At 63.4% G+C, this 55,724-nt stretch carries 53 protein-coding genes, 1 pseudogene and 4 riboswitches (2 of these 58 cut by a window edge); of the genes and pseudogenes, 25 read left to right on the forward strand and 29 right to left on the reverse strand.

Annotated elements, in window-relative coordinates:
• From bcsB to AB6804_RS10820, 6 genes are all read right to left on the reverse strand, one after another.
• Positions 1-2,200, reverse strand: the 5' portion of a protein-coding gene (gene bcsB / locus AB6804_RS10795) for a cellulose biosynthesis cyclic di-GMP-binding regulatory protein BcsB (RefSeq protein WP_370886452.1). The gene continues 182 nt to the left of window position 1, outside the view; only the first 2,200 of its 2,382 coding nucleotides appear in the window; the start codon lies at positions 2,198-2,200; the stop codon falls past the left edge of the window.
• Positions 2,200-4,473 (reverse strand): UDP-forming cellulose synthase catalytic subunit, encoded by a 2,274-nt coding sequence (gene bcsA, locus AB6804_RS10800; protein ID WP_370886453.1) that lies wholly within the window; start codon positions 4,471-4,473, stop codon positions 2,200-2,202. The genes bcsB and bcsA overlap by 1 nt, the downstream gene beginning before the upstream one ends.
• Complete coding sequence (gene bcsQ / locus AB6804_RS10805; protein WP_370886454.1) at positions 4,413-5,198, reverse strand: cellulose biosynthesis protein BcsQ; 786 nt, start codon at positions 5,196-5,198, stop codon at positions 4,413-4,415. Before bcsQ ends, bcsA begins: the two co-directional genes overlap by 61 nt.
• Positions 5,195-5,803 carry a cellulose biosynthesis protein BcsP gene (bcsP, locus tag AB6804_RS10810; RefSeq protein WP_370886455.1) on the reverse strand — a complete coding sequence of 203 codons (609 nt, stop codon included), beginning with the start codon at positions 5,801-5,803 and terminating at the stop codon, positions 5,195-5,197. The genes bcsQ and bcsP overlap by 4 nt, the downstream gene beginning before the upstream one ends.
• 124 nt (positions 5,804-5,927) lie before the next feature.
• A complete protein-coding gene (gene bcsD / locus AB6804_RS10815) occupies positions 5,928-6,392 on the reverse strand; it encodes a cellulose biosynthesis protein BcsD (RefSeq protein ID WP_370886456.1) in 465 nt (154 codons plus the stop codon).
• A 530-nt stretch (positions 6,393-6,922) separates the two neighbouring features.
• Entirely contained in the window at positions 6,923-7,120 is a 198-nt protein-coding gene (locus AB6804_RS10820) for a hypothetical protein (protein WP_035964659.1), read from the reverse strand.
• Positions 7,121-7,531: 411 nt separating this feature from the next.
• Between AB6804_RS10820 and AB6804_RS10825 the strand changes: the two are divergent.
• Positions 7,532-7,642, forward strand: a pseudogene (locus tag AB6804_RS10825) (NAD(P)-dependent oxidoreductase); the annotation flags it as partial.
• Here the strand turns inward: AB6804_RS10825 and AB6804_RS10830 are convergent.
• From AB6804_RS10830 to AB6804_RS10850, 5 genes are all read right to left on the reverse strand, one after another.
• Entirely contained in the window at positions 7,643-8,107 is a 465-nt protein-coding gene (locus AB6804_RS10830; protein WP_035964645.1) for a DUF3331 domain-containing protein, read from the reverse strand. It lies immediately after the preceding pseudogene.
• A 330-nt stretch (positions 8,108-8,437) separates the two neighbouring features.
• Positions 8,438-9,277, reverse strand: coding sequence for an ABC transporter permease (locus AB6804_RS10835; RefSeq protein WP_244795748.1), 840 nt, complete (start codon positions 9,275-9,277; stop codon positions 8,438-8,440).
• Positions 9,278-9,282: 5 nt separating this feature from the next.
• Complete coding sequence (locus AB6804_RS10840) at positions 9,283-10,554, reverse strand: ABC transporter permease (protein WP_370886457.1); 1,272 nt, start codon at positions 10,552-10,554, stop codon at positions 9,283-9,285.
• Between the two features lie 78 nt (positions 10,555-10,632).
• Entirely contained in the window at positions 10,633-11,676 is a 1,044-nt protein-coding gene (locus tag AB6804_RS10845; protein ID WP_370886458.1) for an ABC transporter substrate-binding protein, read from the reverse strand.
• Between the two features lie 72 nt (positions 11,677-11,748).
• A complete protein-coding gene (locus AB6804_RS10850; RefSeq protein WP_370886459.1) occupies positions 11,749-12,852 on the reverse strand; it encodes an ABC transporter ATP-binding protein in 1,104 nt (367 codons plus the stop codon).
• Positions 12,853-13,046: 194 nt separating this feature from the next.
• Between AB6804_RS10850 and AB6804_RS10855 the strand changes: the two genes are divergently transcribed.
• Positions 13,047-14,549 carry a PLP-dependent aminotransferase family protein gene (locus AB6804_RS10855; RefSeq protein WP_370886460.1) on the forward strand — a complete coding sequence of 501 codons (1,503 nt, stop codon included), beginning with the start codon at positions 13,047-13,049 and terminating at the stop codon, positions 14,547-14,549.
• Here AB6804_RS10855 and AB6804_RS10860 read toward each other — a convergent pair.
• The 3 genes from AB6804_RS10860 to AB6804_RS10870 all read right to left on the reverse strand — a co-directional run bounded on the left by AB6804_RS10860 (position 14,546) and on the right by AB6804_RS10870 (position 16,213).
• A complete protein-coding gene (locus tag AB6804_RS10860) occupies positions 14,546-14,671 on the reverse strand; it encodes a hypothetical protein (RefSeq protein ID WP_280519424.1) in 126 nt (41 codons plus the stop codon). The genes AB6804_RS10855 and AB6804_RS10860 overlap by 4 nt on opposite strands.
• A 36-nt stretch (positions 14,672-14,707) precedes the next feature.
• The gene (locus AB6804_RS10865; RefSeq protein WP_370886461.1) at positions 14,708-15,052 is read right to left on the reverse strand and encodes a DUF4148 domain-containing protein; all 345 of its coding nucleotides are present in this window, start codon (positions 15,050-15,052) and stop codon (positions 14,708-14,710) included.
• A 150-nt stretch (positions 15,053-15,202) separates the two neighbouring features.
• Complete coding sequence (locus tag AB6804_RS10870; RefSeq protein WP_035964591.1) at positions 15,203-16,213, reverse strand: LysR family transcriptional regulator; 1,011 nt, start codon at positions 16,211-16,213, stop codon at positions 15,203-15,205.
• A 205-nt stretch (positions 16,214-16,418) separates the two neighbouring features.
• Between AB6804_RS10870 and AB6804_RS10875 the strand changes: the two genes are divergently transcribed.
• The 5 genes from AB6804_RS10875 to AB6804_RS10895 all read left to right on the forward strand — a co-directional run bounded on the left by AB6804_RS10875 (position 16,419) and on the right by AB6804_RS10895 (position 23,604).
• Complete coding sequence (locus AB6804_RS10875) at positions 16,419-17,237, forward strand: alpha/beta hydrolase (RefSeq protein ID WP_035964589.1); 819 nt, start codon at positions 16,419-16,421, stop codon at positions 17,235-17,237.
• Between the two features lie 56 nt (positions 17,238-17,293).
• Complete coding sequence (locus AB6804_RS10880) at positions 17,294-18,490, forward strand: efflux RND transporter periplasmic adaptor subunit (RefSeq protein ID WP_370886462.1); 1,197 nt, start codon at positions 17,294-17,296, stop codon at positions 18,488-18,490.
• Between the two features lie 31 nt (positions 18,491-18,521).
• Positions 18,522-21,722, forward strand: a complete 3,201-nt coding sequence (locus AB6804_RS10885) for an efflux RND transporter permease subunit (RefSeq protein ID WP_035964585.1) — start codon at positions 18,522-18,524, stop codon at positions 21,720-21,722.
• A gap of 23 nt (positions 21,723-21,745) precedes the next feature.
• The gene (locus AB6804_RS10890; RefSeq protein ID WP_370886463.1) at positions 21,746-23,236 is read left to right on the forward strand and encodes an efflux transporter outer membrane subunit; all 1,491 of its coding nucleotides are present in this window, start codon (positions 21,746-21,748) and stop codon (positions 23,234-23,236) included.
• 146 nt (positions 23,237-23,382) lie between these two features.
• Positions 23,383-23,604: a hypothetical protein gene (locus AB6804_RS10895; RefSeq protein ID WP_370886464.1), complete on the forward strand. Its 222-nt coding sequence runs from the start codon at positions 23,383-23,385 to the stop codon at positions 23,602-23,604.
• Between the two features lie 6 nt (positions 23,605-23,610).
• On the opposite strand, the gene ppk2 is transcribed toward AB6804_RS10895, so the two are convergent.
• Positions 23,611-24,507, reverse strand: coding sequence for a polyphosphate kinase 2 (ppk2, locus tag AB6804_RS10900; RefSeq protein ID WP_035964579.1), 897 nt, complete (start codon positions 24,505-24,507; stop codon positions 23,611-23,613).
• A gap of 201 nt (positions 24,508-24,708) precedes the next feature.
• On the opposite strand from ppk2, the gene lhpI reads away from it, so the two are divergent.
• Together lhpI and AB6804_RS10910 are read left to right on the forward strand one after the other, a co-directional pair.
• A complete protein-coding gene (lhpI, locus tag AB6804_RS10905; protein ID WP_370886465.1) occupies positions 24,709-25,632 on the forward strand; it encodes a bifunctional Delta(1)-pyrroline-2-carboxylate/Delta(1)-piperideine-2-carboxylate reductase in 924 nt (307 codons plus the stop codon).
• Between the two features lie 79 nt (positions 25,633-25,711).
• The gene (locus tag AB6804_RS10910) at positions 25,712-26,050 is read left to right on the forward strand and encodes a hypothetical protein (RefSeq protein WP_370886466.1); all 339 of its coding nucleotides are present in this window, start codon (positions 25,712-25,714) and stop codon (positions 26,048-26,050) included.
• A gap of 55 nt (positions 26,051-26,105) precedes the next feature.
• On the opposite strand, the gene AB6804_RS10915 is transcribed toward AB6804_RS10910, so the two are convergent.
• The 3 genes from AB6804_RS10915 to AB6804_RS10925 are packed head-to-tail and all read right to left on the reverse strand — an operon-like array spanning position 26,106 to position 27,441.
• Positions 26,106-26,420: an antibiotic biosynthesis monooxygenase gene (locus tag AB6804_RS10915; RefSeq protein ID WP_370886467.1), complete on the reverse strand. Its 315-nt coding sequence runs from the start codon at positions 26,418-26,420 to the stop codon at positions 26,106-26,108.
• A gap of 37 nt (positions 26,421-26,457) precedes the next feature.
• Positions 26,458-26,829: a DUF1428 domain-containing protein gene (locus AB6804_RS10920; RefSeq protein WP_370886468.1), complete on the reverse strand. Its 372-nt coding sequence runs from the start codon at positions 26,827-26,829 to the stop codon at positions 26,458-26,460.
• Positions 26,830-26,856: 27 nt separating this feature from the next.
• Complete coding sequence (locus tag AB6804_RS10925) at positions 26,857-27,441, reverse strand: histidine phosphatase family protein (protein ID WP_370886469.1); 585 nt, start codon at positions 27,439-27,441, stop codon at positions 26,857-26,859.
• Positions 27,442-27,492: 51 nt separating this feature from the next.
• A riboswitch (cobalamin riboswitch) is annotated at positions 27,493-27,615 on the forward strand.
• Between the two features lie 29 nt (positions 27,616-27,644).
• Here AB6804_RS10925 and AB6804_RS10930 point away from each other — a divergent pair.
• Both AB6804_RS10930 and AB6804_RS10935 read left to right on the forward strand, forming a co-directional pair.
• Complete coding sequence (locus tag AB6804_RS10930) at positions 27,645-27,881, forward strand: CbtB-domain containing protein (RefSeq protein WP_035964566.1); 237 nt, start codon at positions 27,645-27,647, stop codon at positions 27,879-27,881.
• Between the two features lie 9 nt (positions 27,882-27,890).
• Positions 27,891-28,655 (forward strand): CbtA family protein, encoded by a 765-nt coding sequence (locus AB6804_RS10935; RefSeq protein ID WP_370886470.1) that lies wholly within the window; start codon positions 27,891-27,893, stop codon positions 28,653-28,655.
• On the opposite strand, the gene AB6804_RS10940 is transcribed toward AB6804_RS10935, so the two are convergent.
• The 4 genes from AB6804_RS10940 to AB6804_RS10955 are packed head-to-tail and all read right to left on the reverse strand — an operon-like array spanning position 28,652 to position 31,228.
• Positions 28,652-28,888 (reverse strand): DUF1289 domain-containing protein, encoded by a 237-nt coding sequence (locus AB6804_RS10940; protein WP_370886471.1) that lies wholly within the window; start codon positions 28,886-28,888, stop codon positions 28,652-28,654. The two genes, AB6804_RS10935 and AB6804_RS10940, sit on opposite strands and share 4 nt — an antisense overlap.
• Positions 28,885-30,183, reverse strand: coding sequence for a cobyrinate a,c-diamide synthase (locus tag AB6804_RS10945; protein WP_370886472.1), 1,299 nt, complete (start codon positions 30,181-30,183; stop codon positions 28,885-28,887). The genes AB6804_RS10940 and AB6804_RS10945 overlap by 4 nt, the downstream gene beginning before the upstream one ends.
• The gene (gene cobO, locus AB6804_RS10950; RefSeq protein ID WP_370886473.1) at positions 30,183-30,785 is read right to left on the reverse strand and encodes a cob(I)yrinic acid a,c-diamide adenosyltransferase; all 603 of its coding nucleotides are present in this window, start codon (positions 30,783-30,785) and stop codon (positions 30,183-30,185) included. Before cobO ends, AB6804_RS10945 begins: the two co-directional genes overlap by 1 nt.
• On the reverse strand, positions 30,782-31,228 hold the full coding sequence (locus AB6804_RS10955; protein WP_370886474.1) for a cobalamin biosynthesis protein: 447 nt from the start codon (positions 31,226-31,228) through the stop codon (positions 30,782-30,784). The genes cobO and AB6804_RS10955 overlap by 4 nt, the downstream gene beginning before the upstream one ends.
• 57 nt (positions 31,229-31,285) lie before the next feature.
• Positions 31,286-31,527, reverse strand: a riboswitch (cobalamin riboswitch).
• Positions 31,528-31,582: 55 nt separating this feature from the next.
• Positions 31,583-31,826: riboswitch (cobalamin riboswitch) on the forward strand.
• A 113-nt stretch (positions 31,827-31,939) separates the two neighbouring features.
• On the opposite strand from AB6804_RS10955, the gene cobW reads away from it, so the two are divergent.
• The 4 genes from cobW (at position 31,940) to AB6804_RS10975 (ending at position 38,475) form a co-directional block, all read left to right on the forward strand.
• Entirely contained in the window at positions 31,940-33,019 is a 1,080-nt protein-coding gene (gene cobW / locus AB6804_RS10960; RefSeq protein WP_370886475.1) for a cobalamin biosynthesis protein CobW, read from the forward strand.
• A 4-nt stretch (positions 33,020-33,023) separates the two neighbouring features.
• Positions 33,024-36,797 (forward strand): cobaltochelatase subunit CobN, encoded by a 3,774-nt coding sequence (gene cobN / locus AB6804_RS10965; protein ID WP_370886476.1) that lies wholly within the window; start codon positions 33,024-33,026, stop codon positions 36,795-36,797.
• 20 nt (positions 36,798-36,817) lie between these two features.
• Positions 36,818-37,807 (forward strand): ATP-binding protein, encoded by a 990-nt coding sequence (locus AB6804_RS10970; RefSeq protein ID WP_370886477.1) that lies wholly within the window; start codon positions 36,818-36,820, stop codon positions 37,805-37,807.
• A gap of 113 nt (positions 37,808-37,920) precedes the next feature.
• The gene (locus AB6804_RS10975) at positions 37,921-38,475 is read left to right on the forward strand and encodes a VWA domain-containing protein (RefSeq protein WP_370886478.1); all 555 of its coding nucleotides are present in this window, start codon (positions 37,921-37,923) and stop codon (positions 38,473-38,475) included.
• On the opposite strand, the gene cobJ is transcribed toward AB6804_RS10975, so the two are convergent.
• From cobJ to cobG, 4 genes are read right to left on the reverse strand one after another with little or no spacing between them, the layout of a single operon-like run.
• Entirely contained in the window at positions 38,472-40,100 is a 1,629-nt protein-coding gene (cobJ, locus tag AB6804_RS10980) for a precorrin-3B C(17)-methyltransferase (RefSeq protein ID WP_370886479.1), read from the reverse strand. The genes AB6804_RS10975 and cobJ overlap by 4 nt on opposite strands.
• Positions 40,088-40,816, reverse strand: coding sequence for a precorrin-2 C(20)-methyltransferase (locus tag AB6804_RS10985; protein WP_035964542.1), 729 nt, complete (start codon positions 40,814-40,816; stop codon positions 40,088-40,090). Before AB6804_RS10985 ends, cobJ begins: the two co-directional genes overlap by 13 nt.
• Complete coding sequence (locus AB6804_RS10990; protein WP_370886480.1) at positions 40,813-41,439, reverse strand: precorrin-8X methylmutase; 627 nt, start codon at positions 41,437-41,439, stop codon at positions 40,813-40,815. The genes AB6804_RS10985 and AB6804_RS10990 overlap by 4 nt, the downstream gene beginning before the upstream one ends.
• Positions 41,432-42,646 (reverse strand): precorrin-3B synthase, encoded by a 1,215-nt coding sequence (gene cobG / locus AB6804_RS10995; RefSeq protein ID WP_370886481.1) that lies wholly within the window; start codon positions 42,644-42,646, stop codon positions 41,432-41,434. The genes AB6804_RS10990 and cobG overlap by 8 nt, the downstream gene beginning before the upstream one ends.
• A 118-nt stretch (positions 42,647-42,764) precedes the next feature.
• Positions 42,765-42,956: riboswitch (cobalamin riboswitch) on the reverse strand.
• Positions 42,957-43,039: 83 nt separating this feature from the next.
• On the opposite strand from cobG, the gene cbiE reads away from it, so the two are divergent.
• Genes cbiE through AB6804_RS11020 form a run of 5 tightly spaced genes read left to right on the forward strand, consistent with a single transcriptional unit; the run spans position 43,040 to position 47,243 of the window.
• Entirely contained in the window at positions 43,040-44,248 is a 1,209-nt protein-coding gene (cbiE, locus tag AB6804_RS11000) for a precorrin-6y C5,15-methyltransferase (decarboxylating) subunit CbiE (protein ID WP_370886482.1), read from the forward strand.
• Positions 44,249-44,279: 31 nt separating this feature from the next.
• A complete protein-coding gene (locus tag AB6804_RS11005; RefSeq protein WP_370886483.1) occupies positions 44,280-45,377 on the forward strand; it encodes a cobalt-precorrin-5B (C(1))-methyltransferase in 1,098 nt (365 codons plus the stop codon).
• The gene (locus tag AB6804_RS11010; protein ID WP_370886484.1) at positions 45,374-46,108 is read left to right on the forward strand and encodes a cobalt-precorrin-6A reductase; all 735 of its coding nucleotides are present in this window, start codon (positions 45,374-45,376) and stop codon (positions 46,106-46,108) included. Before AB6804_RS11005 ends, AB6804_RS11010 begins: the two co-directional genes overlap by 4 nt.
• Complete coding sequence (gene cobM, locus AB6804_RS11015; RefSeq protein ID WP_370886485.1) at positions 46,105-46,830, forward strand: precorrin-4 C(11)-methyltransferase; 726 nt, start codon at positions 46,105-46,107, stop codon at positions 46,828-46,830. Before AB6804_RS11010 ends, cobM begins: the two co-directional genes overlap by 4 nt.
• A gap of 5 nt (positions 46,831-46,835) precedes the next feature.
• A complete protein-coding gene (locus tag AB6804_RS11020) occupies positions 46,836-47,243 on the forward strand; it encodes a DUF4186 domain-containing protein (RefSeq protein WP_370886486.1) in 408 nt (135 codons plus the stop codon).
• 20 nt (positions 47,244-47,263) lie between these two features.
• On the opposite strand, the gene AB6804_RS11025 is transcribed toward AB6804_RS11020, so the two are convergent.
• A complete protein-coding gene (locus AB6804_RS11025; protein ID WP_370886487.1) occupies positions 47,264-48,025 on the reverse strand; it encodes a TerC family protein in 762 nt (253 codons plus the stop codon).
• Between the two features lie 272 nt (positions 48,026-48,297).
• Here AB6804_RS11025 and AB6804_RS11030 point away from each other — a divergent pair, with 272 nt between their 5' ends.
• The 3 genes from AB6804_RS11030 to AB6804_RS11040 all read left to right on the forward strand — a co-directional run bounded on the left by AB6804_RS11030 (position 48,298) and on the right by AB6804_RS11040 (position 51,741).
• Positions 48,298-49,434, forward strand: coding sequence for an OpgC domain-containing protein (locus AB6804_RS11030; RefSeq protein WP_370886488.1), 1,137 nt, complete (start codon positions 48,298-48,300; stop codon positions 49,432-49,434).
• A gap of 147 nt (positions 49,435-49,581) precedes the next feature.
• Positions 49,582-49,755, forward strand: coding sequence for a DUF1328 domain-containing protein (locus AB6804_RS11035; RefSeq protein ID WP_035964337.1), 174 nt, complete (start codon positions 49,582-49,584; stop codon positions 49,753-49,755).
• A gap of 141 nt (positions 49,756-49,896) precedes the next feature.
• Positions 49,897-51,741 carry a sigma-54-dependent Fis family transcriptional regulator gene (locus tag AB6804_RS11040; RefSeq protein WP_370886489.1) on the forward strand — a complete coding sequence of 615 codons (1,845 nt, stop codon included), beginning with the start codon at positions 49,897-49,899 and terminating at the stop codon, positions 51,739-51,741.
• Here the strand turns inward: AB6804_RS11040 and eutC are convergent.
• The gene (eutC, locus tag AB6804_RS11045; RefSeq protein WP_370886578.1) at positions 51,738-52,511 is read right to left on the reverse strand and encodes an ethanolamine ammonia-lyase subunit EutC; all 774 of its coding nucleotides are present in this window, start codon (positions 52,509-52,511) and stop codon (positions 51,738-51,740) included. The genes AB6804_RS11040 and eutC overlap by 4 nt on opposite strands.
• Positions 52,511-53,887 (reverse strand): ethanolamine ammonia-lyase subunit EutB, encoded by a 1,377-nt coding sequence (locus tag AB6804_RS11050; protein WP_370886490.1) that lies wholly within the window; start codon positions 53,885-53,887, stop codon positions 52,511-52,513. Before AB6804_RS11050 ends, eutC begins: the two co-directional genes overlap by 1 nt.
• A 146-nt stretch (positions 53,888-54,033) precedes the next feature.
• Here AB6804_RS11050 and mnmH point away from each other — a divergent pair, with 146 nt between their 5' ends.
• Both mnmH and AB6804_RS11060 read left to right on the forward strand, forming a co-directional pair.
• Entirely contained in the window at positions 54,034-55,101 is a 1,068-nt protein-coding gene (gene mnmH, locus AB6804_RS11055) for a tRNA 2-selenouridine(34) synthase MnmH (RefSeq protein WP_370886491.1), read from the forward strand.
• Positions 55,102-55,129: 28 nt separating this feature from the next.
• On the forward strand, positions 55,130-55,724 hold the 5' portion of the coding sequence (locus AB6804_RS11060; RefSeq protein ID WP_370886492.1) for a permease. The gene runs 455 nt beyond the window's last position; only the first 595 of its 1,050 coding nucleotides appear in the window; its start codon is at positions 55,130-55,132; the stop codon falls past the right edge of the window.

Consider the following 55,724-nt stretch of genomic DNA (forward strand, 5'->3'; position numbering starts at 1 on the left):
TGACCGTGCGGCCGTGGATGACGGCCATCGCGCCTTGAATGGACGGCAGCAGGTCGTTGTCGAGCAGCGCGGCGGAGAGGTCCGCATCCGATTGCCCCGCCGCGCTGATGAGCGCCACCGCGCTGCGCCCGCTTTTCAGCGGCGATTCGAAGCCAGTCAGGAGCGCGTCGCCGTTCGCGCTGACGAGCGACAAATCCGCGCGTGCCGGCGAGCGCTCCGGCCCGTCTTCGCCATGCCACCAGTCGACGACCTTGAACGCCACGTCGCTCAACTGGAAGGTGCGCGCGTCGCCGTCGCTCGAGAAAGGCATCTGCTTCGCCCAGCGTTGCAGCAGCGGCTGGCGGCCCGGCGCGCCGAGAATCAGCAGGTCCTTGTCGGCGAAACGGTCGACATCGTTCGCGTTCGTCACGGTGACGCCCGTCACCGGATAGCCCGTCGACGCTCCCATGCGGCCCATTTCCAGCAGATACAGGCTGTAGTCGGCCGAGCTTGGGTCATTCGGCAGCACGACCGCCGTCTGCGACAAATCCGCGAGCCGCGTGAACGGAAAGCCGCCGTTGGCGAACGCAGCGAGGTCGGGCAGCGCCATGTAATGCGGAAAGCCGGACAGGTCGATGGTCGAATTCGGATCGATCGCGCCGACGACGTTATCGAGCACGCGGCCCTGACATTCGCCGGTTTTCGGGATGTCGTAATAAAAGTGCAGGCGCAACTGCGCTCGCGGCGTGATGAGCAGCGGCGGCAAGTAAATCTGGCGGCGCGCGGCGGCGGTCCGGTCGGGCAGCACGCGGCTGAAATAGTGCGCGAGATCGAACGTCGATGCCGACACCGCCGGAATCCGCAGCGATTGCACGAAACCGTTGTTCACGCTGATGTTGAGCGACGAGCGATCCGGCGCGGGCCGCACCGTGTAGCGATAAGCCAGGTCGATGGGCACGCCCTTGGTCTGCCACATGAAGAGATCGGGCGGCACGCGCAGGTTCACGCGCACCGCGTCGGCGTCGTAGCCGTTGGCGGTCAGATCGCGCGCTTCGGCCAGTTCGCCGAAGCGCACCGGGCGGTCGGTGCGCAGCCAGTTCGGGGCGTCGTAGGGGCGGCGCGGCTGCAAGTCGTTGAACTGCGTGATCGTCGCGCTCGCACCCGACAGCGTGTTCTGCCCGACGCCGAGCGCCTTTGCGGCGATCTTCAGTTCCTTGTCGTCGCGGCCGAGCACGAGAAGCAGGCGGCCGCGTGCGGGGGCATCGCGTTCGACGATCGCGATCGTCGGACCGGAAACCGGCGGAATGTCGACGCCCGGCAGCTTCGCATCGCCGAGGGCGAACACGACGGCATTCCCGGCGAGCGGCACGGCGTCCGTCTGCGCGGGAAAGACCGCGCCGCGATAGCCCGCCAGCGACCCGAAATACGACGCCACCATGCCCGCCGCCTCCAGTTCTCCGAGGCCCGGCTTGCCCGCGAACACGAAAGGCAGTTCGAGCCGGCGCACGTCGCGCCGGTCGAAGAAAGGCTGCGGCAGCGCGGCGAGATCGGGCTTGCTCGCAATCGACGCATACGTGAGATCGAGCGAACTGGCATTGCTGACCGTCGCCCAGAGCGTCGAATTGGACGGGTCTTCGCACTGCTGCGTGTAATGCCCGATCAACTGCACGTTCAGGTGATTGAACTCGGTGATGAAGCGCGGATCGATCGCCACGTCGCGGGCGACGAGCGTGCCGGCCTGCTCGCGCGGCACCGGCAGTGTCGCGGCCACTTCGCCGTTGACGAGCACCTTCAGCTGCGAAATCGCTGGCAGCAGCGACGGCGAATAGCTGTAGATCAGATGCAGCACCGCGCCGGTCACGACCTCGTCGCCGCGCACCGAGAACGCGATGCCGTTCTGCCCGTCCGTGCCGCGCAATTGCAGCGGATCGAGCGCGCCGTAGTCGGCGAACGTGAGCGTCTGGCGCCGTCCGCCGGGGACGAGCATGCCGGGATCGGCGGTCGTCGGCACGCGCGAGGCGAGCGGCTTGTCGGGCTTGCCGGAGAACGCGGGGATGGGCGCCGCGAGCGCGGGCTGCGCGATGGTGTTGGGGTTATAGACGACGGCCGGGCCCGGCGCGACGTCGGCCGCCCCCGCGACCGACACGCCCAGCGCCATAGCCAATGCAAACGCGCATGCCACTGCGCCGCCGAGACGCGGCCTCGATGATCCCTTGCTCATTATTGATCTTTGGTCGTCAGCTTGTTCGCGTCGACCGGCGTCTTGCTCGTCCAGGTCCGAAGGTCGCTGTACAGGTGCTCGAAAAGGCCGGCGATGCCGCGCGTGCCGACCAGCAGCACGTGCGACAGGCCGCGCAGCGGGGTATCGGCGAGGCGGCCTTCGGACCACCCGGTCCAGGCATCCGCGCGCGCGAACGTCGTTTTGACGAAGTCGTATTCCTGCTCGCGCGTGAGCTGCAAAAAGCGCAGGCCGACGCGCCCCGGCTCGCTGAAACCCACGGTCGCGGGGAACGCGAATTCCTCGTCGCCGCGAAACAGCGAGACGGTGACGCGCTCGTGCAACGGCACGGCGATGCTGTTCGGCAGCTTCACGCCGACGCCGCCTTCCGAATAGTCGATGGTCTCGCAAGCGAGCGTGCGCCCCGTCGCGAACTTGAGCATGACCGGCATTTTCATGGTCACGCGATGCGTCGACCGCACTTGCCGCTGCTCGCTCGCCGCCGCCACCGACGCGCCGAGAATCAGCATGTTGTAGACGGTCCAGCAGAGGTTGAGCACGGTTGTCTGCACTTCGCTGCGCACGTGCCAGTTCAGGCCGATATGCACCGCGCCCGCGATGAAGCCGAGCAGGTTCAGCAACAGGAGGAACAGATACGGGCGCGAGATCGACCAGTCGAAGTAAGCCTTCGCGATCTGTCCGCCCTTCGCGGTCACGTTGAACTTGCCGAGCTTCGGGTTGATGACCGCGAGCAGCGTCGGCGCGGTGATGTACGACGCCAGCACCGACTCGTACACTTCGGCCCAGAACGAATGGCGGAACGACCGCTGCATCCGCGAATTGGTGATGCTCGCATGCATCATGTGCGGCAGCGCGAAAATGGCGATGGTGCTCGCCGCCGCTTCGATCACGTGCGCGCCGAAGAACAGATACGACAGCGGCGCGGTCAGAAACACGAGACGCGGCACGCCATAGAAGAAGTGCAGCATGCCGTTCAGATAACACAGCCGCTGACCGAGCTTGAGGCCCTTGCCCGTGAGCGGATTGTCGATGCGGAAAATCTGCGTCATGCCGCGCGCCCAGCGGATGCGCTGACCGATGTGCCCCGACAGGCTCTCCGTCGCGAGCCCGGCGGCTTGCGGAATCGCGAGGTACGCGGTCGTATAGCCCAGCCGATGCAGCTTCAGCGCGGTATGCGCGTCCTCGGTGACCGTTTCCACCGCGATCCCGCCGATCTCTTCGACCATCGAGCGCCGCAGCACCGCGCACGAGCCGCAGAAGAACGTCGCGTTCCAGAGGTCGTTGCCGTCCTGCACGAGCCCATAGAACAGTTCGCCTTCGTTCGGCACCTTGCGGAACGTGCCGAGATTGCGCTCGAACGGATCGGGGGAAAAGAAGTGATGCGGCGTCTGCAGCATCGAAAGCAGCTTGTCGCGCAAGAACCAGCCGAGGCAGATTTGCAGGAACGAGCGCGTCGGGATGTGATCGCAGTCGAAAATCGCGAGGTACTCGCCGTTCGTGATCTTGAGCGCCTCGTTGATGTTGCCCGCCTTCGCGTGGCGGTTATGCGTGCGGATCGTCCAGTTGACGCCGACTTCCTCGCAAAACGCCTTGAACTCGGGGCGGCGGCCGTCGTCGAGCACGTGGATCGCGAGCTTGTCGGTCGGATAGTCGAGCGCGAGCGCCGCGTAGATCGTCGGCTTCACGACGGAAAGCGGCTCGTTGTAGGTCGGGATGAAGACATCGACCGTCGGCCACGCGCCGCGATCGGCGGGCAAGGGCAGCGGCTTGCGCTTGAGCGGCCACGCGGTCTGGAAGTAGCCGAGCATCAGCACGAGCGTCGCGTAGACTTCGGCGGTGACGAGCAAGAGACCCCACGCGGCGTCGAGCGGACGCTCCCAGTACGTCGTTTCGGTGAGCCGCCAGTACATGTAGCGGCCCGAGGCCGTCACCGACAGCATGATCATCACGAGCGTCGCATACTGGCCCTGCAAGCGGCGGAAGCCTAGCGCGCAGACGAAGCAGATGGTTGCGAACGCGAGTTGCTGGCCGAACGCGAGCGGCACCGTCACGACGAAGTACAGCGCGAACGCGGCAAAAAGCGTCAGCGCGGCGACCACGATCCGGCTGCTCCAGATCCCCGCATCGACGATCCGTTCGAGCCGCGACGTCGCGACGCTGACCTCCGTTTCCTGCGATGGAATCTTCGCCGATCTCATGCGACGTTCCTCGAAGGCGCGATCGCGTCGATGGCGGCGAGCAGCCAGTCGCCGCATGCGCGCAGATCGGCGGCGGCTTGCGAGAGCGGATCGTAGTGGATCAGCGTCGTGTCGCACGCGAGCGACTCTGCGATGCCTTCGTCCTGATGGATCACGCCCGGAAAGAGCTTCGAGCCGAGCATGTTACGCAGCACCTTGAGCACGTCCTTGCTCAACTGGCGCGATTGATCCACCTGATTCACGACATAGCCCTGACCGGCAAAGTCCCGGCGCGGCGCGGCGTACGCGTCGATCATGCGCTCCATGCCGGGAATCGCGGCGTAGGAGGCCGCGTCCGCAAGCACGACGTTCAGCGCGAAATGGGCCGCTGTCAGCGCGGTGCGCGTGTAGACGGAGGAGCCGGGCGGGGTATCGACGATGACAATATCGTTTGCGTCGAGCGCAAGAGAATTGAGCGAGCGCGCGAGCCAGGCCGGATCGCCGTCGACGAGCGTTTCGAAGCGGCGGCGATCGTCCTCGACGACCGCGCCATAGGGCAGCACGGTGACGCCGTCGATGCCGTCGAACATCACCGTTTGCCACGGACTCTGGCTGAGCGTGGCGCGCGAGATGCCGTCGATGCTGTCGAGCGGAATCCCGAAATGCAGGCGCAGCGCGTTCTGCGGGTCGAGATCGAGCACGATCACGCGGCGATTGCGCGACGCGAGCACCGAGGCGAGATTGGCGGCGAGCGTCGTCTTGCCGACGCCGCCTTTCGCGGATACGACCGTGATGACTTTCATGAGCGTGGGCCGCCGTTGCGCAGGCGGTGGAACAGCGCGGGCAGGGAGTCGTCGGAGGCGGCTTGCGCGGCGGGCGCGGGCTGGAAGAGCTTGCCGAGGATCGACGAAGCCGGGTTGACGCGCGGCGTTTCGCCCTTCTGGATCGCCGGAGACGCAGCGGCTGCGGCCCTGTCGACCACAGGTATCGCCGCAGGCGCGTTGCGCGCGTCGAGCCGGCCGGGGCGCGCGACATTCAGCGACGCGGGAGCGGCCGTTTGCGCCGCCTCTTCCAGCGACGAGAACCGCGCGGCGCTCAGCGAATCGTGTGCGGCGAGCGGATTCACAGGCGGAATCGTCCGTCGATGAGACCGCGCGAAGAGCGGCGGCTTGCCGCGGCGAATCGGCGTGAGCGTGGGAGTGGGCGTCGGCGCGGCGTCCGATGGCCCGCGCGACTCGCGGCGTGCCGCGATCTCGGGAATGGCCGGCTGCGCGAAGTCGAGCGTGGCGAGCAGCGGCCAGCGGGTGCGAGCGTTCCTGGCCTCGTTCTCCCGGCCGATCTCCTGATATTCCCCTGCATTGCCGCCGAAGTGATCGAACAGCTTCTCGATGTCGCGCGAAGTATTCATGGATGCCGCATCCTCGTGATGCCCTGCTTCAAACGTGGCCAGTGCTGCGTGCTGCATTTTTTCGCCGTCCGATACTGAACGGTCGATGCCGCCAACGACGCGGCCCATCCTCGACAGCCGATGCTCAGCTTGCGCCGTGCGCTAGCCGGAATTCGATGGCGGCGTCGCCGCCTGTCTCGCCGATGCCGCCGTGCTGCCGGACGGCAAGCCCTTCCGCGCCCAGCGCCGAAAGCCAATGCTGGTACGCGCCTTCCAGAAACGCGGGCGTCCACGCGAGAGCGCTTTCGCCGAACGCTCGAAGCGGCGCGCAGTAATGAACGATGCGCAGATGGTCGCGCGCGTCCGACACCTCGACGAAGCCCCAGTCCGCTTCGCGCCAGACTGCGTTCAGCGCATCGGCGAGGTCGGCCGTCGAGGCACATGGCGGCAGGGGCGACGCATCGGCAAAACGGCTGCCTACGCGATGCATCAGTTGACGCAGCTCTGCACCGCCGATCTGCGCCTCGAACTCATCCGCGAGCGACGACAGCAAGCCGCGCCACTGCCGGGATATCTGACGGTCGAGCAGGTAATCGAGAGGTGCGGCCATCGTGGTTGATTCGAATGCGCGCGCAAGGTGCGTGCAGGTTGTCCGGAGATTTTCGCCTTTGCTTATCTGACTGAAAGCAGACGTCTAATCCCTCTAATCCCAATAGTCGGTCAGGCGTTGCTTCTCGTCTGAAGTTAGCTAAGATCATTGGCTTTTGCCAAAGATCAGTAATCAGGACGATTAGCCAATACGGCGATATACCGCTTGATTCGCGGCATTGATTTCGGTCTTTCAGACGCCGTCGCATGGACGAACGATGGACAGCAGCCGCGCCTTGCTTCAGACGCGAGCCCGCGCTGAGCGGACGGCGAAGTGTACCATCGTGTTAATACAGTTCGGTAACGAATATTGACGCTTTTGTTTCGCTTGACTTTTTGTCGGTCAGAGCGACCGATGGCAATTCGATCTGCGCGGCGATTATTGTTCTGATAATTGGTGCGACGGCGCAGTGAAGAACGGTGAACGTCGTGACCGAAACTGGACAAAAAAAGCGCCCCGTCCGGGGCGCTTCATGTAAGGAATTCGAACGCTCAGGGGTTGGCGCGAACTGCGTCCCTGACAGCGTCCATCACGATGCCGTAATTGAGCGGGATGTCCAGCGAATCGGCGTAGTCGGCTTCATCGGCGGAATCTGCCTGCGCGGCGCCAAGCGGGATTGGCTCGTAGGCGGTTTCACCAGCCGGATTGTCGCGTCCTTCGATCGCACCCTGCAATTGCGGATTCTTCACGATTAACTCCTTCCGGTAATGGAGCGGCGAGGACCTGCAAGATAAACCAGTGTCATGACAAATTGACGACTCGGATTGAAACTCTTCGCGAAACGGATTGCGTTCGGCGCGCCGGGAATCGCCGTAATAACGCGTTTCGACAAGAGTGCGGGGTCTCTAGTTTAACGGCGTCTTCCTCGCATCATGGTGTGCGGCGGATTATGGCCGGACGGGTTGGTTATTGGCGGGGACACTTAAAACCGGCTCGGAAATTGCATTCTCCGAACCGGCCGCCGGTTCCGAAAGCGGCGGCGATGCCAGAACGATTCTCGCATTCGTCAATTCGTCGAAACGGAATCGGGTCATTCGATGCGGCGCCTCTGTGTTTTCGCTCTCTGTGTGAAGGAATTACCGCACACGGAGTTGCATGCCGTCGATGCCAACGGCAGAAGCTGGATCACGTTCGACGACTTCGCGATTGCCTTTCTCGACGCCTTCGAGCGCGGCGAACCGGTCAGGCAACGCTTCACGGTCGGTTACTGATCAGCCGTGGACGTCGGCTTCGACTTCCTCGTCTTGCGGCATCGCGGCGGCGAGAATCATCGCCGATGCGTTTTGCGGCTTGGGATCGCGCTGCGACGGGCGATACACCTGATCGCCGCGATGAATCGGCATTCCCGACAGGGAGCAGACGCCTTCCGTGTTGGCCGTCGTCGCGCGCCAGCCCTGATAGCCGTAATGGCAGGTGCCGGGATCGGACCAGTAGACGAGCGCGGTCGCGCTGCTCGGGCGCTCGATCACGCGCACGATGGCTTGAGGGTAGGGCAGCCGGTCATTCGCAGGCTGCGGATGCGCCCGATTCCAGTCGCGCGTCAGACGGTCGACGAAGGCGCTCTCGGCGCGTGCGGTTCGTTGGGACGGAGCGATGCGGCCGGTCTCGGCGGGTATCGTTTCGAGCTGATGGACCGTTTGAGACCACGGATCGGCTCGCTTCGAAAGTGCTGTCATGGCGTTTTTCCAGGCTTTGGCTCGACCTAGAACGTACGTCATTAAGCACATTCCGATAAATACGGCATCAGTGAAAACACTGTCCCGTTGACGCGAATAATCCCAATGGGCGGTCAGATTGCGCTTATGTAAATGCCGGATGCTTGCCGGGTAAGGCTTTGCAGCCTGTTTAAGTTTTGACTACACCGTCGGCAAAACAGAGCGTTGCGCGAATCCGAAAGCGATAAGTAATTAAAAAGAAGGCAAATTCGAAAGAAGCGTCGCAGCGTTCCGGCGTTATTGCAATAAAACCGGGCTGCAACGACACGCGCGAAGCAGCCCGGCAGCACCTCACCCCGCCACGGCCCGAGCCGCCGCGCGACCGCGCAACCATTCGAGCGCCAGCAGCAGACTCGTCGAAAATACGATGAGAATCGTCGCCAGCGCGGCGATTGTCGGACTGATGTTTTCGCGGATGCCCGTGAACATCTGGCGCGGCAGCGTCGTCTGTTCCGCGCCGGCGAGAAAGAGCGTGACGACGACTTCGTCGAACGATGTCGCGAACGCGAACAGCGCGCCCGATATCACGCCCGGCGCGATCACCGGCAGCGTCACGCGAAAGAACGTCGTCAGCGGGTTCGCGCCGAGCGACTGGCTCGCGCGCACGAGATTCGTGTTGAAGTTCTGCAGTGTGGCGGCGACCGTCGTCACGACGAACGGCACGCCGAGCGCCGCGTGCGCGAGAATCAGGCCGAAGTACGTGTTCGCGATCCCGAGCGGCGCAAAGAACAGATACATGCCAACGCCGACGACGATCACCGGCACGATCATCGGCGAGATGAGCACCGCCATCAGCAGGCCCTTGCCGGCGAAGTTCGCTTTCGTCAGCCCGACTGCGGCGAGTGTGCCGAGGATCGTCGCGACCAGCGTCGCCGATGGCGCGACGATGAAGCTGTTCTTTGCGGCCATGCGCCACTCGTCCGACATGACGAGGTTGTGATACCAGCGCATCGAGAAGCCGGGAATCGGATAAACGAGAAAGGTGCTCGAGGAAAACGACAGCGGCACGATGGCCAGCACCGGCAGAATCAGATACAGCAGCGTCAGCACGCACAGAATGCGCAACGCGAAGTACCAGATGCGCTCGATGGCGGACGTGTGCGGCGCGAACAGCGGTTTGGCGAGTTTCATCTCTGTTACCCCAGGCTCACGTTCGAGCGCGTGAAGCGCCCGTAGACGACGTACAGCACCAGCGTCGCGGCGAGCAGCAGCGCGCCGAGGGCGCAGGCCATGCCCCAGTTGATGGTCACGTTCGTGAAATAGGCGATGTAGTAGCTCACCATCTGGTCGTTCGGTCCGCCGAGCAGCGCTGGCGTGATGTAGTAGCCGATCGCCAGAATGAACACCAGCAGCACGCCCGCGCCGATGCCGGGATAAGTCTGCGGTACATACACGCGCCAGAACGCGGCGAACGGATGGCTGCCGAGCGATACCGCCGCGCGCTGATAAGTCGGCGGCACCGACTTCATCACGCTGTACAGCGGCAGGATCATGAAGGGCAGAAGAATGTGGGTCAGCGAGATATAGACGCCCACGCGGTTGAAGAGCAGCGCGAGCGGCGAGCCGATCAGCCCGCTGCCGATCAGCGCCTTGTTGATGAGCCCTTCGCTTTGCAGCAGCACGATCCACGCGGCGACGCGCACGAGCACGGAGGTCCAGAACGGTATCAGCACGAGGACCATCACGAGGTTCGCGCGGCGCGCGGGCAGCGTCGAGATCCAGTAGGCGAGCGGGTAGCCGAGCAGCAGCGCGAACAGCGTCACCGCGAAGCCGATCACGAAGGTGCGCCCGAACACGTTGAGATAGATGGACTGGTCGGGATCGGCGTGGACGATGTTGCCGAACCCGTCCTGTTTATGATCGAGCGACGCCAGCAAATAGAACGGCGACAGCCGGCTCGCGTTCTTCGCGATGGCTTGCCAGTAGGCCGGATCGTTCCAGCGCTCGTCGATGTCGATGATCTTCGCGCGCAACTGCGGCGGCGCGAGCGGCTTGCCGTCGTCGCCGGTGAGCGGCATCGCGCGAGCGGTCTTCGCAACGAGCGAGCGATATCCCGGAATCTCCGTGTTCAGGCGCCGGGCGAGCGCGCCCATCGAATCGCCGTCCTGGATCGCCGTGAGGTCTTGCGCGAGCGCGGCGTAGGCGGCATCGGGCGGCGCGGCCTTGCGGTCCCAGCCGGCGAGCGCCGCGCCGGTATGCGGCAACGCGTTCGCCACTTCCGGATTTTCGATGGCGCGCGTGAGCAGCGCGCCGATCGGCACCACGAAGATCAGAAACAAAAAAATGGCGAGCGGTGCGATCAACGCAAGCGCCATCGCGCGTTTCTTGGCGTCGGCGAGCTTCAGCTCTTTTTTCAGGCGCGCGGTCGATTCGCCCGACTCGTCCACGGCGATCGTGATGGTGTTCACGCTGGTGTCTCCCTGCAACTTGGCGGTAACGAGGCCGCGCCTCACAGGAAGCGCGACCGTCGCACCGCAGTCAGCCACTTACTTCGATGCCCACGCCGAGAAGCGCTGTTCCAGTTCATCGCCGTGATCGGTCCAGAACGCCATGTCCTGCAACACCGCGTTCTTCGCGTTGGCCGGCGAGTTCGGCATATCGGCCTGCGTCTTCGCATCCAGCGCGGTGATCGCGGCCTTGTTCACCGGACCATAGGCGATGTGCTGCGCATACTCCTGCTGCGGCTTCTGCGACACCGAATACGCGATGTACTGCGTCGCCACGTCCTTGTTCGGCGAGCCCTTCGGAATGGCCCAGTAATCGAGGTCGTAGATGCTGCCGTTCCACACGACCTTGAGGTTCTTGCCCTCTTTGCGCGCGGCATCGATACGACCGTTGTACGCGGTGGACATGACGACATCGCCCGCAACGAGGAACTGCGGCGGCTGTGCGCCGGCCTCCCACCACTGGATGCTCGGCTTCAGCTCGTCCAGCTTCTTGAACGCGCGATCCGCGCCGGCCTTGGTCCCCAGCACCTTATAGACATCCTTCGGCGCGACGCCATCGGCCATCAGTGCGAATTCGAGGTTGTAGCGCGCACCCTTGCGCATGCCGCGCTTGCCCGGGAATTTCTTCGTGTCCCAGAAGTCCGCCCAGCTGGCCGGCGCGCTCTTGAGCTTGTCGGCGTTATAGGCGAGGGCCGTCGACCAGACGAAGAAACCGACGCCGCAGGTTTGCGGCGACTCGGGCACGAGTTCGGATTTCTTCGCGATCTTCGACCAGTCGAGCTTTTCGTACAGACCTTCGTCGCAGCCACGGCCGAGATCGCCCGATTCGACTTCGACCACGTCCCAGTTCACGTGCTTGGCTTCGACCATCGCCTTGACCTTGGCCTGCTCGCCGTTGTACTCGACCGCCGTGACCTTGTTGTTGGTCGACTTCTCGAAAGGCTGATTGAACGCGACCTTCTGCGCGTCGCCATTAGCCCCGCCGAAGTTGACGACGGTGAGGTCCGCCGCGAACGCGACCGATACGCTCGTCGCGCACACGAGCGCGGCGGCTCCCTTGGAACACAGTGCGAACTTCCTCATGGTGGTTTCCTCTGCTTGGTTTTATCGATTGACTGCGGAAAAGGGCATGCGCGCGGCACGCCGGGGAACGTCTCACGCGAACACGCGCAAATGCTCGGGCGCGAATTCCAGTGCGATCGGCGCGCCGGGCGTAAAGCCTGCGAGTGCTTCGGTGCCGAGCGGCACCTTGACGAAACACTCGTCCTGATCGCGCACGCCGCAGCGCATGCGCACGTGGTCGCCGAAATAGATGAGGCTTCTGGCTTCACCCGCGAGCGCATTGGGTCCGTTGGCGCCGTTCATGCGGTGCGCGCCGGCTGCGAGCTTCATGCGTTCGGGCCTAATGCACGCCACCGCCGACGCCCCGGCGTTCGCCTTCGCCACGTTCAGGCCCGAAAGCCGCGTGCCGTCCGCGAGCCGTATCTCGCAGTAATCGCCTTGCGTATGTTCGATGGTGCCCCGCAGCCGGTTGCTGTCGCCGATGAAGTTGGCGACGAACTCGTTGCACGGCGCTTCATAGAGGTGATCGACGGTATCGAGCTGCTGCACGATGCCCTTGTCGAACACGGCGACGCGGTCGCTCATGGTGAGCGCCTCGCCCTGATCGTGCGTGACGTACACGAAGGTGACGCCGAGCTTCTCGTGCAGCGACTTCAGTTCGTACTGCATGTGCTCGCGAAGCTGTTTGTCCAGCGCGCCGAGCGGCTCGTCCATCAGCACGAGCTTCGGCTCGAACACGAGCGCGCGAGCCAGCGCGATGCGCTGCTGCTGACCGCCCGACAACTGCGCCGGATAACGCTTCGCGAAGCTCTCCATGCGCACCATCTTCAGGGCGTTGTTGACGCGATGAGCACGTTCCTCGGCGGACATCTTGCGCACTGTCAGCGGATATTCGACGTTCTGCTGCACCGACAGATGCGGAAAGAGCGCGTAGTTCTGAAACACCATGCCGATGTCGCGCTTGTGCGGCGGCACTTTGTTGAGCAGCTTGCCGTCGAGCCAGATTTCACCGCCCGTCGGGAATTCGAAGCCCGCGAGCATCATGAGGCACGTGGTCTTGCCGGAGCCGGACGGCCCGAGCAGCGTAAGGAATTCGCCTTGATAGATGTCGAGATCGAGAGACTTCACGACGAGCGTTTCGCCGTCGTAAGTCTTTCGGACGCCGCGAAAGCTGACGATCACCTGATCGGATTTCATCTTCCGTGTCTCCTTCGGAAAGCTGAATGCGGGTATTTCGGATGCCGGCGCCGCAACGGGACGGCGAGCGGCTCCGGAAATTTTTTCCACTACTTGCGCTAACTATAGCGTGAGACGGTTCTACAATGGGGAACCATTTCAATATTCATCGGGGAGCCACTTCCGGCATTGGCACCTCGTCCCGGGACAGCACCTTGACTACGATTCACCTTGCAGAATGGCTGAATGCGCGAATCGACCGCACGCGCGAAGAGCCGGTCTACCGGCAACTGCTCGAGGCGATGCAGCAGGCCATTTTGACCGGTCAGCTTGCGTCGGGGGCGAAGCTGCCGAGCTCGCGCATGCTGGCGGCCGATATTGGCGTCGCGCGCAATACGGTGCTGCACGTGTACGAGCAGTTGACGGCCGAAGGCTATGTCACGTCGACGACCGGCAGCGGCACCTATGTCGCCGATACCGCCCCGAACGACCGTGCGGCCGTGCGCAAGCAGCAGGAACCGGCCGACGAAACGCCGCGCAAGCCTTGTCTGATATCGAAGCGGGGGGCGCGGTTGATCGCCCACGCGGGCGTCGCGCCGAAGCAGTGGGGCGCGTTCATGCCGGGCGTGCCGGATGTGGCGGAGTTTCCGTCGCGCACGTGGAGCCGTCTGCAGTCGCGGCTCTGGAAGCGCGCGAGTCCCGACCTGCTGACGTATGCGCCGGGCGGCGGGTACCGGCCGCTACGGCGCGCGTTGTCGGACTATCTGCGCGTCGCGCGTTCGGTGAAATGCACGCCGGATCAGATCATCATCACGACGGGCATTCATCAATCGATCGATCTCGCGGTGCGTCTTCTGACCGATAGCGGCGATCGCGCGTGGGTCGAGGAGCCGTGCTACTGGGGCGTGCGCAGCGTGCTGCAGGCGTCGGGGCTAGCGCTCGTGCCCGTGCCCGTCGACGAAGAAGGCCTCAATCCCAGCGCGCGCGACATGGCCGCGCCGCCGCGCATTGCGCTCGTGACGCCGTCGCATCAGTATCCGCTCGGCATGGTGATGAGTCTCGCGAGGCGTCGTGCGCTGCTCGAATTCGCGCGGCAGCATGGCGTGTGGATCATCGAAGACGACTATGACAGCGAGTTCCGTTATCGCAGCCGGCCGCTATCGTCGCTGCAGGGACTCGACGACGCGGGGCAGGTCATCTATGTCGGCAGTCTCGGCAAGATGATGTTTCCCGGCTTGCGCATGGGCTATATGGTCGTGCCGGAGAATCTCGTCGATACGTTCCGCACCGGCGTCGCGGAGCTTTATCGCGAAGGCCAGTTGATGCAGCAGGCGGTGATGACGGAATTCATTCTGGATGGGCATTTGACGTCGCATGTGCGGCGCATGCGCGGCCTTTACGATGAACGCCGTCAGTTGCTCATCGACGCGATCGGCGCGCATTTCGGTGAAACGCTCGCCGTGCGTGGCGACGAAGCGGGCCTGCACTTCGTGCTCGAATTGCCCGGCAACGCGAGCGATCGCGCGATCACCGACGATGCGCTCGCGAGCGGCGTGGTCACGCGTCCGCTCACGCACTACTACATGAATCAGCACGACGCGCGCAGGGGTTTGATGCTGGGCTATGCGTGTGTGCCGAACGCCGAGATCGCGCCCGCCTTTGCGAAGCTGGCGGGCGTGATCGAGCGGGCGTTGAGCGCGGTGGAAGCGGGTTCCTAGAGAATCTCGGCGTCGATGTGCTGTTGAGTTTCGTCCGGTGCGAACGGACGCCAAACGGGCGCGTCCGTCGAGAAATCATCGAGCAATGAGAATTGCTCCAGTGCCGATTCGGTATCGAACATGGACTTATCCTTCGAATAGTTAGAATGACGAACGAATCAGCGTGAGCTCAGATTCGCGGCGGCCGGCGCGCCATTCGCGTAATTGACGATTGCCCGGTTGTGCGCTTCTGCCTGCGCGGCGACAGCATCGCCCCACATGCTTCGCGAAGGATAGGTATTGCGATTGAGCGCCGGCAAAGAGCCGTTCGAATAGGCTGCGGCAAGTTCGGCCCGCACTTGCGCACGCGTCTTGGGCGTTTCGCTTGCGCTTGCCGTGCTTTGCGTAGGCGTGAGATACGTTCCCGCACGGCCGATTCCCTGGCCGCCTTCCGCAAAAGCGGTGCTCGAGATCACGGCGGACACAGCGGCGAGCGAGAGGCTCGTGAGCAGATAGCGTTTCATGGTGCGACTCCTTTCGATCCTTCGGGATACGGCGCATCATGTGAATGAACGATGCGCCGTGACAGGACGAAATGTAGTCGCGCCGGTGCGGCGGATAAATGGGCTATTGACGAATAGATTTATCTATTGCGGCGAATAATCGGCGAGCCGTCAAACGACCACGTCCGCCGTGCCCGCGACTTCGGGCGTGCCGTGGCGAACGATCATCGGCGATGCGGTGCTCGTCGGCAGGCAGCGTTCTTCCGCTTCCTTCTGTCCCTGCAGCAGCGGGCAGCGTTCGAACAGTTCCGCCACCCAGTCCACGAACACGCGCACCTTCGGCGACAAATGCCGGTTGTGCGGGTACACCGCTGAAATGGGCATCGGCATCGGGCTCCATTGCGGCAACAGTTCGACGAGTTCGCCCGAACGCAGATACGGCAGCGCCATGAATCGCGGCACCTGAACGATGCCCACGCCCTTGAGCCCGCAACTCAGATACGCTTCGGCATCGTTCACCGCGATCATGCCGCGCATCTTCACTTCGATGGTCTCGCCGTCCACGACGAAATCCATGTCCATGATTCGCCCAGTCCGGCTCGAGAAGTAATTGACGGCCGTGTGGTTCTGCAGATCGTCGAGCGTCGTCGGCGTGCCGTTGCGTTCCAGATATTGAGCGCTTGCCACCGTGACGCCCTGAAACACGCCGATGCGCCGCGCGACAAGACTCGAATCCTGCAGCGTGCCGACGCGAATCACGCAATCGACGCCTTCCTGAATGAGATCGACCGGCTTGTCGCCGAAGCCCATCATCAGTTCGATGTCCGGATAGCGCGTGTGGAAATCGCATAGCTGGGGCATGACGATCAGCCGCCCGATGGCCCCCGGCATGTCCACGCGCAACTTGCCGTGCGGCCCCTTGCCGTTGTTCGAGAACGTGCTCTCGGCTTCCTCGATGTCCGCGAGGATGCGCACGCATCGCTCGTAGTAGGCGGCGCCGTCCGGCGTGAGATTGAGCCTGCGCGTGGTGCGCTGAAGCAGCCGCACGTTGAGAAAGGCTTCGAGGTTCTGAATGATCGTCGTCACCGATGCACGCGGCAGGTTCAGCGTGTCCGCTGCACGCGAAAAGCTGTTGGTGTCGACGACGCGAGTAAAGACCTGCATTGCTTGTAGCCGATCCATTTTCGTACCTTCGATGCTTATAGAGGCAGGGAATTAAGCGGCTGGCTAAGAAAATCGCCGGGAGCTTAAGCGATGATTGTTCGGGGCGACCGAATTGTGTTGCCGGATTATAGGCATTTATTAAAAAAGGCGCGGACTCCAGAATTCGCACCATCGCAACTCATGCGTGACGGCCTTGCAAACAGGGCTGTGCACGGAAATAACCATGGCATCACTGCTGGATTTGGAGCAAGGACCGAGACTGTGCATCGAAGAGGTGCGCATTGCGGGCCATGTGCAGCCCATCATGCTGCGCAGCTATCGCCCCGCGTCGGACGGCACCGTCCTGCCCATCGTCCTCTATTTTCATGGCGGTGGTTTTACAAGCGGCACACTCGACGATGCCGACATCGCCGCCGCGACCATCGCACGCGATACGCCCGCATGGGTCGTGTCGGTGGCTTATTCGCTGGCGCCGCAGTATCCGTTTCCGGCCGCGCCCGAGGATGGCTATCGCGCGGCGCAATGGGCCGTGGCGCATGCACGCGCTCAGCGCGCGGACCCGCAGCGAGTGGGTGTGGCGGGCCACGATGCGGGCGGCAATCTCGCGACATGTGTCGCTGCCATTGCACGCGATCGCGGCGACATTCGCATGTCGGCGCAAGTGCTGCTCGCGCCGCTGCTCGATCCGAGCATGACGCGCGTCGCCGATGAGCGCAAGGTGCTGTGCCCCGATCTCGAACTGAGCGAATGCGCGCGCTGTTATCGCGCTTACCTGCCGAATCCGTCGCAACGTTTGCATCCGTATGCGGCGCCGCTCGAATCGCGTCGTCTTGCTGGCCTGCCTCCTGCATTGATCGCGAGCGCCGAGCATGACCTGCTGCACATCGAGGCTGAAAAGTACGCAGCGGAACTGATCTCCGCGGGCGTGCCCACCGAAGTGACGCGGCATTGCAAGGCATCGCATCAGGCGCTTGCCGCGCATCCCGACGCATTGGCCGATGTCGTCGCATTCTTCAGGAAGCGGCTTGCGCGCACCAAATAAGCGCTAAGCCCGAGCACCATAAAAAAACAATCTCAACGCAACCGGAGCCTTTCATCATGTTCTTCACTCGCAAACGCATCTACGCCGCGCTAGGCGCTGCGTTGGTCATCGCAGGCGCGGGCGGCTATACCGCCTGGCGCGGCCACGGCGACGCGGCGATCAACGAAGCCAAAGCCGCAGCGCATAGCCCCACTGCCACCGAAGTCGATGTCGCGACCGTCATTTCGAAGACCATCACCGACTGGCAAAGCTACTCGGGCAGGCTCGAAGCGGTGGACCACGTGGATATTCGCCCGCTCGTGCCCGGCACGATCGTCGCGGTGCATTTCAAGGATGGCGCGCTCGTGAAGAAGGGCGATCCGCTGTTCACGATCGATCCGCGTCCCTATGTAGCCGAAGTGGATCGCGCGCAGGCGCAACTCGCGGCGGCGCAGGCCCGCAACGGCTACACATCGACGGACGCCGCGCGTGCCGAACGTCTGCTCACGGATAACGCGATCGCCAAGCGCGATTACGACGAGAAGCAAAACGCCGCACGCGAGGCCGTCGCCAACCTGAAGGCTGCGCAAGCCGCCGTCGAGACCGCGAAAATCAATCTTGCCTATACGCGCATCACCGCGCCGGTGTCGGGGCGTGTATCGCGTGCGGAACTGACGGTGGGGAACATCGTATCGACGGGCAGCAATGCGCCCTTGCTGACGACGCTGGTGTCGGTCTCGCCGATCTACGCATCGTTCGATGTCGACGAACAAACGTATCTGCGCTATCTCGGCCGCGACGCGGGCCACACCGTGCCGGTGTCGCTCGGGCTTGCCAACGAAGATGGTTATTCACGGGAAGGCGTCGTCGATTCCGTCGATAACCGCCTCGATACGACGTCCGGCACGATCCGCGTGCGTGCGCGCTTCAACAATCCGGACGGCTCGCTGGTGCCGGGGCTGTACGCACGCATCAAAGTGGGCGGCGGCACGCCTCACCCGGCGGTGCTCGTCGACGATGCCGCCATCGGCACCGATCAGGACAAGAAGTTCGTGATGGTCGTCGACAAGGACAACCGCGTGCAGTATCGCGAAGTCACGCTCGGTCAGACACATGACGGCTTGCGCGTGATTGCTAAAGGACTGGAAGCGGGCGAACGCATCGTCGTGAACGGATTGCAGCGCGTGCGTCCGAACGATGTCGTCAAAGCCAACGGTGTCGCGATGAACAACAGCGGCGATGCGCCCGTCGTGAAGACGGCATCGGCGCAGTGATTCGCGTGATCCGCAACGGAAAGAACTCGTCATGAACATATCCAAATTCTTCATCGACCGCCCGATCTTTGCGGGCGTGTTGTCGGTGGTCGTGCTGCTGGCGGGCATCATCGCGATGTTCAAGCTGCCGATCTCCGAGTATCCGGAAGTCGTGCCGCCATCGGTCGTCGTGCATGCGCAATATCCCGGCGCGAACCCGAAGGTGATTGCGGAGACCGTGGCTTCGCCGCTCGAAGAGCAGATCAACGGCGTCGAAGACATGCTGTACATGCAGTCGCAGGCGAACAGCGACGGCAATCTCACGACGACCGTCACGTTCAAGCTCGGCACCGATCCCGACAAGAACACGCAGCTCGTGCAGAACCGCGTGAATCAGGCGCTGCCGCGCTTGCCGCAGGACGTGCAGCGGCTCGGCGTGACGACGATCAAGTCATCGCCGACGCTCACCATGGTGGTTCACCTGAACTCGCCGAACGGCCGCTACGACATGACGTATTTGCGCAATTACGCGCTCATCAACGTCAAGGATCGGCTCGAACGTATCGCCGGTGTGGGTGAAGTGCAGTTGTGGGGCTCGGGCGATTATTCGATGCGCGTCTGGCTCGATCCGCAAAAGGTCGCGCAGCGCGGCATGACGGCAACCGATGTCGTCAACGCGATCCGCGAGCAGAACGTGCAGGTTGCGGCTGGCGTGATCGGCGGTTCGCCGACGCTGCCCAACGTGCCGCTCCAGTTGAACGTGAATGCGCGCGGCCGCTTGCAGAACGAGTCCGAGTTTCGCGACATCGTGCTGAAAACTTCGCCGGATGGCGCCGTCACGCATCTTAGCGATGTTGCGCGCGTCGAACTCGCGGCATCCGAATACGGCCTGCGCTCGCTGCTCGACAACAAGTCGGCCGTCGCAATCGCGATCAACCAGCAACCGGGCGCGAACTCGCTGCAGATCTCCGACGAAGTGCGCAAGACGATGAAGGAACTGCAGGCCGACATGCCTGCGGGCCTCGAGTATCAGATCGTCTATGACCCGACGCAGTTCGTGCGCTCCAGTATCGAGGCGGTCATTCATACGCTCGTCGAAGCGATTGCGCTCGTCGTGCTGGTGGTGATCGTGTTCCTGCAAACGTGGCGTGCTTCGATCATTCCGCTGCTTGCTGTGCCGGTGTCGATCGTCGGGACGTTCTCGCTGTTGCTTGCGTTCGGCTTCTCGATCAACGCGCTGTCGCTGTTCGGCATGGTGCTCGCGATCGGTATCGTGGTCGACGATGCGATCGTCGTCGTGGAAAACGTCGAGCGCAATATCGAAGCGGGATTGTCGGCGCGAGATGCCACGTATCAGGCGATGCGCGAGGTGAGCGGGCCGATCATCGCGATTGCCCTGACGCTCGTTGCCGTGTTCGTGCCGCTCGCGTTCATGTCCGGCCTGACGGGGCAGTTCTACAAGCAGTTCGCGATGACCATCGCGATCTCGACGGTGATCTCCGCGTTCAACTCGCTGACGCTGTCGCCGGCGCTCGCAGCGCTTCTTCTGAAGGGCCACGATGAGCCGAAAGACTGGCTCACGCGTGGAATGGATCGCGTGTTCGGCGGCTTCTTCCGCGGCTTCAACAAGGTCTTCCATCGCGGATCGGACGCGTACGGCAAGGGCGTCACCCGCGTCATCAACCGCAAGGCGATCATGATGGTCGTGTATGCGGTGCTGCTTGGCGGTGCGGTGCTGATGGGCAAGCTCGTGCCGGGCGGCTTCGTGCCCGCGCAGGACAAGGAGTATCTGATCAGTTTCGCGCAGTTGCCGAATGGCGCATCGCTCGATCGCACCGAAGGCGTGATCCGCCAGATGAGCGACATCGCGCTGAAGCAGCCGGGCGTGGAAAGCGCAGTGGAATTTCCGGGCCTGTCGGTGAACGGCTTCACGAATTCGTCGAGCGCGGGCATTGTCTTCGTCACGCTCAAGCCGTTCAAGGACCGCGTGCATGACAAGTCGCTGTCGGCCAATGCCATTGCCGGTGCGTTGAATCAGAAGTATGCGGGCATCAAGGGCTCGTTCATCGCCGTGTTCCCCCCGCCGCCGGTGCTCGGTCTCGGCACGCTCGGCGGCTTCAAGATGCAGCTCGAAGATCGCGGCGCGCTCGGCTATGCGGCGCTCGCCGATGCAACGCAAGCGTTCATCAAGCGCGCATCGCAGACGCCCGAACTCGGGCCGACGTTCTCGAGCTATCAGATCAACGTGCCGCAACTGAACGTGGATCTGGATCGCGTGAAAGCGAAGCAACTCGGCGTTTCGGTCACGGATGTGTTCGACACGATGCAGGTCTATCTCGGCTCGCTCTATGTCAACGACTTCAACCGCTTCGGACGCGTGTACCAGGTGCGCGTGCAGGCCGATGCGCCGTTCCGTGCGAATCCCGAAGACATCGGGTTGCTGAAGACGCGCAACGCGAACGGGGACATGGTGCCGCTTTCGTCGCTCGTGAAGGTATCGCCGACGTATGGCCCGGAAATGGTGGTGCGTTACAACGGCTACACGGCGGCCGATATCAACGGCGGTCCTGCGCCGGGATATTCGTCGGGCCAGGCACAGGCGGCTGCGGAACGCATTGCGGCTGAAGTGCTGCCGCGCGGGATCAAGTTCGAATGGACGGACCTTACGTATCAGCAGATTCTCGCGGGCAACGCTGCACTGTGGGTGTTCCCGATCAGCGTGCTGCTCGTGTTCCTCGTGCTTGCCGCGTTGTATGAAAGCCTGACGTTGCCGCTCGCGGTGATCCTCATCGTGCCGATGAGCATCCTCTCCGCGCTGCTCGGCGTATGGCTCACGGATGGCGACAACAACATCTTCACGCAGATCGGCTTGATGGTGCTCGTGGGCTTGTCGGCGAAGAACGCCATTCTTATCGTGGAGTTCGCACGCGAGCTGGAAATGCAGGGACGTTCGATCGTGCAGGCTGCGATCGAAGCGAGCCGCTTGCGTCTGCGCCCGATTCTGATGACATCCATCGCGTTCATCATGGGCGTGGTGCCGCTGGTGTTGTCGTCGGGTGCGGGCTCGGAGATGCGTCATGCGATGGGTGTTGCAGTGTTCTTCGGCATGCTCGGCGTAACGCTCTTCGGTCTGATGCTGACGCCGGTGTTCTACGTGATCCTGCGCAAACTGAGCCGCACGGAACACGTGACGGACAAGCACGGCACGCATCCGCAGATGCGCGGTATCGGTGCTTCGTACGAAGCGCAATGAGGTGGATGATGAATAAGTCGCTAATGAAACGATGGTTGGGCTTGCCTGCATTGATGGCGTCGCTGCTCGTGGTCGCGGGATGTTCGCTTGCGCCGACCTATGAAAAGCCGGATGTGAATCCGCCGGCTGCGTACAAGGAAACGCCGACGCTGTCGCCATCGGAAGCGGGTACGTGGAAGACCGCGCAGCCTTCGGAAGAAATGCTGCGCGGCGAGTGGTGGACCGTGTTCGACGACCCCACGCTCAACGATCTCGAACGTCAGGCGCAAGAGGCGAATCAGAATCTGAAGGCTGCGGCGGCGCGCGTGAAGGAATCGCGCGCAATCAATCAGACGGCGCGTGCAGGTCTCTTTCCGACGCTCGATGCAGGCTTCGGTCCGACACGGGAGAAGTTCTCGCCGGCCTCGCAATTCCTGCCGCCCGACGGGAACGTTCCGGCGCAGACGTTGTGGCGCGCGCAAGCGAGCGTGTCGTATGAAGTCGATCTGTTCGGCCGCGTCTCGGACTCGGTGCAGGCGGCCAACGCGGACACGGAACAAAGCCAGGCGTTGTTCCGGTCGGTGCAGCTTGCATTGCAGGCGGATGTCGCGCAGAACTACTTCAATCTTCGCGAGCTGGATGCGGAAGCCGATGTATTCTCGCGCACTGTGTCCCTGCGTGAAGAAGCGCTCAAGCTCGTGCAGCGGCGCTTCGCGGAAGGCGATATCAGCGAACTCGACGTCGCGCGTGCGCGCTCCGAACTGGCGACCGCTCGTTCCGATGCGATGACGGTGCAACGCTTGCGCGCGGCATCGGAGCATGGTCTTGCGGTGCTGCTCGGCAAGGCGCCCGCGCAATTCACGATGGCCGCCAACCCGCTCAAGCCGGTGACGGTGCGCTTGCCGCCGGGCTTGCCTTCGTCGTTACTCGAACGCCGTCCGGATATCGCTGCAGCGGAGCGGTCCATGGCCGCAGCGAATGCGCGCATCGGCGTGGCAAAGGCGGCGTTCTTTCCGTCGTTGACCTTGACGGGATCGGGCGGCTTCGAATCGGCGACGCTCGGCGATCTCTTCAACTGGTCGAGCCGCACCTTCCTGCTCGGGCCGTTCGCGGGCACGATGCTCAATCTGCCGATCTTCGATGGCGGGCGTCGCAAGGGCAATCTCGCGAATGCGCGCGCCATTTATGAAGAGGACGTGGCGAATTATCGTCAGCAAGTGCTGGTGGCGTTCCGTGAAGTCGAAGACAACCTGTCGGATTTGCGCATCCTCGAAACGCAGACCACGACGCAGGCGGATGCGGTGAACGCATCGGTGCGCGCCGCGCAGCTTTCACGCAGGCAGTACACGGAAGGCGCGGTGAATTACCTCGATGTGATCGACGCCGAACGCACCGTGTTGCAGTCGCAGCGCGCGGCCGTTCAGCTTGCGGGGACGCAGGCGGTATCGACGGTGAACCTGATACGCGCGCTTGGCGGCGGATGGGGCGATGCGATGCCCACGCCGGTTCCCGAACCGAGTCTCGCGAAAAACTGATGCCGGTCTTTGGCCCCGCTGAATGCGGGGCCTTTTTGTTTCCGACCGCGATTGTTCGCTTCAAGGAACATATGTCTTCACTTGCAGCCCATTTATCGGCATCGCTCCGATCCATAGAATACAAGTCATGGGAATGGGAGCCGCCAATGAGAGCCTTGATCGCCAGACAAATCTATCAACCTGCTGTCGTGCTGCCTTTGCTGCTGCTCATGCGGCTCATGGTCACGCTCGACTTCAATCTCGCGCAAGTCATGTTCGTGATGCTGCTCAGAGGTTCGCAGCACGCTTATCAGTTCGTCGCGCGTCAGGCGGTGCATCGTGAGCGCGGACAGGCAATCGAACGCATTGCCTGCCGTCACTGCTGCTAAGGTTCATCAATAGACTTCGGGAACGTACATCTCCTGCGGCACGGGCTGGCGTAAATAATCGGGATTGAATACGCGCTCGGGCAGCTGTATTGAAGAATGCTCGATCTCGTGATACGGCACCTGACTCAACAGGTGATGAATGCAGTTGAGGCGTGCGCGCTTCTTGTCGACGGCCTGCACCACCCACCACGGCGCTTCCGGTATGTGCGAGCGTTGCAGCATGACTTCCTTCGCGGCCGTATAGGCTTCCCATCGGCGGCGGCTTTCGAGATCCATCGGGCTCAGCTTCCACTGCTTCAACGGATCTTCGATGCGCGCCTGAAAGCGCACTTCCTGTTCATCGTCGGTAATCGAAAACCAGTACTTGATGATCTGAATGCCGCTGCGCACCAGCATCTTCTCGAACTCCGGCACTGAGCGAAAGAATTCTTCGTACTCTTCGTCGGTGCAGAAGTGCATCACGCGTTCGACGCCCGCGCGGTTGTACCAGCTTCGATCGAACAACACGATCTCGCCGCCAGCCGGCAGATGCGACACATAACGCTGGAAATACCATTGCGTACGCTCGCGGTTGTTCGGCGCAGGCAGCGCAGCGACGCGGCATACACGCGGATTGAGACGCTGCGTAATGCGTTTGATTGCTCCGCCTTTGCCGGCGGCGTCGCGTCCCTCGAAAATGACGACGAGCCTGTGTCCCGTGTGCACGACCCAGTCCTGCAACTTGACGAGTTCGCCTTGCAAGCGAAATAGCTCGCGGAAATAGGTCTTGCGGATCGCCCGTTCTTCATCGGAGAAGGCCGCTTCGCCGTCCATCAGGCGGTCGTCGATCTCCATCTCGAACTCTTCGTCGTAGCTGTCGATCAGGTCGGCGTGAAAACGGCGCTGTTTGTCCGTCATGTTCATGTCGTGCTCCGGAATGCATCTGGTTCGCGCGGTCGTTCGTGAGGCGGCGCGGGACCGCCGATTATGACCGCTTGGCGTTGCAGTCATATGACGCCGCAATGGATTCGTCCATTGTAGAAAGGCTCGCGCTTTATGACACGCGTTCGTGCGCCGTTAGAATATTCCGGCGCTTGGCGCTAAAACTCAGAGAGGCGACTCACGATGACCGACACTTTCGATGCAGTGCAAACCGCGCGCCTATTGCCTTACGATCGCCTCGTCGACACCCTGGCCGCGACGATGCTCGATTACACGGCGGGCCGCATCGTCAGTCCAGAGCGCATGGTCGTGCCGCTCGCGCACGGCGGCGTGATGTTGTCGATGCCCGCGTCCGCCGACGATATCGCCATGCACAAGCTCGTGAACGTGTGCCCCGGCAACGGTGCGCTGGGCTTGCCGACGATACACGGGCAGGTCAGCGCATTCAATGCTGCAACCGGTGCGCTGCAGTTCATGCTGGACGGTCCGACCGTCACGGGCCGCCGAACCGCCGCGGTATCCATGCTTGCCATTCGCACGCTCGCCGCACAAGCGCCTCGGGCAGTGCTCGTTATCGGTTCCGGCAAACAGGCCGCGCATCATGTCGAGGCGCTTGCGAGTCTTTATCCCGAAGCGCGCATCCATGTTCTCGGCTCGCGGCCGGGCCGCGCGGGCGTGTTCTTCGAGGAGAACGCGGGGTTGTCCGCCAATATGGAACCGCTCGAACACGGGTCGGTGCCTGATTTGATCGACGTCGTGATTACGGCGACAACGAGCAAAACGCCGGTCTATATGCAGCCCGCGAACCCGGCTCGGCTCGTCATCGGCGTGGGCGCATTCACGGCGGACGCGGCCGAAATCGCGCCGTCGATCATTCATGCCAGCGAGCTTTATGTCGACGATCCCGCTGGCGCTCGCCACGAAGCGGGGGACTACATTCTCGCGGATGTCGACTGGAATGCAGTGACGCCGCTTGCGTCGGCGCTTGTTTCACGCAGCGTTTCGGGCCGTCCTGTGGTATTCAAGTCGGTCGGCTGTGCGGCGTGGGATCTCGCTGCATGCCGCGTCGCGAAGGCTGTCCTATCGGCGCAAGAGGCAAGCGCGTAAGCGGGTTGGAACGATCTTTGCTGTCTATTAAACAGACAAAGCGCTTCGGGCGCAGGGCACTTCAGCGAAGATCAGACCAATGAACAGTCGAAACGAAACGGATTGGACCGCACGGCCGGCATTGCGCCGGACGGCGTTCGATGGACAGCGCGACGGTGCGGGCGAATCGCATGGCGTGCGTGCCGCACATCCCACTCCTGCCGGGCGCGCAGCCCCGCCCGCCGCCTACTTCATCTCCGTGCTGGAACTGGCGACCGGCGAGAAGCTAGGCAACGAAGAGCGGGTGCGCGCCGTGGCCATGCTCGAATCGCAGTTCGGCGAAGGACGGCCCCGGACCTTGAAGGAAGCCGTACGCATTTGCGCCGCCGCAATCGATTCTTCGACGTTGCAACGGATGGCTCGCGGGGCAAAGGCCTAGTCAATTGCGATTGCAGCTTTAGCGCGTTTTTTCATAGACGTGTAAAACGCACGTGTTAGCTGATCGTCTGAATGACTTCGAAGCCTTCGAATTCCGGATGACCCAGATAAAGCTGACGTGTTTCGCCGCCCGCGTTGCGATGAGCGGCGCGAAACGCGTCCGAGCGCGTCCAGTCTTCGAATGCGGCACGATTCGCCCAGATCGTATGGCTCGAATAAAGCACGTGGTCGTCCTTGACCGGGCCTTTTAGCAGATGAAACTCGACGAAGCCGGGCACTTCCTTCAGATGAGTATCGCGGCTCGTCCACAGCCGTTCGAAATCTGACTCGGCGCCCGGTACGATCTTGAAGCGATTCATGGCGATGAACATGTCGATGCTTTTCCTTTGTGAATTGCGCTAATTGCGCTCAGGCGCTGCCGAGTTCGACCAGCGTTTTGAATCCGCCGAAGAACATGCGTTTTCCGTCGAACGGCGGCGGAGCCTTCTCCATCATGGCCTTCAGCCGAGGGTCGTTCATGACTTTCTCGTTCACTGCGTCGCGTTGCTCTCGCGAATCGTAAAGTATCCACGAGAACGCAACTGTTTCGCCTTCCTTTAGCTGAACGCTCTGCGGAAACGAAGTGAGTTCGCCCGGTTTGACGTCATCGGCGATGGCTTCGACGAACTGCAACGCGCCGTGTTCGAGCCAGATGTTGCCGGCTTCCTCGGCCATGGCCCGGTATGCATCGATCTTGTCGATTGGCACGGGTACGACGAAACCATCAACGTAGTGCGCCATGTGAGTCTCCTTAAATGTGCGGCAGCGTCATGCGCTGTCGATGCTTTTGAGCCTCGCGCTGGCATCGAAGTTTCGTACGGACCATAAACGATGCGCTGCATCGTATGTCAGCTGTATCGACGACAAGGGCGCGAAATCCATTCTCAGCGAAGACGCCAGCGCTTCGCCGCGCACATGCGCGAGCGCCGCTTTCACGACGATCGCATGCGTGACCACGATGCAGCATTCATGCGACGCATCGTTGCCGATACGCGTCAGCGCCCCGGCAACGCGTTCCGCGAGCATCGCGATGCTCTCGCCGCCATGCGGACGCGCATTCACATCCGATAACCACGCAGCGATGTTTTCCGCTTCCTGCTGCGCAATCTCGCGAATGGCATGGCCACGCCAGCGGGCATAGTCGATATCGTCGAACGCAGGGTCGATTGTGAATTGACTCGTCAGCCACGAGGCCGTCTCGCGCGCTGCGGCGGCGGGACTCGAAATGACAGGAACGTCGCGAGGAAGATCGAAGCGCGTGAGTTCGCCGCGCTCGGCGGGTTCGTTACCGGTCGGAAAGCGCGCGGCTTTCATCGCATGCGTAGCGGCATGGCAAAGCAGAATAACGTTCACTTCAATCAATCGCCCTAAGAGCAGCATTGCTTTACTTTGCCGGTAATCGTCATAGAATGGCAAGCTTGCAGTGCGAGGAAGCCGGTGCAAACCCGGCACGGTCGCGCCACTGTATGCGGGCGTTTCAAATAGATAGCCCGCGAGTCAGACCCCGCTGCAAGCTCTTCGTCTATCGGGACGCGCTTTTCCCAGGAGAACCATCCATGAATGCTTCCAACGCACCGGTCTTTTCCGCTGCTCCTTCTTTGCCGACAATCGACGCACCTGTCCCCATTCCGGTGCGCGAAGTCTTGCCTTGGGCCGTGTTCATCGGCCTCATTCTGCTAATCGCCATTTACTTCGTCGGCGCAGAGCAGGGCGCAACGTCGATTCTGTCGGGCACCTACGTCCACGAGTTCGTTCACGATGGCCGGCATTTGCTCGGCTTTCCGTGCCACTGAGGACGGACCATGATTCGCAGTCTGTTGATACGCGGCATGATCGCGGGACTCGTCGCGGGCCTGCTCGGCTTTGCGTTCGCAAAGACGGTGGGTGAAGCATCGGTCGAGCGCGCCATCGCTTTCGAAGCGCAGCACGAACATGCGCATGCAGGGCATGAAGGGGCGGCGCATTCACACGAACACGAAGGCGGCGAAGACATCGTTAGCCGCGATACTCAGGCGGGCTTAGGCTTGCTCACAGGCATCGCTGTATTCGGCACGGCGCTCGGCGGCATTTTCTCGCTTGTCTTCGCGGTCGCTTACGGGCGGCTCGGCGCTTTGCACGCGCGTGGCGTAGCGGCATTGCTCGCGATGTTCGGCTTCGTCAGCGTGACCGTCGCGCCGTTTCTCGTGTATCCGCCGAATCCGCCCGCCGTCGGCAATCCCGAGACCATAGGCGCGCGCACTGCGTTGTTCTTCGGCATCGTTGCAATTTCCATTGCGGCGGCGGCTTTTTCCGTGTGGTTGCAAAGGCGCTTGCATGGCACTCAGGGCAACTGGAATGCGACGATCATCGCGGGCGCTGCGTATTTCGCGTTGATGGTGCTTGCGCAATTCATCCTGCCGCGCGTCGACGAAGTGCCCGCTGGTTTCTCCGCATCGTTGCTCTGGAATTTTCGCGTGGCCGCCATCGGCATTCAGGCGATCATCTGGACGGCGCTCGGTCTTGTCTTTGGCGCACTCGCCGCCCGCGAACTGGAACGTCCTGCGCGGCGAACAATGGCGACGGTCTAAGCGATCTTTACGCCCGACACCGATGCTTGCCTGCCGGGCAATTCGTCGAGGAGGGCGAGCTTCGCGGCATCGTCCATCGATCTGAAGGCTTTGATTTCCGCGCGGCTTCTGAAGCATCCCGCGCACAGTTCGTGTGCGGGATCGATCTTGCATACGCCGGTGCAGGGCGAACCAATGGGTTCTTGCGCTTTCGCGCGTTCGATCGTGAAGGCGAGGTCCAGTGTCATCGTCATAGTGATTCGCCGCGAAACAGCGCGGCGGCTGCCGCCGGGTTCGACGGCCAATAAGCGTGCATATACGTTGCCGTGATGCGGCTCTGCCGATAAAGCGCTTCGCCTGCCGCGCCCGTCGTTGCATGCGTCGCGGTGAGTTGCGACTGCATCGGCGTATCGAGTGTCGAGTAGTGAAACGTGTGGCCGGTGAGCATGCCATGTGCAGTGTCGAGACGCTGCATCGCGAGGCGTGCGAGACGCCGCTGCATGGTTGCATTGCCGGGCAGCACGCCAAGCATCGCGTGCCGGTTGCCTTCGATATCCGTCAGCGTGTCGAGCAGATAGAGCATGCCGCCGCATTCCGCGACGACGATGCGATCGCGCGCAACGTGCTCCTTGATCGACGCTCGCGTGCATGCATTCGCTGCGAGCGTGGCCGCATGCAGTTCGGGGTAGCCGCCGGGAAGATAGAGCGCATCGGTATCGGCGGGCAGCGGTTCGTCGGCGAGCGGAGAGAACGTCGTGACGCTCGCGCCCATCGCGATCAACAAGTCGATGTTCGCCGGGTAGATGAAAGAAAACGCGGTATCGCGTGCGATGGCGATCCGCATGCCATCGAGCAGGCGGGGCGGTGCATCGAGCGTCGCATCTTCGAACTCGACGTGCGGCGGCAGGTCGCCAAGCGAGGTTGTTGCGATGGCATCGGCGGCGCGATCGAGGCGTGCATCGAGGCTCGCGATTTCCTGCGCTTGCGTCAGGCCGAGATGACGCTCGGGCAACGCGATATCGTCCGCGTTGGACAGATGCCCGCAGTAGTGCAATCCATCGGGAATGGCTTCGGCAAGCATCTGTGCATGACGCGCCGATGCCACGCGATTGGCGAGCACGCCATAGAACGGCACGTCCGTGCGATAACGCGCCAGCCCGAACGCCACCGCGCCGAACGTTTGTGCCATGCCATGCGCGCCGATCACGGCGAGTACGGGCACGTTGAACGCGGCGGCCAGATCGGCGCTGCTGGGCGTGCCATCGAACAAACCCATCACGCCTTCAATCAGAATGAGATCGGCTTCACGCGCTGCTTCCGCAAGCATCGCGCGGCAGGCATCGAGGCCGACCATCGACAGGTGCAGCGAATAGACGGGCCAGCCGCATGCCCGTTCGAGAATCATCGGATCGAGAAAATCCGGGCCGGTCTTGAAGACGCGCACGCGCCGGCCTTGCCGCGCATGATGGCGCGCAAGCGCGGCCGTCACCGTGGTCTTGCCTTGATGCGAGGCGCTCGCACCGATGAAGAGTGCAGGGCAGCGCGGCATCAGAATTCGACGCCGCGTTGCGCCTTGACGCCTTGCTCGCGATAAGGATGCTTCACGAGCCGCATCTCGGTGACGAGATCGGCGATGTCGACGAGCGCATCGGGCGCGTGACGGCCCGTCACGACGACATGCAGCATCGCGGGCCGCGCCTTCAGGACATCGAGCACTTCATCGAGTGGCAGATACTCGTATTTGAGCACGGTATTGAGTTCATCGAGCACGACCATCTGATACTCGCCGCTCTCGATCATGCGGCGCGCTTCATCCCAGCCTTTGCGCGCGGTCGCCATATCGGCTTCGCGGTTCTGCGTGTTCCACGTATAGCCATCGCCCATCGTGACGAAATCGCAATTCGCCATTGCGGCGAGGAAATCGCGCTCGGACGTATGCAACGCGCCCTTGATGAATTGCACGACGCCGAGCTTCATGCCGTGGCCGAGCACGCGCACCGCCATGCCGAATGCGGCTGTGGTCTTGCCCTTCCCATTGCCGGTATTCACGATCAACAAACCCTTCTCGTGATCGGCGGCGGCCTGCTTCTTTTCGTGGCCTTCCTTGCGACGCTGCGTCATGCGCAGATGCGATTCGGTATCGGTTTTCATGGGACTTTCGTATCTGATGGCGCGTTCTTCATTGCAATGGCGACAGTCACATCGCCGACGATGGTCTTCCCAAGCACGAGGCGTCCGCCGTGGCTTGCCAGTATCGCGCAAGGCTCGCACACGCCATCGACGTTCATGTGCTTGCCGGCATAAGGCGAATAGCTTGCTGGCGCTTCGGCAATCTCTTCCGTTCGGAAGAATTGCAAAGCCAGATCGTGTTGCTCACAAAACGCAAGCAAGCCTGCTTCATTCTCTTTAGCGGCAATGCTGGCGACCAGCGCAATATCCTCGAACAGAAAGGCGGTTGCGCCAAGCGCCGCGCGCACGGCGTGCTCTATGGCGTCCGCGCTTGCGCCTCGCCTGCAACCGATGCCGACGGCAAGATGGCGCCGATTCGCGCTAATGGTCATCATCGAAATGGAAAGGCAGCTTGCGCCGTGCATGCGTCCCTCGCGGATGCGCGGCGTTCGGCGAAGCGCGTCACATGCAATCACGCAATGCGCTTCGTTCCCTGCGCTGGCCGGTATCCGGGCTTGCGACCTCATCGTGCGGCCTTCCCGCTTTCGGCAGTGGCATTCGAGCACGATGCGCGGCATTGCACGATGACGATGCCGCCGGTCGCATACCGTTGCGGGGACAGCACAGGCTGGCGCGTGGTTCGTCTGACGAGCACGGCTTCCTGTTTCCCGTTTAACTGCGCGTTGCGTTGGAACGCGCGAGCACCAGTCGCGGGCCAAAGATACCATAGGCGCTTCTTCGAAGCGCGTGTTTCCTTGACGCTCGTGCCCGCTACGCCTAGACTTTCACGCAGTTTTGGTGCTCGTGCGCGAGCTTCTTTCGCGCACAGTTAAACGGGAAGCAGGGAGCGCCTGGCCATGCATGATCATGGCTTGCGTCAACCTGCGCTGCCCCCGCAACGGTAAGCGACTGGCGGTATCGATTGACGATGCCGCGCATTGCGCCACACGCCACTGCCATCGGCAGGAAGGCGGTGCAATGAAGCCGCAAGCCCGGATACCGGCCAGACTTTCGCAAGGACCCATGCCGCGGGGATGCGGCCCGGTCCATGATCACAGAGCCGTGCGCATTCCCGTTCGACATCGCATTCCATGCCTTGAGCGGCACGGCGCACGCACACACGCCACGGAGCAACGATGCAAACCCGCAAGATTCCCGTCACCGTCGTGACCGGCTTTCTCGGCAGCGGCAAGACCACTTTGATGCGCCACATCATGTCGAATGCGCAGGGCTTGCGCCTGGCGGTCATCGTCAACGAGTTCGGCGAACTCGGCATCGACGGCGAGATTCTGAAGGGCTGCGGTATCGGCTGCGATGACGAAGCGGCCTCTGGGGACCGCAATCTCTATGAGCTTGCGAACGGTTGTTTGTGTTGCACGGTGCAGGAAGAGTTCTATCCCGTGATGGAGCAATTGCTCGAACGGCGCGACCGCATCGACCACGTGCTGATCGAAACCTCCGGTCTCGCATTGCCGAAGCCGCTCGTGCAGGCGTTCAACTGGCCGTCCATCAAGAATGCTTTTACCGTGGATGCCGTGATCACGGTCGTCGATGGCCCCGCTGCTGCGAGCGGCCAGTTCGCGTCCAATCCCGCCGCAGTCGATGCACAGCGCAAGGCCGATCCGAACCTCGACCATGAATCGCCGCTGCATGAACTGTTCGAGGATCAGCTTTCATCGGCCGATCTGGTTATCGTCAACAAGACGGACCTGATGGACGGCAATGCATTCGGCCAAGTGGAAGCACTCATACGCCCCGAGATTCCGCCGCAAGTGAAGATCGTGCCTGCGCAGATGGGACGGCTCGATCTGCATGCGTTGCTCGGCTTGCAAGCGGCATCGGAAGAGACAATTCATTTGCGGCACGATCATCACGGTTCCGTGGATGATGAAGGCCACGCCGATCATCATCACGACGCGTTCGATTCGGTCGTCGTTCAGGCGAGCATCGAGTCGCGCGAGCAGGCCATCGCCGCGTTGCAGAGTCTCGTCGAGCATCACACGATCTATCGTGTGAAGGGCTTTGCCGCTCTTCCCGGCGCTGCGATGCGTCTGGTCGTGCAAGGCGTGGGCCGTCGTTTCGATAGTTACTTCGACCGGCGCTGGTCCGAAGGCGAAGCGGCAAGCCGTTTCGTGCTGATCGGAGAAGACCTCGATCGGCCGGCGCTTCAAGCCGCATTCGATGCCGCGCTCGCCGGCGCGCCCGTCCAGGCCTGACACGATGCACTTACTACGCACGACACCTGGCGGTTTCGTCGACGATGCCGCTGGCGTCATACGCATCGAGCAGACGCGTGCGCCGATCGTCGTGCTCAGTTCGGCGGACACGACGCTCGCACTGCTGGCGAGCGTGTTTCCGCGCCTCGAAGCGGGCTTTCCCGAAGTGCGGCTCGCGAATCAGTCGTTCCTGCGTCAGCCCGCATCGGTGGACTTTTATATCGACGATGTCGTGCGTCACGCGAAGGTCGTCATCGTCGACCATCTCGGCGGCGAATCGTATTGGCCGTATGGGATCGAGCGGCTCGTATCGCTTGCGAAGAGCGAGAAGCAAGTGCTCGCGATGTTCTCCGGCGATCTCACCGAAGACCCCAATCTGATCGCCAAGAGCACGGCCGACGCCGCATTCTGCCGCGTCTTGTCGCGTTATCTGCGCGAAGGCGGCGCGCGCAATGCGGAAGCGTTCCTGCGCGCGATCGCTCATCATGCGCTTGGCTTCGGGCGCGAGCCGCAGCCGCCGAGTCCGTTGCCTGCTGTCGCCATCTATCATCCCGAGCACGATATCGCCGTGATCGACGACTGGCGCGCGCGATGGACCGAGGGCGCGCCCGTCGTCGCGGTGCTGTTTTATCGCGCGCATTTGCAAGCTGGCAATACAGCGGTATTCGATGCGCTCATCGAATCGCTCGAGAGGGAAGGCCTCAATCCGCTGCCGATCGCGATTTCATCGCTAAAAGAATGCGTCAGCCGCGAAGTGGTGGCGCGCTTGTGTGCGGAGCATCATGCGTCGCTCGTGTTGAATACGACGGCATTCGCAGCGGGCGTGATCGGCAAGAGCGAAGCATTCGAAGTGGCCGGCGATGCGCCCGTGCTGCAAGTGGTTTTGAGCGGCGGCAATCGCGAAGACTGGCAGAAGGACAATCACGGCCTCAATTCGCGCGATGTCGCGATGCATATCGCGTTGCCCGAAGTCGATGGCCGCATCATCACGCGTGCAGTGAGTTTCAAGGGGCTTGCGTATCACTGTCCGCATACGCAAGTCGACGTCGTACGCTATCAGCCCGATGCCGAGCGCGTGCGCTTCGTCGCGGAACTGAGCCGGCGTTGGTGCGCGCTTCGGCATAAACCGAACGCGGCCAAACGCATCGCGCTGGTGCTCGCGAACTATCCGGCAAGCGAAGGGCGCATTGGCAACGGCGTGGGTCTCGATACGCCGGCGTCCGCGGTCGGCATTCTGTCGATGCTTGCGCGCGAAGGCTATCGCGTCGGCACTATTCCCGAGAATGGCGATGCGCTCATCGCGGCGTTGACGCAAGGCGTGACGAACGATCCGGTCGTGCGCGATCTGCGTCCCGCGCTGCAAAGCCTTTCGCTCGAGGAATATCGTGCTGCGTATGACGCGGTCCCCGCCGATGCGCGCGCGGCACTGGAAGCGACATGGGGCGCACCCGAGCAAGACCCGACGATAAGACGCGGCCGCTTCATGATCGCGGGCTTTCGTTGCGGGGAAATCTTCGTCGGCATTCAGCCTTCGCGTTCGCGTGAACGTAACGACTACGCGAGCTATCACGATGCCGAACTCGTCCCGCCGCATGCTTATCTGGCGTTCTATTTCTGGCTGCGTTCGCGCTTCAATATCGACGCCATCGTGCACGTGGGAAAGCACGGCAATCTCGAATGGCTGCCGGGCAAGAGCGTGGCGTTGTCGGCGTCGTGCTGGCCCGATCTGATTCTCGGCCCGATGCCGCATCTCTATCCGTTCATCGTCAATGATCCGGGCGAGGGCAGTCAGGCGAAGCGGCGCGCGCAGGCGGTCATCATCGATCATCTGATGCCGCCGCTCACGCGCGCTGAGAACTACGGGCCTTTGCAGGACCTCGAACGGCAAGTCGACGAATACTACGAAGCGTTGATGGTCGATGTGCGCCGTGCAAAACTCTTGCGCAAGTCGATACTGCAGAACATCGTCGAACACAGATTGCATGAAGAGCTGGGGCTGGATGCGCCGCGCGACATCGCGGGCGAAGACGCATTGCTCACGCGCGCCGATGCCTACCTATGCGAACTGAAGGAAGCGCAGATACGCGACGGCCTGCATGTGTTCGGCGTATCGCCGGAAGGCGTGCAGCGCCGCGATACCTTGCTTGCATTAGGGCGCTTTCCAGTTGGCGATGGTCAAGGTGCGAACGCGAGCCTCATCACCGCGCTCGCACGCGATCTGCAACTGGGCGATGCCTTCGATCCGCTCGATTCCGACTGGTCCGCATCATGGACGGGCCCGCGCCCTGAAGCATTGCAAGCGGTGAGCAGTGCGCCGTGGCGTCATCATGGCGACACGCGCGAGCGCCTCGAATGTCTTGCGATGCAACTGCTGCAAGACGATGCTCACGCGCCCGGACCACGTACGAAACTCGTGCTTGAACGCCTGAAAAGCGATGTCCTCTCGCGTCTCGATGCCTGCGGACCGCAAGAGCTGATGCAACTCAGGCGCGGTCTCGAAGGACGCTTCGTGCCGCCGGGACCGAGCGGTTCGCCATCACGCGGCAGGCCCGACGTCCTGCCTACCGGTCGCAATTTCTATTCGGTCGATACGCGCGCCTTGCCGACGCAAGCCGCCTGGTCGCTCGGGCTCAAGTCCGCGAACATGCTCGTCGAGCGGCACGTGCAGGACCACGGCGACTATCCGCGTGCGATCGGCTTGTCAGTATGGGGCACGGCGACGATGCGCACAGGAGGTGACGACATCGCTCAGGCATTCGCGCTCATCGGCGTGCGGCCGAAGTGGGCGGCGGGCAGTCATCGCGTGACGGACTTCGAGATCCTGCCCATCTCCATCTTCAATCGTCCGCGCATCGACGTGACCTTGCGGGTATCGGGCTTCTTTCGCGATGCGTTCGCCAATCTCATGCATCTCTTCGACGCGGCGGTGCAGGCCGTTGCCGCACTCGAAGACGAGCCGGACGACGTGAACCCGATTCGCGCACGGATTCTGCGTGAACGCGATGAACTGATCGGCCGTGGTGTCGATGCAACGGAAGCGCGTCGCCGTGCGGGGTGGCGTGTCTTCAGCACGAAGCCCGGTGCATATGGAGCGGGCTTGCAGGAACTGATCGATGCGCGTCAATGGCACACCGACGCCGATCTCTCGGAGGCTTATCAAAGCACGGGCGGTTATGCGTATTCGCAAGGCGGCGACGGCGTCGAAGCGCGCGCGAGCTTCGGCACGCGTCTCTCATCGCTCGATGTGGTGCTGCAAAACCAGGACAATCGCGAACACGACATTCTCGATTCGAACGACTATCACCAGTTTCAGGGCGGCATGGTGGCGGCAGTGCGTTATCTGTCCGGCCTGCAGCCGCAGGCGTACAACGCCGATCACAGCAACCCGGCGGCGCCGCGCGTTCGTACGCTGAACGAAGAAATTGCGCGCGTGGTGCGTGCGCGCGTTGTCAATCCGAAATGGATCGATGGCGTCAAGCGACACGGCTACAAGGGCGCATCGGAACTGGCCGCAACGGTCGATTATCTATTCGGCTACGACGCCACGGCGCGCGTCGTGTCCGATCATCAATATGCGCTCGTCACCGATGCCTATGTGAACGATGCCGGCACGCGCGACTTCATCGCCCGTCACAACCCGCACGCGTTGCAGTCGATCTGCGAGCGTTTGCTCGAAGCGATGGAGCGCGGCTTGTGGCAAGCGCCGGGCGACTATCGCGAGGCGGTGACGCAGCATCTGCTCGATGTCGAGCAGCAACTCGAGAGCCGACAGATTTGAACGAAACCTCTTCATTTCCAGTGTTTCCTTTCACCGCGCTCGTCGGACAGGCGCCGTTGCAGCAGGCTTTGCTGCTCGCGGCCGTCGATCCGTCGCTTGGCGGCGTGCTCGTCAGCGGGCCGCGCGGCACCGCGAAATCAACGGCGGCGCGCGCGCTCGCGGAGCTTCTGCCCGAAGGGCGGCTCGTGACCTTGCCGCTCGGCGCAAGCGAGGAACAGTTGATCGGCACGCTCGATATCCAGACTGCGTTGCGCGACGGCGGCGTGAAGTTCTCGCCGGGCCTTCTGGCGAAGGCGCATCGCGGCGTGCTGTATGTCGACGAAGTGAACCTGTTGCCGAATCCGCTCGTCGATCAGTTGCTCGATGTGGCGGCGAGCGGCGTGAACATCATCGAACGCGACGGCATTTCGCACCGGCATGATGCACGCTTCGTTCTTATCGGGACGATGAACCCGGAAGAAGGCGAACTGCGTCCGCAATTGCTGGACCGCTTCGGGCTCGCGGTGGAACTGGACAATTGTTTCGATGCGAACGTGCGGCAGAGAATCGTCAAGTCGCGTCTTGCATTCGATACGGACCCCGAAGCATTTCGTGTGATCCATGCGGACAATCAGGCTGCGCTCGGCGAACGTATCGATGCTGCCCGCGCCGCGCTGAACGACTACGATTTCGACGATGCCGTTCATGCGCGCGTCAGCGAGCTTTGTATCGCCGCGCAAGTGGATGGCCTTCGCGCGGACCTCGTGATGCTACGCGCGGCGCGTGCGCTCGCGGCGCTCGAAGGCGCGCATCGCGTCGAGACGAAGCATGTCGAGTGCGTGGCCGAAGCCGTGTTGCGTCATCGGCGCCGTGAGCAGGACGCGCCGTCGCAGAGATCGCCGCATGAAATGCCGCCTCGTCAGGCAAACGGCGCGAGCGCACAGGATGGCGAATGGGGCTATGTGCCGCCCGAACCGGTTGGCGCCGCGAAGATCAAGCAAGTCAGGCCGCTCGCCGAAAAAAAAGCCTGAGCCATCGAAGGCTCGACGCCGATGCGCAAGCGCATCGTCTTCGATGGCAGGATGCGCGTTCGCGGGGCCGCTACGCTGCGCACGATGGCGCGGACAGCGCACGCATCGACTGGATGGCGACGCTGCGGGCGAAGCGCGCCGCGCCTTTTCATGCGGCACATATGCGCTTTCGCCGCACCGATGGCGACGCGAGCGCGCTGCATTGCTTCGTGCTCGATTGTTCCGGCTCGATGCTAGGCGGCGAGCGTCTCGCACGCGCCAAAGGCATGTTGATCGCGCTGTTCGACCGCGCTTATCGCGAGCGCGCTGAAGTCGCGCTGGTGTGCTTCGGCGGTGGACGCGCCGAAGTGCGCCGTCAGCCGGGCGCGGCGCATTGGTTCAACGAGCGATGGATTGCGCCGATCGGCGGCGGAGGCGGTACGCCGCTCACGCTCGGCATGGCGAGCGCGGCAACGGTGCTTGCGCGCGCCGCACGGCGCAGGCCCAATCAGCGCCGCTGGCTATGGCTGCTGACCGATGGCCGCGTGAACGAGCGGCCCGCCGCGCCTTCCTTTGCAGATCGCATCATCGTCGTGAATTTCGAGGATGGACTCGTGCGTGTCGGCGGGGCGGAGGCGTTGGCGGTGTCGTGGCGAGCGCAATGCGTATCGGCGGATGCGCTGCTTTAATACCAGCGCGGCGTATAGACCCAGTTGCCGAACGTGCGTGTTCGCGATGAACCGACGATCACCATCGTGCGCATATCGACGAGGCCGCCGTGCAGCTCGCCCAGCGTAACCGTGCGAATCGTTTCGGCGGGACGCCCCACGTCGCGGCCGAGCACGACGGGCGTCGCTGCGTCGCGATACTGCCGCACGATGCTCATCGCGCGATCGAACTGCGAGGGCCGCGCCTTCGATAGCGGGTTGTAGAACGCCATCACGAGATCGGCTTCGCACGCATGTGTGATGCGTTTCTCGATCACGTCCCAAGGCTTCAGGTTGTCCGATAGCGACAGCACGCAGAAGTCGTGGCCGAGCGGTGCGCCCGCGCGTGCGGCCGTCGCTAGGGACGCGGATACGCCCGGTAAAATGATCAGCTTGACCGCGTTCCATTCAGGATGCGCCGCGCGGCCTTCGTCCAATGCTTCGAGCACGGCGGCGGCCATCGCGAATACGCCCGGATCGCCCGATGAAACGACAACCACGTTGCGTCCGGCGCTCGCGAGTTCGAAAGCATGGCGCGCGCGTTGCAACTCTTCGCGGTTGTCGCTCATATGCACGCACTGATCGGCGCGATACGGTCTCGCCATGCGCAGATACGTTTCATAGCCGAGCACGTCCTGCGCGGCGATGAGCGCGGCCTTCGATGCGGGCGTCATCAGATCCGCTTTGCCGGGGCCCAGACCGATTACGGTCAGCGTGCCGCGGGCGCGGCCAATGGTTTGCACATCGACAGGGCCGTCCGCCACGGTAATGCCGATGTCTCGCGAAGGCATCGCGTCGCTGAAACGCAGCGGCACGTTGAGTGCGCTGGCGGCATCGGCGAGGGCATCGCAAGTCATCGCGTGCGTCGGCGCGACGAGTGCTGCGAGCGCAAGCGGCGACAAGCGGTGTGCTTGCAACGCATCACGCACGCGTTCTGCGACTGGACCGCTTACGTCATGCACCCACGCCACCACGCAGCGCGGGTGAATCACGAGCGCGTCGTTGTGTTCATCGATATGTGGCGTGACGCGCACCGCCAGGCGCGCATCCGCATTGCGCGGAAGATCGGCGTGATCGAGCCAGGGTGCATGACCTTCTATGCGCGTCGTTTCGCCCGCGAGCAAGTCTGATACGAAGCGCTTGCCGCGCTCGATATCGGCCAGCGCATATCCTTCCGGCGGCGCAAGCAGGCATGTGCCGAAGCGCAATTCGCCGCTTGTCGTGATCGCAGGTTTTACGTCGAGCGCAGCAGCGATTTCTTTGGCAAGCACGTTGACGCCGCTCATGCCGCCGAGGAGCGGCACTACCGCGCTACCGTCCTGCGCGATGGCCAGCACGGGCGGTTCGGCTTGCTTGTCGCTCAGGCAGGGCGCAAGTGCACGAATCACGATCCCCGCGGCACATAGCGCGACAATCGGCGTGTCGGCTGCATAGAGCGAACGCAGGTGCGCGCCGAAATTCTCGTAAGCGAGATCAGCGTCCACGCGGCCCGCAAGACCATGCACGAGCGATCCGGCATATTGCGCCTGAATGCGCCGGGCAGTGTGCATCGCGCTCTCACCGAGCACGACGATGGCAAGCGTCGAATGCGTCTTCACGCCTGCCATTTTTTCCCCGGCACGACGAGCAGCGAGAAATAAGGCGACGCCATCGGATCGACTTCATCGAGCGGGACGATGCGTTGATTCGCCATCGTCGCGCGTTCGACATAAAGCGCGCGCTTGTCGAGCCCGAGTTCGATCAGGACGCGGCGCACTTTCTCGAAGTTGCGTCCGAGTTTCATGACGACGGCCGCATCCGACGATTCGAGCTTGCGCCGAAGTTCCTCTTCAGGCAGCACGCCCGAAAGGACGCTGAGACTTTGATTGCGATACACGAGCGGCGCGCCCAGCACCGATACGCCGCCGAGCATCGAGCACACGCCGGGGACCACATGCGCGTCGAAGCGTCCGGCCAGGCGGTCGTGCAGATACATGTACGAGCCGTAGAAAAAGGGATCGCCTTCGCAGATTACCGCGACATCGCGCCCCGCTTCGAGATGATCGGCGATGGCGAGCGCGGATTCATCGTAGAACGCGCTGATGATGGTTTCGTAGCAAAGCGGCGGTTCGAGCGCTTCCGTCGTGACCGGATAGACGAGCGGCAGGCGCGTTTGTGTATCGTCGAGATGCGACTCAATGATGCCGAACGCATTGCCTTTCTTTCCCTTCGCGACGAAATAGGCAACGACCGGCGCGGACTTCAGCAGCCGCAGCGCCTTGACCGTGATGAGTTCGGGATCGCCCGGACCGACGCCTAGGCCATATAGCCGTCCGCTCATCATTCGGTCTCCGAAGCAAGTGCGTTCACTGCGGCGGCGGCCATTGCGCTTCCGCCGCGCCGTCCGAGCAAGGCGACGTAAGGCACGCCGCGGCTGTCGGACGCAAGCAGCGCCTTGGATTCCGCCGCGCCGATGAAACCAACCGGAAAGCCCAGAATGAGCGCGGGTTTCGGTGCGCCGTCATCGATCATGTCGAGCAAATGAAAGAGGGCGGTCGGCGCATTGCCGATCGCGACGATCGCGCCTTCCAGATGCGACCGCCATAGCTCGAGCGCGGCGGCGGATCGCGTGTTGTTCATCGCACGGGCGCGTTCGGGCACGGATGGATCGCCAAGCGTGCAGATCACGCGGTTGTCGGCGGGAAGGCGTGCGCGCGTGATGCCTTCCGCGACCATGCGTGCATCGCAGAGAATGGGTGCGCCCGCAGCAAGCGCCGCGCGGCCCGCATCGCCTGCGCCGGGGGAAAAACGCAAGTTATCGACGATATCGGTCATGCCGCACGCATGGATCAAACGCACGGCGAGCTTCTCGATATCGGAAGGAATGGCGCTCAGGTTGGCTTCGGCGCGAATCGTCGCAAACGACTGACGATAGATTTCGGCGCCGTCGCGAATGTAGTCAAGCATCGGCATGGCTCCGGGCAAGCCATGCGGCCGCCTCTTCGATGGAAAGATCGTGCGCGACGCACTGCGCCTGCTGATGCACGTCATAGCGGCCGGTTCCGACCGCGAACAGCGTTACTTCAACCGGATGCGCCGCCGCGCACGAACGATCGCAACCGCTCAAGTGCACGTGTGTATCCGGCGGCAACAGCGGCGCGAGGCGGTGCGCATCGGCTTTGGTGTCGGCGTGGCTTTTCCCGCAGCCGGCCGATCCTGTACATGCGATGAGTCGCGCAAGCGGATGGCGCGGGTCGGTGACGAGGCCGAGCGCATCGACGCGATTGATCACGTATTGCGTGTCCTGCATTGCGACGCCGGGAAGCACTACACTTTGCCACGGCGTGAAAGTGAGCCGCCCCTGCGCATGCGATGACGCAAGATCAGCAAGCGCGTCGAGCGTCGCCGCGTCCAGACGGCCAAGCGGCGGTTGCGCGCCGACGTACCATGCATCGTGTTCGGGCATTGCGTGTGCGCCCAGACGCAGCGACGCATCGGACGGCGCACGTCGCCATGTCGTGCATGCGGCATCGAAGGAAAGCGCATCGAGAAAGCGCGCAACGCCGATGCGTGCAAGCACCTCGCGCATGCGATGTTCTTGCTGCGTAGCCTGTGCCAGAAACGCATGCAGCACTGCAATAACGAAACGCACGGCATCATCGCGTGCAATGCTGCCAAGCGCGGGAGCATGTTCGACGCGATGCGGCATCGACCCTGCAAAACCGAACGCAAAACGCGCGCCGCCATCGAGTGCGGAGAGCCACACATCATGCGTATGGTCGAGCATGGTGAGCGATTCGCCGCCATCCAGTTGAAGCGAAAACTTCGGCGATAACGCGTGCAGCGCGGCATCGTTCTGCATCGCGGCAATGATGCTGGCGGCGAGCGTGCGCGTCGCGTCGTTGGCGAGCGGGCTTAGCATGACGTTGCGGATATCGTCGCCGCCTTCCGCTTGCGGACCGAGGCCGGCGTTCAAGGCGCTATCGATGAGTTCCGCGTGGGCATCGTCGCGGATGCCGCGCAGTTGCAGATTGGCGCGGTTCGTCACGTCGATGACGCCCGAACCGCAACGCACGGCGGCGCGTGCAACCGCATGTGCTGCATGCGCGCTCAGTTCGCCGCCGATGAGACGCAAGCGGGCGAGGCCGCCGTCTCGTGCGGGCACGATGCGCATGAGGCCGGGACAAGCCGATGGCCGCGATGTTGAAGAATGTGCGTTCAAATGCGTGACGGATGCGGTATCGCGCCATGAACAGACCGGTACACCCCGCCCGGCAGGCTCGCGCGAAATAAGCGTTGATTCTGGCGTCGGCAGGTCTCTTGGCTGGCAGGTCGCCATCCGCGCCGGCCTTCCCGGTATAAACCAGTGGCAGTGGAGCGCGGACTCGCTGCGTACAATTGCGGGGGCAGCCACAGTTTTGCTGTGTTCCCTGTTAGGCCCTTCAGGTTTTACCCTGGCAGGCACCGACGGACGTTGTATTATGCCCGCTTTTATCGACCATCAGACCGCTTCGTGCATGCAGTTTTCTCGTGATGCGCGCGGCGAACCGCAAGGAGGGAACGGCGCATGTCGACCTGGCTGACCGTGGTGGGTATCGGCGAGGACGGCTGGCATGGCCTGAGCCGCGCGGCACGTCGCGCGCTCATCGAAGCCGGTTCGATCCACGGTGGCGAGCGTCATCTCGCGCTTCTGCCCGCACGCATTCCGGCGCGCCGCGTGCCGTGGCCCAAACCGTTTTCCATCGATGCCGTGCTCGCGGAACGCACGCGCGGCACGCGAGTATGCGTGCTCGCAAGCGGCGATCCGATGCACTTCGGCGTCGGCGCCACGCTTGCACGCGAGCTTTCGCCCGACGAAATGCGCGTGATTCCCGCGCCTTCCTCGCTATCGCTCGCAGCGGCGCGTCTCCACTGGGCGTTGCAGGATGCACAGTGCGTATCGCTCGTCGGGCGTCCGGTCGCTGAACTGCTCGCCCATACGTTTCGCGGCGCGCGGCTTCTCGTCCTGAGCGCCGATGGCTCGACGCCCGCGGCTATCGCATCGTTGCTGACCGTGCATGGCTTCGGCGCGAGCCGCATGAGCGTGTTCGAGCACCTTGGCGGTATCGGCGAGCGCCGCATCGACGAACGTGCGGACGATTGGCGCGAGCCGCAAGTCGCTGCGCTCAATCTCGTGGCGATCGAATGCAGGACGCACGCAGGCCACGCCGGCCCGCCGCTCACGCCCGGTCTGCCCGACGAAGCCTATCGTCACGATGGCCAGCTCACCAAGCGCGATGTGCGCGCCATCACGCTCGCGCGTCTTGCGCCGCAGCCCGGCGAGTTGCTATGGGATGTGGGCGCGGGCTGCGGTTCGATCGGCATCGAATGGATGCGCGCGCATCCGGCGTGCCGCGCGATTGCGATCGAAGCAAATGAAGGGCGGCAGCGTCTCATCGAGCACAACCGCGATGCGCTCGGCGTGCCGACGCTTAGGCTCGTGAAGGGCGAAGCGCCCGCCGCGCTGAATGGCCTTCCCGCACCGGATGCGGTATTCGTCGGCGGAGGGGCGACCGCGCCCGGCGTGCTCGATGCCTGCTGGTCGCGTCTGCGTCAGGGCGGTCGTCTCATCGTCAACGCGGTGACGTTGCAGAGCGAAGCGGCGCTCGTCCACTGGCGGGCGCGGCATGGCGGCGAACTGACGCGCGTGAGCGTCGCGCACGCCGAGCCGCTCGGCAGCTTCGATACGTGGCGGCAAGCGTTGCCGATCACCTTGCTGCATGTTGCAAAGTCGTGAGCGTTCCTAACTATATCGTTCCATTCGACGCATGCGCGACGAAACGCCCGACACCCCCGCGCCGCTGAGAAGCGGCTATACCACCGGAAGCTGCGCGACCGTAACGAGTCTCGCGGCTGCGCGTCTCTTGTTGACGGGCGAAGCGAGCGAACGCGCCGAGATCCTGTTGCCACGGGGCCAGCACGTCACGATGAAGCTCGAATTCTGCCGCCTGATCGACGGCGAGCGCGATGAAGCGGAAGCAGGCGTCATCAAGGATGCCGGCGACGATCCCGACGTCACGCACGGCGCGCTGGTGTTCGCGCGCGTGCGACTGTCGGCGGATACGGGCGTGCGCTTTCATGCCGGGCCGGGCGTCGGCACCGTGACGCGTGCGGGACTTGCGCTCGCGATCGGCGAACCGGCGATCAACCCTGTTCCTCGTCAGATGATGACCGGGCATCTCGAACGACTCGCGGCCATCGCGGGCTATGCGGGTGGCTTCGACGTGACCATCGGTGTCGAAAATGGCGCGGCGCTCGCGCAGAAAACCATGAACCCGCGGCTCGGTATCGTCGGCGGTTTGTCGATACTCGGCACGACCGGCATCGTCAGGCCGTTTTCGTGTTCGGCGTACATCGCGTCGATTCATCAGGGCATCGACGTCGCGCGGGCCAACGGTGTGCGGCATATCGCGGCATGCACGGGCAACCAGAGCGAGGACGCGATGCGCGCGCGCTACGGCATGCCCGATATCGCGCTGATCGAAATGGGCGATTTCGCGGGCGCGGTGTTGAAGCACTTGCGGCGCGCGCCCGTCGAGAAGCTCAGTCTATGCGGTGGCTTCGGGAAGCTGAGCAAGCTCGCTGCGGGACATATGGACCTGCATAGCCGCAGCTCGAGTATCGACTTGACCTTGCTCGCGGTGTGGGCCGCCGATGCCGGTGCAAGCGACTCTCTGCAATCCGCGATTCGCGCGGCTAATACGAGTCAGGAAGCGTTGAAGCTGGCGCGCGCCGAGAGCATCGAACTGGGTGATGTCGTCTGCGCGCGGGCACGTGACGTCGCACAAGATGTGGTGCCGCGAGGCATCGTCGTGGAGACGTTCGCCATCGACAGGCAAGGGGTGATCGTGGGAAGCGCAGTATGAAGCGTGTCTTGCTGCTGGGCGGAACGGGCGATGCGCTCGCCATCGCGCGACGGCTAACGAAACCGCATGTCTACAGCATCGCGGGCCTCGCACGCGTCCCTGCCGATCTCGCGTGCGAAGTGCGCGTCGGCGGATTCGGCGGCGTGGCGGGGTTGATCGGCCATCTGCACGCGAACGATATCGCGCTCGTCGTCGATGCGACGCATCCCTATGCCGCGCAAATGAGCCGTCATGCGCGCGAGGCCTGCACCGCTGCCGGCATTCCGCTCTGGGCCGTGCGGCGTCCCGCATGGCAGCCACAACCCGGCGACGACTGGCGCGAGGCGGCGAACTGGCGCGGCGTCGTCGAAGAGATCGCGGCGTTCCGTCGGCCACTGTTCACGCTTGGCCGCGAGCCGCTTGCGCATCTCGATGAGATTCCCGCGTCGCAGCACTGGACCATCCGCTGTCTCGATCCGCACGCAGGCAACGCGCGCGCCGATATCATCGACGCACGCGGCCCGTTCGATATCGCCGGCGAACGTGCGCTCATCGATGCGGCGCGCATCGACGTGATCGTCAGCAAGAACAGCGGCGGCAAGGCGACGGAAGCGAAGCTCGCCGTGGCGCGCGAAAGAGGGCTGCCCGTCGTGATGCTCGCGCGTCCCGCGTTGCCGGCGGCCGAGCGCGAATTCGACGACCCCGCGAGCGCGTTCAATGCGCTGCTCGCTTTCCACACGAACAACCAATGACCGTCTACTTCATCGGCGCAGGACCGGGCGATCCCGAACTCATCACCGTCAAAGGGCAAAGGCTGATTCGCACATGCCCGGTGATCCTGTATGCCGGATCGCTGGTGCCTGACGCCGTGTTGTCGGGGCATCGCGCGACGCGTATCGTCAATACGGCCGAACTCGATCTCGATGCGATCGTCGCGCTTCTGAAGCAGGCGCACGACAAAGGCGAAGACGTGGCGCGCGTGCATTCCGGCGATCCATCGCTTTACGGCGCAATCGGTGAGCAGATTCGATGTATCGAACAGATCGGGATTCCTTATGAAATCGTGCCCGGCGTGACGGCGACGGCGGCATCGGCGGCGGCGCTCGGTTGCGAACTCACGCTGCCCGGTATCTCGCAGACCGTCATCCTGACGCGCTATGCCACGAAGACGTCGATGCCGCCGGGAGAATCGCTCGCGGACCTCGCGCGTCATCGCGCAACGCTTGCGATTCATCTGGGCGTGCGTCATATCGAGCGGATCGTCGCCGATCTCTTGCCGCACTATGGCGAGGATTGTCCAGTCGCTGTCGTGTTCCGCGCGAGTTGGCCGGACGAGGAGCGCGTGAAGGGCACGCTTGCGAATATCGCGCAGAAGGTGCGCGCAGCAGGCATGGAGCGCACGGCGATGATCATTGTCGGGCGTGTGCTGGACGCAGAAGGCTTCGCCGATTCCACGCTGTACGCGAAGGACTGAATCGAATGCGCGACCTCGACGCCGTGTTCGAAGCACTCGCGAAATCGGCGTTTCGCCGGCGTTTTGCGCTGGGCGTGCGGGAAGGGCGGTACTTGCGCGAGCGCGGAATCGAAACAGTGCTCGTGCAGGCCGACGAGTTGATCGGCAAGCGGCTTGCGCCGCAAGCGCCGCCGAACGACGGCAAGCAGACGCCGTTTCGCGGGCATCCGGTGTTCATCGCGCAGCACGCAACCGCGACGTGCTGCAGGACGTGCCTCGCGAAGTGGCATGGCATCGCGGCGGGCAAGGCGCTCGACGAAGCCGAGCGCCGTCATGTCGTCGATGCAATCGGGCGATGGCTGCGTGCGCAGCCTTTACCGCACACGCCCGATGCGGCCGCGAACGACAACCCGCAGCGCGAATTGCCGTTCTAGCCGCATCGCCTGCGACGCGCTCAATGCTTCGCTTCGTGCGGCGCCTGACTCCGGCGCTTGCTGTTCGCCTTGCGCGCCAGCATGTTCAGCCCTTCGACCAGCGCGGAGAAGGCCATTGCCGCATAGATGTAACCCTTCGGCACGTGCGAGCCGAAACCTTCGGCGATCAGCGTCATCCCGATGACGAGCAAGAAGCCCAGTGCGAGCATGACGATGGTCGGATTGCGCTCGATGAACCGCGACAGCGGCCCCGCCGCGAACAGCATCACCGTCACCGCCGCAATCACCGCGACGAACATGATCGGAATGTGCTCGGTCATGCCCACCGCCGTCACGATGCTGTCGATGGAGAACACGAGGTCGAGGACGAGAATCTGGCCGATCGCGGACAACGGCGTAAGCGTACCGCCCGTCGCGGGGCCGGCGTCGTTATCGTCGTGCGAAACGTGATGGTGAATTTCCGTCGTCGCCTTCCAGACGAGAAAGACGCCGCCCGCGATCAGGATCAGGTCGCGCCATGAGAAGCCGTGACCGAATGCCTCGAAGATCGGCGCCGTGAGCCGCACGATCAGCGCGACGGTGCCGAGCAGGCCGAGCCGCATCACCAGCGCAAGCCCGATGCCGATGCGCTGCGTGCGCTCCCGATGGGCAAGGGGCAGCTTGTTGGTGAGGATCGAGATGAAGATCAGGTTGTCGATGCCGAGCACGACCTCCATCACGACGAGAGTCGCGAGGGCGGCCCAGGCGGCGGGATCGGTGACGAGGGCGGCGAAATAGTCCATGCGAGCGTGTTGGTTGATGTGAGAACGAGGGCGTGATCTTAGCCTGTTCGCCCATAGCTTGAAAGCAAGATGAAAACTTTTCGAGGCGAACGCGGGTAGAAAGTTCTCACATATCCTAAAAAGCGACAAATATCGGATTTGAAACAGAAAACTCCGTCTGTTCCGATGATGCGCTGCCGCATTTACGGGTAAACTCCTATGCTTCGATGCCGCGTGCTGCGGCCCCGCTTTTGAACCTGCCTGCGAGCGCGCAGGAACCCACCATACGCCGCATGTCCGGAAAATCGCAACGCCTCGTCGAGCTGGATTTCTTTCGTGGACTCGTCCTGCTGATTATCGTCGTCGATCATATCGGCGGAAGCATGCTGTCGCGCTTCACGCTGCATGCGTTCGCGCTGAACGACGCCGCCGAAGTCTTCGTCTTTCTCGGCGGCTTCGCCACCGCGACGGCGTATGTGTCGCTCGCGGAACGCCGCTCCGAAAGCGCGGCGCGCATGCGCTTCATCAAGCGCGCGTTCGAGATTTATCGCGCTTTCGTCGTCACGGCGGTGCTGATGCTGGTCGCCACGTTCCTGCTGCGGCCGTTCTATGGTCACGCGCCCAACCTCGCGCTGCACGATCTCGACAGCCTGATGTCCGCGCCGTTGTCGTCCATCGCGCAGATCTTGACGTTCGAGCGCCAGCCGTATCTCGCCGCCGTCCTGCCGATGTACGCGCTGTTCGCGCTTTCCGTGCCGCTCGCACTGCCGCTGGCACGCAGCAAGCCGTGGCTGCTGCTCGGCCTGAGCCTCGTGCTGTGGGCGTGCGCGCCGCAGATTGGCGAATACATGCCTTCCGTCGACGACACTCTCTGGGACTTCAACCCCGCCGCCTGGCAGCTGATGTTCATGCTCGGCGTGCTGGCGCGCTGCCAGCCGGTGTATCAGCGGATCGCGTCGCATCGCTTCGGCTGGACGATCAGCGCGGCGGCGTTCGCGCTCATCGCCGGCATGGCGTATTACAAGCTGCTCGTGTTGCCGCCCGTGCTCGACAGCGCGTTCAAGCGTGATCTGGCGGGGGCGCGCGTCGTCAACTTTCTGGCGATTGCGTGGATCGCAACGAATCTCGCGCGCTACGGCGTCGTGAAGGCGATTGCACGGCGTTTGCCGTGGGTCGGGGCGATCGGGCGCGACGGCATGGTCTGCTTCGTCGCGGGAACGGTGATTTCGCTCGTCGTCGATTCGATTCTTTTCACGATCACCGACGGTCTCATCAACGTGCCGGCCGGTCTTGCCGCCGATGCCATCGCGATTACCGCGCTGCTGTCGGTGCCTCGACTGCATCAGCCGGTCGCGGAGTGGCTGCGTGCGCGGCGGACTGTACCGGCGAGTGCGGCGGTTGCAGCGGCGGACAATCGGGCAGTGCGGTAGCTGAACGAGAAGGGCAGCACAAGAATGCGCTGCCCTTCTTTCGGTGCTAAGAAAGCAACTAACCGTCTATTCTTCCGGCGTCTTCGACAACCCCGGCACGACACTTGCAGATAGCGACGCATCCATAACCAATAAGGACTCGCTGTCATGCTCAAACTCGCCATCCTCTTTGCAGTCATTTCCGTTATTGCCGGCTTCTTCGGCTTCGGGCGCGTGTCGTCCGGTGCGGCAGGCATCGCGAAAATCTGCTTCTTCATCTTCCTCGTACTGTTCGTGATCTTCCTGATCGTCGCGATTTCGGCGGGATCGCTCGTGCTATGACGTTGACCGTCGACGCCGGGCAGTAGCGCTTCCTCGCATCGACCCGAGTGCCGGGAGAATGTTAGATTCCGTCGAGGAGACATTCGACCGGCCGCGCCGGCCACATCGGTCAGGCGCGCGATGGATCGAGAGGAGGAAGCCATGCATGCCATCGGCGCGGCTTTGCGGCCGGCGCATCATGACGTCGTGCAGCAGGACGTCATCCGTCACGCACACGAGCGTTCCGCCACGTTCGGCCTCATCGCCGACATGCGGCCCGACTACGCCGTGCTGTCCACGCCCGAACTCGCGTCCCGGCTGGACGAAAGCCACGCGCTCTTCGCCCATGCGTTGCCAGTCATGGAAACGCTGTACGCGCAGATCGCCAATACGCACAGCATGATCGCGCTGACGGACGCGAGCGGGCTCATTCTCCACTCTCTCGGCGACGACGATTTCCTCGCCCGCGCGCAGAAAGTCTCGCTGCGGGCGGGCGCGGTCTGGAGCGAGGCGCTGCAGGGCACGAACGCGATCGGCACGACCATCGCGGCGCGCGAAGCCATCACCGTGCATGGCGACCAGCACTATCTGCGCGCCAATCATTTCCTGACGTGTTCGAGCGTGCCGATTCTCGATCCGCTCGGCAACCTGAGCGGCGTGCTCGACGTGACCGGCGACCGGCGCGGCTATCACCAGCACACGATGGCGCTCGTCAGGATGTCCGGGCAGATGATCGAAAACCGGCTTATCGCGAGCGCGTTCGACGATGGCTTGCGCATTCACTTCCACAGCCGCCCCGAGTTCATCGGCACGCTGATGGAAGGCATCGCCGTTTTCGATTCCGGCGGCCGCCTGCTCAGTGCGAACCGCAGCGCGCAGTTTCAGCTGGGCATCGAACTCGGACGGCTGCGTAGGGAGACGCTGACTTCGCTGTTCGGCGCGACTGCGGACGCATTGGCCGCGCGGGCAGGCGAAACATGCCGGCTCGAATTGCACAACGGCGTGGGCGTGTTCGCGAGCGTGCAGTTCGATGCTCGCCGCGTGCCATCTACGCCTCGGCGCAGCACTCGGCCTGCGCCGCCGTCGCATCTGCTCGACCTCTGCACCGGCGATCCGGCCATGCGCGATGTCGTCGAGCGCGTCGGCAAGGTGATCGGCAAGCCCATTCCGATACTCATCGGCGGCGAGACCGGCGCGGGCAAGGAAATGCTCGCGCGCGCCATTCATCGCGATTCGCCGCGTCGCGATGGCCCGTTCGTCGCGGTCAATTGCGCGTCGCTGCCGGAGACTCTGATCGAATCCGAACTGTTCGGCTACGCGCAGGGCGCATTCACCGGCGCGGCGAAGCGCGGCGCGACCGGCAAGATCGCGCAGGCGAACGGCGGCACCCTGTTCCTCGATGAAATCGGCGACATGTCGCTCGCGCTGCAAAGCCGTCTGCTGCGTGTCCTGCAGGAGCGTGTCGTCGAGCCGCTCGGCGCGGCGCGCGCGACGCCGGTCGATTTCATGCTGATCTGCGCGAGCAACCGCAAACTGCGGGAGCAGGTCGCGGCGGGCGCGTTTCGCGAAGATCTTTATTACCGGGTCAACGGGCTATCGGTGACGCTGCCGCCGCTTCGCGAGCGGACCGACCTTCGCGCGATCATCGATCGGCTGCTGGCCGGCGATGACTGCGCGGGCCGCACCGTCGGCATCGCGGACGACGTGCTCGCGCTGTTCGCGCGGCATCGCTGGCCGGGCAACTTGCGGCAGTTGAGCAACGTGCTGCGCACGGCCTGTGCGATGCTCGACGAGCATGCCACGCAGATTCGCATCGGCCATCTTCCGCGCGACTTCCTCGAAGAACTGGACGATGCGCCGAGGCCGCCCGCAAGCGATGCGCGTCTCGCCGACATCGCCGTGAGCGCGGTCACGGCGGCGCTCGACAAGCACGGCGGCAACGTATCGGCGGCGGCGCGTGCGTTGGGGGTATCGCGTACTACGGTTTATCGGAAGCTGCGGACTTAAGCGTCTTCGTCGAGCCGTTTCGCGTTCGCGGAAGAGGGCGGCGGCAGCGCGCCGCTGTGATCTTTCAGCGCGACGCCCGTCAGTTCGAGCCTGCGCGCCTCGTTCAACAGCCAGTGCAGCTTGAACGCGGCGGCGTCGTAGCCGAGTCCCTCGGGCCGCACGTTCGATATGCAGTTGCGCTCGGCGTCGCTTCGTCCGGCGCGCGGCGCGTAAGTCACGTAAAGGCCGAGGCTGTCGGGCGAACTGAGGCCCGGCCGCTCGCCGATCATCACGACGACGATCGTCGCCCGTAAAAGCTCACCGATAGCATCCCCAATCGCGACGCGCGCCTGTGTCGCGATCACCACCGGACCGATCGACCAGCCGTCGAGCATCGCGCGCAGCGCCGACAGCAGCGGCGCGGCGTGGCGCTGCGTCGCGATTGCCGAGAGGCCATCGGCGGCGACGAATACGATGTCGCAACGCGACTCGCGGGCGGTGAGGCGTGCGGCGCTGGCGTCGTCGAGCACGCGGCCCAGGTCCGGCCGGCGCAGATAGTGATCGCGATCCGGCGCGGCGCTCGCGGCGTCGAGCGTATCGAAGCCGGCGGCGCGAATCGCGCCGGCAAGGGCGGCCGTATCGAGCGGATGATGCACCGCGTCGCGCGCCTGCGCATGGGCGAGCTGGAAGGCGAGCAACGGCGTGGTCGGCAGGCTGCTGCCCGCGCGCCCGAGCGCAATGCGGGCGTTCGTGAACCGGCGCAGCGCATCCCACGGATTCGCGTCGATCATCATGTGTCGATCCAGTCGAGCAGCGGTTGGCCTTGCGCGGAAAGCAATTCACCGCGCGTATCGGTGACGCGCATTTGCGCGAGCCACGCTTCGAATTCAGGCGCGCGTTTGAGACCGAGCGCGCGGCGGATAAAGAGCGCGTCGTGGAACGAGGTGCTTTGATAGTTGAGCATCACGTCGTCGGCGCCGGGCACACCCATGATGAAGTTCACGCCAGCGACGCCGAGAAGCGTCAGCAGCGTGTCCATGTCGTCCTGATCAGCCTCGGCGTGATTCGTGTAGCAGACGTCGCAGCCCATCGGCACGCCGAGCAGCTTGCCGCAGAAGTGATCTTCCAGGCCGGCGCGGATGATCTGCCGCCCATCGTAAAGATATTCCGGGCCGATGAAGCCGACGACCGTGTTCGTCAGTAGCGGCTCGAAGCGGCGCGCGACCGCGTAGGCGCGCGCCTCGCAGGTTTGCTGATCGACGCCGTGATGCGCGTTTGCCGACAACGCGCTGCCCTGACCGGTCTCGAAGTACATGACGTTGTCGCCGACGGTTCCGCGCCCGAGCGACTTCGCCGCCTCGTGCGCTTCCTGCAACAGCGCGAGCGATACGCCGAAGCTCGCGTTTGCGCGCTCGGTGCCCGCGACCGACTGAAACACGAGATCGACGGGCGCGCCGTGCTCGATCGCGGCGATCGTATTGGTCACGTGAGTCAGCACGCACGACTGGATCGGCGCGTCGTAGCGCTGGCGGAAGTCGTCCATCATCGTGAGCAGCGCGGTGATGGCGGCGGGCGAATCGGAGGCCGGATTCACGCCGATGACGGCATCGCCGCAGCCGTAGAAGAGGCCGTCGAGCATGGAAGCCGCAATGCCCTTTGGATCGTCGGTCGGATGATTCGGCTGCAGGCGCACCGAAAGCCGCCCCGGCAGGCCGATCGTCGTGCGAAACCGCGTGACCACCGGGCGCTTTTTCGCGGCCAGGATCAGGTCCTGATTGCGCATGAGCTTGGAAACGGCGGCGGCCATTTCCGGCGTGACGCCCATCGTGATGCGTTCGAGGGCGGCGGTATCGACGCTATCGGAGAGCAGCCACTCGCGGAACTCGCCCACGGTCAGGTGCGCGATGGGCGCGAAGGCATCGGCGTCGTGGGTATCGAGGATCAGGCGCGTGACTTCGTCGTCCTCGTACGGAATCAGCGGCTCGTCGAGAAACGTGCGCAACGGCACCCGCGCGAGCGCCATTTTCGCGGCGACGCGCTCTTCTTCCGACGCGGCCGCGACGCCTGCGAGTTCGTCGCCGGAGCGCTGCGGACTTGCGCGGGCGAGCAGCGTCTTCAGATCGTCGAAGCGGTAGCGGCGCGCGCCGATCGTCTCGTAGTAGCTCATCGTTTGCCCCTGGACCGATGATCCTGTCACTTTAACCGCATTGCATCGCGTGCAAAAAGCGTGACCAAAATCGCGCGCTGAAGCGAAACCGTGAGCCGTGCGATAATTTCAGGCTTCGCCGCCGCTTCTTTCGCATTGATTTTCCAGTGAAAAACCTGCTCGTTTCCATCGATCGCCTCCGCGACTTCGACGAAATCGTCGATGTCCGCACGCCGCTCGAATTCGCCGAGGACCACATTCCCGGCGCTATCAATGCACCCGTGCTCGAGAACGAGGAACGGGTGATCGTCGGCACGATGTACAAGCAGGTCTCGCCGTTCGAGGCGACGCGCGTGGGCGCGGCGATGGTCGCGCGCAATATCGCGCGTCATCTCGATACGCTCTTCGCCGATCGCCCGCGCAACTGGCGCCCGCTGATCTATTGCTGGCGCGGCGGCAAGCGTTCCGGCTCGATGACGACGTGGTTCAACATGATCGGCTGGCAGGCGCGTCAGCTCGAAGGCGGCTACAAGAGCTATCGGCGTGACGTGCTGGATCGCCTGACGACATTGCCGGCGCGCTTTCGTTATGTCGCGCTGATCGGCCACACGGGCAGCGGCAAGACGCGGTTGTTGCAGGCGCTCGGGCACGCAGGCGCGCAAGTGCTGGACCTCGAAGGACTGGCGGCGCATCGCGGTTCGCTGCTCGGCGCGCTGCCGGGACACGATCAGCCGTCGCAGAAAGCATTCGATTCGGCGCTCGTCGCGACGCTGCGCGGCTTCGATCCGGCGCGGCCCGTGTTCATCGAGGCAGAAGGGCGGCGCATCGGCGCGGTCACGATGCCCGACTCGCTGCTCGACAGCCTGCACGCCGCCGCGTGTGTCGAAGTCGAAGCGCGCCGCGAGGACCGTATCGCGTTTCTGTTACAGGACTACGCGCATCTCTTCGACGATCCAGAGTTTTTCAAGGCGCAGTTGTCGAAGCTCGTCGCGCTGCATAGCCGGGAGCGGGTCGGGCATTGGCATCGGCTGATCGATGAAGGCGCGCGCGCCGAGCTTTTTGCCGAACTGATCGACCGGCACTATGATCCGGCCTACGGCCGCAGCAGTCGCGCGCTCTACACGCAACTGCCTCAGGCGGCGCGTATGCTTTTCCGTCCGAACGACGCCGACAGCCTCGATCAGGCGAAGGCGCTGCTCGCGCAATTGTCCGAGACGTCCGTCGTCCTCGGCTAATCTTTTGTTCCACTCAGAAATAAGAAATATGACCACGCTCCGACAACCTCGCATCGCGCTCGGCTGGATGGTGTTCCTGCTGATCGCCGTCGCGGGCCTCTTCTACGTCAAATGGTTTCCCTACTACAACCGCGCGTTCGTCGCGGCGAGCCAGCATTCGATCGGCAAGTCGATCCTGATGGGCGCGTCGGCAGCCGCGCCCGAGCCGTCCTGGCAGGCTGCGCTCGATTACGCGATGGCCTACGGCAAGGCCATCTGGCAGGCGATGGTGCTCGGCCTGCTGCTCGGATCGGCGGTGCAGGCGTTGATTCCGCCGCGCTGGGTGGCGCGTGCGCTCGGCGAGCATAACTTCGGCAGCGTCGTGAATGGCGGGCTGATGTCTCTGCCCGGCATGATGTGCACGTGCTGCGCGGCGCCGGTCGTCGCGGGCTTGCGGGCGCGGCAGGCGGCGCCGGGCGCGGCCATCGCGTTCTGGCTCGGCAACACGGTGCTGAACCCGGCGGCGCTGGTGTTCATGGGCTTCGTGCTCGGCTGGCAGTGGACGGGCTTGCGTCTCGTGCTGGGCGTGCTGATGGTGTTCGGCCTCGGCTATGCGGTGAATCGCATGGTGACGCCGGCGCAGG

Origin of the sequence: Caballeronia sp. RCC_10, from assembly GCF_041360715.1 — a bacterium.
GTDB lineage: Bacteria > Pseudomonadota > Gammaproteobacteria > Burkholderiales > Burkholderiaceae > Caballeronia > Caballeronia grimmiae.

Excerpts from the sequence above, each read along its gene's own strand:
- bcsA (WP_370886453.1), bottom strand. The coding sequence starts at position 4,473 with ATGCGGCGACTGGCTGCTCGCCGCCATCGACGCGATCGCGCCTTCGAG.
- bcsQ (WP_370886454.1), bottom strand. The coding sequence starts at position 5,198 with ATGAAAGTCATCACGGTCGTATCCGCGAAAGGCGGCGTCGGCAAGACG.
- bcsP (WP_370886455.1), bottom strand. The coding sequence starts at position 5,803 with ATGAATACTTCGCGCGACATCGAGAAGCTGTTCGATCACTTCGGCGGC.
- bcsD (WP_370886456.1), bottom strand. The coding sequence starts at position 6,392 with ATGGCCGCACCTCTCGATTACCTGCTCGACCGTCAGATATCCCGGCAG.
- AB6804_RS10830 (WP_035964645.1), bottom strand. The coding sequence starts at position 8,107 with ATGACAGCACTTTCGAAGCGAGCCGATCCGTGGTCTCAAACGGTCCAT.
- AB6804_RS10835 (WP_244795748.1), bottom strand. The coding sequence starts at position 9,277 with ATGAAACTCGCCAAACCGCTGTTCGCGCCGCACACGTCCGCCATCGAG.
- AB6804_RS10845 (WP_370886458.1), bottom strand. The coding sequence starts at position 11,676 with ATGAGGAAGTTCGCACTGTGTTCCAAGGGAGCCGCCGCGCTCGTGTGC.
- AB6804_RS10850 (WP_370886459.1), bottom strand. The coding sequence starts at position 12,852 with ATGAAATCCGATCAGGTGATCGTCAGCTTTCGCGGCGTCCGAAAGACT.
- AB6804_RS10860 (WP_280519424.1), bottom strand. The coding sequence starts at position 14,671 with ATGTTCGATACCGAATCGGCACTGGAGCAATTCTCATTGCTCGATGAT.
- AB6804_RS10865 (WP_370886461.1), bottom strand. The coding sequence starts at position 15,052 with ATGAAACGCTATCTGCTCACGAGCCTCTCGCTCGCCGCTGTGTCCGCC.
- AB6804_RS10870 (WP_035964591.1), bottom strand. The coding sequence starts at position 16,213 with ATGGATCGGCTACAAGCAATGCAGGTCTTTACTCGCGTCGTCGACACC.
- AB6804_RS10875 (WP_035964589.1), top strand. The coding sequence starts at position 16,419 with ATGGCATCACTGCTGGATTTGGAGCAAGGACCGAGACTGTGCATCGAA.
- AB6804_RS10880 (WP_370886462.1), top strand. The coding sequence starts at position 17,294 with ATGTTCTTCACTCGCAAACGCATCTACGCCGCGCTAGGCGCTGCGTTG.
- AB6804_RS10885 (WP_035964585.1), top strand. The coding sequence starts at position 18,522 with ATGAACATATCCAAATTCTTCATCGACCGCCCGATCTTTGCGGGCGTG.
- AB6804_RS10890 (WP_370886463.1), top strand. The coding sequence starts at position 21,746 with ATGAAACGATGGTTGGGCTTGCCTGCATTGATGGCGTCGCTGCTCGTG.
- AB6804_RS10895 (WP_370886464.1), top strand. The coding sequence starts at position 23,383 with ATGAGAGCCTTGATCGCCAGACAAATCTATCAACCTGCTGTCGTGCTG.
- ppk2 (WP_035964579.1), bottom strand. The coding sequence starts at position 24,507 with ATGAACATGACGGACAAACAGCGCCGTTTTCACGCCGACCTGATCGAC.
- lhpI (WP_370886465.1), top strand. The coding sequence starts at position 24,709 with ATGACCGACACTTTCGATGCAGTGCAAACCGCGCGCCTATTGCCTTAC.
- AB6804_RS10910 (WP_370886466.1), top strand. The coding sequence starts at position 25,712 with ATGAACAGTCGAAACGAAACGGATTGGACCGCACGGCCGGCATTGCGC.
- AB6804_RS10915 (WP_370886467.1), bottom strand. The coding sequence starts at position 26,420 with ATGTTCATCGCCATGAATCGCTTCAAGATCGTACCGGGCGCCGAGTCA.
- AB6804_RS10920 (WP_370886468.1), bottom strand. The coding sequence starts at position 26,829 with ATGGCGCACTACGTTGATGGTTTCGTCGTACCCGTGCCAATCGACAAG.
- AB6804_RS10930 (WP_035964566.1), top strand. The coding sequence starts at position 27,645 with ATGAATGCTTCCAACGCACCGGTCTTTTCCGCTGCTCCTTCTTTGCCG.
- AB6804_RS10935 (WP_370886470.1), top strand. The coding sequence starts at position 27,891 with ATGATTCGCAGTCTGTTGATACGCGGCATGATCGCGGGACTCGTCGCG.
- AB6804_RS10940 (WP_370886471.1), bottom strand. The coding sequence starts at position 28,888 with ATGACGATGACACTGGACCTCGCCTTCACGATCGAACGCGCGAAAGCG.
- AB6804_RS10945 (WP_370886472.1), bottom strand. The coding sequence starts at position 30,183 with ATGCCGCGCTGCCCTGCACTCTTCATCGGTGCGAGCGCCTCGCATCAA.
- cobO (WP_370886473.1), bottom strand. The coding sequence starts at position 30,785 with ATGAAAACCGATACCGAATCGCATCTGCGCATGACGCAGCGTCGCAAG.
- AB6804_RS10955 (WP_370886474.1), bottom strand. The coding sequence starts at position 31,228 with ATGCACGGCGCAAGCTGCCTTTCCATTTCGATGATGACCATTAGCGCG.
- cobW (WP_370886475.1), top strand. The coding sequence starts at position 31,940 with ATGCAAACCCGCAAGATTCCCGTCACCGTCGTGACCGGCTTTCTCGGC.
- cobN (WP_370886476.1), top strand. The coding sequence starts at position 33,024 with ATGCACTTACTACGCACGACACCTGGCGGTTTCGTCGACGATGCCGCT.
- AB6804_RS10975 (WP_370886478.1), top strand. The coding sequence starts at position 37,921 with ATGGCGACGCTGCGGGCGAAGCGCGCCGCGCCTTTTCATGCGGCACAT.
- cobJ (WP_370886479.1), bottom strand. The coding sequence starts at position 40,100 with ATGGCAGGCGTGAAGACGCATTCGACGCTTGCCATCGTCGTGCTCGGT.
- AB6804_RS10985 (WP_035964542.1), bottom strand. The coding sequence starts at position 40,816 with ATGATGAGCGGACGGCTATATGGCCTAGGCGTCGGTCCGGGCGATCCC.
- AB6804_RS10990 (WP_370886480.1), bottom strand. The coding sequence starts at position 41,439 with ATGCTTGACTACATTCGCGACGGCGCCGAAATCTATCGTCAGTCGTTT.
- cobG (WP_370886481.1), bottom strand. The coding sequence starts at position 42,646 with ATGCGCATCGTGCCCGCACGAGACGGCGGCCTCGCCCGCTTGCGTCTC.
- cbiE (WP_370886482.1), top strand. The coding sequence starts at position 43,040 with ATGTCGACCTGGCTGACCGTGGTGGGTATCGGCGAGGACGGCTGGCAT.
- AB6804_RS11005 (WP_370886483.1), top strand. The coding sequence starts at position 44,280 with ATGCGCGACGAAACGCCCGACACCCCCGCGCCGCTGAGAAGCGGCTAT.
- AB6804_RS11010 (WP_370886484.1), top strand. The coding sequence starts at position 45,374 with ATGAAGCGTGTCTTGCTGCTGGGCGGAACGGGCGATGCGCTCGCCATC.
- cobM (WP_370886485.1), top strand. The coding sequence starts at position 46,105 with ATGACCGTCTACTTCATCGGCGCAGGACCGGGCGATCCCGAACTCATC.
- AB6804_RS11020 (WP_370886486.1), top strand. The coding sequence starts at position 46,836 with ATGCGCGACCTCGACGCCGTGTTCGAAGCACTCGCGAAATCGGCGTTT.
- AB6804_RS11025 (WP_370886487.1), bottom strand. The coding sequence starts at position 48,025 with ATGGACTATTTCGCCGCCCTCGTCACCGATCCCGCCGCCTGGGCCGCC.
- AB6804_RS11030 (WP_370886488.1), top strand. The coding sequence starts at position 48,298 with ATGTCCGGAAAATCGCAACGCCTCGTCGAGCTGGATTTCTTTCGTGGA.
- AB6804_RS11035 (WP_035964337.1), top strand. The coding sequence starts at position 49,582 with ATGCTCAAACTCGCCATCCTCTTTGCAGTCATTTCCGTTATTGCCGGC.
- AB6804_RS11040 (WP_370886489.1), top strand. The coding sequence starts at position 49,897 with ATGCATGCCATCGGCGCGGCTTTGCGGCCGGCGCATCATGACGTCGTG.
- eutC (WP_370886578.1), bottom strand. The coding sequence starts at position 52,511 with ATGATCGACGCGAATCCGTGGGATGCGCTGCGCCGGTTCACGAACGCC.
- AB6804_RS11050 (WP_370886490.1), bottom strand. The coding sequence starts at position 53,887 with ATGAGCTACTACGAGACGATCGGCGCGCGCCGCTACCGCTTCGACGAT.